61 protein-coding genes (1 of these 61 only partly in view) are annotated in these 54042 nt (G+C 64.8%); 31 read left to right on the plus strand and 30 right to left on the minus strand.

Translation table 11 applies throughout. From position 1 onward, the window contains the following. The 4 genes from ftsY to FJW06_RS12665 form a co-directional block, all read left to right on the plus strand. The coding region (gene ftsY / locus FJW06_RS12650) for a signal recognition particle-docking protein FtsY (protein WP_246674600.1) at positions 1-1112 on the plus strand (1112 nt) is incomplete at its 5' end. Positions 1113-1171: 59 nt separating this feature from the next. Further along, the gene (locus FJW06_RS12655) at positions 1172-1828 is read left to right on the plus strand and encodes a septation protein A (protein ID WP_140752105.1); all 657 of its coding nucleotides are present in this window, start codon (positions 1172-1174) and stop codon (positions 1826-1828) included. A gap of 47 nt (positions 1829-1875) precedes the next feature. Further along, entirely contained in the window at positions 1876-2496 is a 621-nt protein-coding gene (locus tag FJW06_RS12660; protein ID WP_140752107.1) for a pyridoxamine 5'-phosphate oxidase family protein, read from the plus strand. 36 nt (positions 2497-2532) lie between these two features. Further along, a complete protein-coding gene (locus tag FJW06_RS12665) occupies positions 2533-3063 on the plus strand; it encodes an NADPH-dependent FMN reductase (protein WP_140752109.1) in 531 nt (176 codons plus the stop codon). Between the two features lie 84 nt (positions 3064-3147). Here FJW06_RS12665 and FJW06_RS12670 read toward each other — a convergent pair whose 3' ends face one another. Then, on the minus strand, positions 3148-3354 hold the full coding sequence (locus FJW06_RS12670; RefSeq protein ID WP_128259601.1) for a 4-oxalocrotonate tautomerase family protein: 207 nt from the start codon (positions 3352-3354) through the stop codon (positions 3148-3150). Positions 3355-3447: 93 nt separating this feature from the next. Further along, positions 3448-4368, minus strand: coding sequence for an SMP-30/gluconolactonase/LRE family protein (locus FJW06_RS12675; protein ID WP_140752111.1), 921 nt, complete (start codon positions 4366-4368; stop codon positions 3448-3450). Positions 4369-4661: 293 nt separating this feature from the next. Between FJW06_RS12675 and FJW06_RS12680 the strand changes: the two genes are divergently transcribed. Further along, the gene (locus FJW06_RS12680; protein ID WP_224584863.1) at positions 4662-4826 is read left to right on the plus strand and encodes a hypothetical protein; all 165 of its coding nucleotides are present in this window, start codon (positions 4662-4664) and stop codon (positions 4824-4826) included. A 168-nt stretch (positions 4827-4994) separates the two neighbouring features. Here the strand turns inward: FJW06_RS12680 and FJW06_RS12685 are convergent, their stop codons facing one another. The 4 genes from FJW06_RS12685 to ccmA form a co-directional block, all read right to left on the minus strand. Next, positions 4995-5573 carry a DsbE family thiol:disulfide interchange protein gene (locus tag FJW06_RS12685; RefSeq protein ID WP_140752113.1) on the minus strand — a complete coding sequence of 193 codons (579 nt, stop codon included), beginning with the start codon at positions 5571-5573 and terminating at the stop codon, positions 4995-4997. Further along, the gene (gene ccmD, locus FJW06_RS12690) at positions 5570-5737 is read right to left on the minus strand and encodes a heme exporter protein CcmD (protein WP_040996332.1); all 168 of its coding nucleotides are present in this window, start codon (positions 5735-5737) and stop codon (positions 5570-5572) included. The genes FJW06_RS12685 and ccmD overlap by 4 nt, the downstream gene beginning before the upstream one ends. A 117-nt stretch (positions 5738-5854) precedes the next feature. Further along, positions 5855-6520, minus strand: a complete 666-nt coding sequence (gene ccmB, locus FJW06_RS12695) for a heme exporter protein CcmB (RefSeq protein ID WP_140752115.1) — start codon at positions 6518-6520, stop codon at positions 5855-5857. 70 nt (positions 6521-6590) lie between these two features. Beyond that, complete coding sequence (ccmA, locus tag FJW06_RS12700) at positions 6591-7199, minus strand: heme ABC exporter ATP-binding protein CcmA (RefSeq protein WP_140752117.1); 609 nt, start codon at positions 7197-7199, stop codon at positions 6591-6593. A gap of 283 nt (positions 7200-7482) precedes the next feature. On the opposite strand from ccmA, the gene acnA reads away from it, so the two are divergent. Beyond that, on the plus strand, positions 7483-10173 hold the full coding sequence (acnA, locus tag FJW06_RS12705) for an aconitate hydratase AcnA (RefSeq protein WP_140752119.1): 2691 nt from the start codon (positions 7483-7485) through the stop codon (positions 10171-10173). A gap of 73 nt (positions 10174-10246) precedes the next feature. Here acnA and FJW06_RS12710 read toward each other — a convergent pair whose 3' ends face one another. Next, positions 10247-10921: a ceramidase domain-containing protein gene (locus FJW06_RS12710; RefSeq protein ID WP_140752121.1), complete on the minus strand. Its 675-nt coding sequence runs from the start codon at positions 10919-10921 to the stop codon at positions 10247-10249. Positions 10922-11105: 184 nt separating this feature from the next. Between FJW06_RS12710 and FJW06_RS12715 the strand changes: the two genes are divergently transcribed. Next, the gene (locus FJW06_RS12715; protein WP_140752123.1) at positions 11106-11894 is read left to right on the plus strand and encodes a thioredoxin family protein; all 789 of its coding nucleotides are present in this window, start codon (positions 11106-11108) and stop codon (positions 11892-11894) included. Between the two features lie 558 nt (positions 11895-12452). Next, positions 12453-12839 carry a DUF2794 domain-containing protein gene (locus FJW06_RS12720; RefSeq protein ID WP_140752125.1) on the plus strand — a complete coding sequence of 129 codons (387 nt, stop codon included), beginning with the start codon at positions 12453-12455 and terminating at the stop codon, positions 12837-12839. Positions 12840-12919: 80 nt separating this feature from the next. On the opposite strand, the gene FJW06_RS12725 is transcribed toward FJW06_RS12720, so the two are convergent. The 4 genes from FJW06_RS12725 to FJW06_RS12740 form a co-directional block, all read right to left on the minus strand. Continuing rightward, entirely contained in the window at positions 12920-13495 is a 576-nt protein-coding gene (locus FJW06_RS12725) for a GNAT family N-acetyltransferase (protein ID WP_140752127.1), read from the minus strand. Between the two features lie 115 nt (positions 13496-13610). Next, positions 13611-14351 carry a Bax inhibitor-1/YccA family protein gene (locus FJW06_RS12730; protein ID WP_041003072.1) on the minus strand — a complete coding sequence of 247 codons (741 nt, stop codon included), beginning with the start codon at positions 14349-14351 and terminating at the stop codon, positions 13611-13613. 240 nt (positions 14352-14591) lie between these two features. Then, a complete protein-coding gene (locus FJW06_RS12735) occupies positions 14592-17132 on the minus strand; it encodes an ABC transporter permease (protein WP_140752129.1) in 2541 nt (846 codons plus the stop codon). Continuing rightward, entirely contained in the window at positions 17132-17830 is a 699-nt protein-coding gene (locus FJW06_RS12740) for an ABC transporter ATP-binding protein (protein ID WP_140752131.1), read from the minus strand. The genes FJW06_RS12735 and FJW06_RS12740 overlap by 1 nt, the downstream gene beginning before the upstream one ends. An 81-nt stretch (positions 17831-17911) precedes the next feature. On the opposite strand from FJW06_RS12740, the gene FJW06_RS12745 reads away from it, so the two are divergent. Then, positions 17912-18556, plus strand: coding sequence for an arylesterase (locus FJW06_RS12745; protein ID WP_140752133.1), 645 nt, complete (start codon positions 17912-17914; stop codon positions 18554-18556). 118 nt (positions 18557-18674) lie between these two features. Then, positions 18675-19268 (plus strand): RNA 2',3'-cyclic phosphodiesterase, encoded by a 594-nt coding sequence (gene thpR, locus FJW06_RS12750; protein WP_140752135.1) that lies wholly within the window; start codon positions 18675-18677, stop codon positions 19266-19268. Here the strand turns inward: thpR and FJW06_RS12755 are convergent. After that, entirely contained in the window at positions 19175-19684 is a 510-nt protein-coding gene (locus FJW06_RS12755; protein WP_140752137.1) for a low molecular weight protein-tyrosine-phosphatase, read from the minus strand. The genes thpR and FJW06_RS12755 overlap by 94 nt on opposite strands. A gap of 104 nt (positions 19685-19788) precedes the next feature. Here FJW06_RS12755 and FJW06_RS12760 point away from each other — a divergent pair, with 104 nt between their 5' ends. The 3 genes from FJW06_RS12760 (at position 19789) to FJW06_RS12770 (ending at position 21499) form a co-directional block, all read left to right on the plus strand. Then, entirely contained in the window at positions 19789-20082 is a 294-nt protein-coding gene (locus FJW06_RS12760) for a 4a-hydroxytetrahydrobiopterin dehydratase (protein ID WP_140752139.1), read from the plus strand. Between the two features lie 289 nt (positions 20083-20371). Then, positions 20372-20734 carry a YkvA family protein gene (locus FJW06_RS12765; protein WP_140752141.1) on the plus strand — a complete coding sequence of 121 codons (363 nt, stop codon included), beginning with the start codon at positions 20372-20374 and terminating at the stop codon, positions 20732-20734. Positions 20735-20992: 258 nt separating this feature from the next. Next, the gene (locus FJW06_RS12770) at positions 20993-21499 is read left to right on the plus strand and encodes an invasion associated locus B family protein (protein WP_140752143.1); all 507 of its coding nucleotides are present in this window, start codon (positions 20993-20995) and stop codon (positions 21497-21499) included. Positions 21500-21563: 64 nt separating this feature from the next. Here FJW06_RS12770 and FJW06_RS12775 read toward each other — a convergent pair whose 3' ends face one another. Both FJW06_RS12775 and FJW06_RS12780 read right to left on the minus strand, forming a co-directional pair. Continuing rightward, positions 21564-22910: a chloride channel protein gene (locus FJW06_RS12775; protein WP_140752145.1), complete on the minus strand. Its 1347-nt coding sequence runs from the start codon at positions 22908-22910 to the stop codon at positions 21564-21566. Between the two features lie 178 nt (positions 22911-23088). Continuing rightward, entirely contained in the window at positions 23089-23388 is a 300-nt protein-coding gene (locus FJW06_RS12780; protein ID WP_140752147.1) for a hypothetical protein, read from the minus strand. A 318-nt stretch (positions 23389-23706) separates the two neighbouring features. Between FJW06_RS12780 and FJW06_RS12785 the strand changes: the two genes are divergently transcribed. The 3 genes from FJW06_RS12785 to FJW06_RS12795 all read left to right on the plus strand — a co-directional run bounded on the left by FJW06_RS12785 (position 23707) and on the right by FJW06_RS12795 (position 26948). Beyond that, a complete protein-coding gene (locus FJW06_RS12785; protein WP_246674601.1) occupies positions 23707-25149 on the plus strand; it encodes a DHA2 family efflux MFS transporter permease subunit in 1443 nt (480 codons plus the stop codon). 102 nt (positions 25150-25251) lie between these two features. Next, positions 25252-26484 (plus strand): 23S rRNA (adenine(2503)-C(2))-methyltransferase RlmN, encoded by a 1233-nt coding sequence (gene rlmN / locus FJW06_RS12790; RefSeq protein ID WP_140752149.1) that lies wholly within the window; start codon positions 25252-25254, stop codon positions 26482-26484. Then, a complete protein-coding gene (locus FJW06_RS12795; RefSeq protein WP_140752151.1) occupies positions 26481-26948 on the plus strand; it encodes a hypothetical protein in 468 nt (155 codons plus the stop codon). The genes rlmN and FJW06_RS12795 overlap by 4 nt, the downstream gene beginning before the upstream one ends. A 22-nt stretch (positions 26949-26970) precedes the next feature. Here the strand turns inward: FJW06_RS12795 and FJW06_RS12800 are convergent, their stop codons facing one another. Beyond that, on the minus strand, positions 26971-27612 hold the full coding sequence (locus FJW06_RS12800) for a LysE family translocator (RefSeq protein ID WP_140752153.1): 642 nt from the start codon (positions 27610-27612) through the stop codon (positions 26971-26973). Between the two features lie 149 nt (positions 27613-27761). Between FJW06_RS12800 and FJW06_RS12805 the strand changes: the two genes are divergently transcribed. After that, on the plus strand, positions 27762-28982 hold the full coding sequence (locus FJW06_RS12805; RefSeq protein WP_140752155.1) for an argininosuccinate synthase: 1221 nt from the start codon (positions 27762-27764) through the stop codon (positions 28980-28982). 234 nt (positions 28983-29216) lie between these two features. Here FJW06_RS12805 and FJW06_RS12810 read toward each other — a convergent pair whose 3' ends face one another. After that, positions 29217-30020 carry a lytic murein transglycosylase gene (locus tag FJW06_RS12810; RefSeq protein ID WP_140752157.1) on the minus strand — a complete coding sequence of 268 codons (804 nt, stop codon included), beginning with the start codon at positions 30018-30020 and terminating at the stop codon, positions 29217-29219. A gap of 306 nt (positions 30021-30326) precedes the next feature. On the opposite strand from FJW06_RS12810, the gene FJW06_RS12815 reads away from it, so the two are divergent. The 6 genes from FJW06_RS12815 to rpsP all read left to right on the plus strand — a co-directional run bounded on the left by FJW06_RS12815 (position 30327) and on the right by rpsP (position 35873). Further along, positions 30327-31406, plus strand: a complete 1080-nt coding sequence (locus tag FJW06_RS12815; RefSeq protein WP_140752159.1) for a putative zinc-binding metallopeptidase — start codon at positions 30327-30329, stop codon at positions 31404-31406. Between the two features lie 86 nt (positions 31407-31492). After that, the gene (locus FJW06_RS12820; protein ID WP_140752161.1) at positions 31493-32098 is read left to right on the plus strand and encodes a DUF1236 domain-containing protein; all 606 of its coding nucleotides are present in this window, start codon (positions 31493-31495) and stop codon (positions 32096-32098) included. A 137-nt stretch (positions 32099-32235) separates the two neighbouring features. Continuing rightward, positions 32236-33186, plus strand: a complete 951-nt coding sequence (locus FJW06_RS12825; RefSeq protein ID WP_140752163.1) for a type II CAAX endopeptidase family protein — start codon at positions 32236-32238, stop codon at positions 33184-33186. Between the two features lie 281 nt (positions 33187-33467). Continuing rightward, entirely contained in the window at positions 33468-35060 is a 1593-nt protein-coding gene (gene ffh / locus FJW06_RS12830; RefSeq protein ID WP_140752165.1) for a signal recognition particle protein, read from the plus strand. Between the two features lie 7 nt (positions 35061-35067). Beyond that, positions 35068-35424: a chorismate mutase gene (locus FJW06_RS12835; protein ID WP_140752167.1), complete on the plus strand. Its 357-nt coding sequence runs from the start codon at positions 35068-35070 to the stop codon at positions 35422-35424. Between the two features lie 47 nt (positions 35425-35471). Then, the gene (rpsP, locus tag FJW06_RS12840; RefSeq protein WP_140752169.1) at positions 35472-35873 is read left to right on the plus strand and encodes a 30S ribosomal protein S16; all 402 of its coding nucleotides are present in this window, start codon (positions 35472-35474) and stop codon (positions 35871-35873) included. A gap of 67 nt (positions 35874-35940) precedes the next feature. On the opposite strand, the gene FJW06_RS12845 is transcribed toward rpsP, so the two are convergent. The 3 genes from FJW06_RS12845 to FJW06_RS12855 form a co-directional block, all read right to left on the minus strand. Then, a complete protein-coding gene (locus FJW06_RS12845; protein WP_140752171.1) occupies positions 35941-36204 on the minus strand; it encodes a YMGG-like glycine zipper-containing protein in 264 nt (87 codons plus the stop codon). Between the two features lie 112 nt (positions 36205-36316). Next, positions 36317-36724: a DoxX family protein gene (locus tag FJW06_RS12850; protein WP_140752173.1), complete on the minus strand. Its 408-nt coding sequence runs from the start codon at positions 36722-36724 to the stop codon at positions 36317-36319. 70 nt (positions 36725-36794) lie between these two features. Next, positions 36795-37937 (minus strand): LuxR C-terminal-related transcriptional regulator, encoded by a 1143-nt coding sequence (locus tag FJW06_RS12855; protein WP_140752175.1) that lies wholly within the window; start codon positions 37935-37937, stop codon positions 36795-36797. 241 nt (positions 37938-38178) lie between these two features. Here FJW06_RS12855 and FJW06_RS12860 point away from each other — a divergent pair, with 241 nt between their 5' ends. Both FJW06_RS12860 and FJW06_RS12865 read left to right on the plus strand, forming a co-directional pair. Beyond that, the gene (locus FJW06_RS12860; RefSeq protein WP_181178275.1) at positions 38179-38577 is read left to right on the plus strand and encodes a cupin domain-containing protein; all 399 of its coding nucleotides are present in this window, start codon (positions 38179-38181) and stop codon (positions 38575-38577) included. A gap of 152 nt (positions 38578-38729) precedes the next feature. Then, complete coding sequence (locus tag FJW06_RS12865) at positions 38730-39149, plus strand: ACT domain-containing protein (protein WP_140752179.1); 420 nt, start codon at positions 38730-38732, stop codon at positions 39147-39149. Here FJW06_RS12865 and FJW06_RS12870 read toward each other — a convergent pair. Both FJW06_RS12870 and FJW06_RS12875 read right to left on the minus strand, forming a co-directional pair. Next, positions 39139-39591, minus strand: a complete 453-nt coding sequence (locus FJW06_RS12870; RefSeq protein ID WP_140752181.1) for a GNAT family N-acetyltransferase — start codon at positions 39589-39591, stop codon at positions 39139-39141. The two genes, FJW06_RS12865 and FJW06_RS12870, sit on opposite strands and share 11 nt — an antisense overlap. 168 nt (positions 39592-39759) lie before the next feature. Further along, entirely contained in the window at positions 39760-40794 is a 1035-nt protein-coding gene (locus FJW06_RS12875) for an aspartate-semialdehyde dehydrogenase (protein ID WP_140752183.1), read from the minus strand. Between the two features lie 603 nt (positions 40795-41397). Here FJW06_RS12875 and FJW06_RS12885 point away from each other — a divergent pair. Further along, a complete protein-coding gene (locus FJW06_RS12885) occupies positions 41398-43257 on the plus strand; it encodes a DEAD/DEAH box helicase (protein WP_140752187.1) in 1860 nt (619 codons plus the stop codon). Here FJW06_RS12885 and FJW06_RS12890 read toward each other — a convergent pair. The 6 genes from FJW06_RS12890 to leuD form a co-directional block, all read right to left on the minus strand. Next, entirely contained in the window at positions 43254-43739 is a 486-nt protein-coding gene (locus tag FJW06_RS12890) for a GNAT family N-acetyltransferase (RefSeq protein WP_140752189.1), read from the minus strand. The genes FJW06_RS12885 and FJW06_RS12890 overlap by 4 nt on opposite strands. A gap of 4 nt (positions 43740-43743) precedes the next feature. After that, complete coding sequence (gene leuB / locus FJW06_RS12895; RefSeq protein WP_140752191.1) at positions 43744-44847, minus strand: 3-isopropylmalate dehydrogenase; 1104 nt, start codon at positions 44845-44847, stop codon at positions 43744-43746. A 294-nt stretch (positions 44848-45141) separates the two neighbouring features. Then, a complete protein-coding gene (locus FJW06_RS12900; RefSeq protein WP_140752496.1) occupies positions 45142-45492 on the minus strand; it encodes a VOC family protein in 351 nt (116 codons plus the stop codon). Positions 45493-45552: 60 nt separating this feature from the next. Next, a complete protein-coding gene (locus FJW06_RS12905; protein ID WP_140752193.1) occupies positions 45553-45936 on the minus strand; it encodes a RidA family protein in 384 nt (127 codons plus the stop codon). A 267-nt stretch (positions 45937-46203) separates the two neighbouring features. Continuing rightward, positions 46204-47142 (minus strand): hypothetical protein, encoded by a 939-nt coding sequence (locus FJW06_RS12915; RefSeq protein ID WP_140752195.1) that lies wholly within the window; start codon positions 47140-47142, stop codon positions 46204-46206. Between the two features lie 216 nt (positions 47143-47358). Further along, positions 47359-47964 (minus strand): 3-isopropylmalate dehydratase small subunit, encoded by a 606-nt coding sequence (gene leuD / locus FJW06_RS12920; protein WP_140752197.1) that lies wholly within the window; start codon positions 47962-47964, stop codon positions 47359-47361. Between the two features lie 187 nt (positions 47965-48151). Between leuD and FJW06_RS12925 the strand changes: the two genes are divergently transcribed. The 5 genes from FJW06_RS12925 (at position 48152) to FJW06_RS12945 (ending at position 50798) form a co-directional block, all read left to right on the plus strand. After that, positions 48152-48577, plus strand: a complete 426-nt coding sequence (locus tag FJW06_RS12925) for a GNAT family N-acetyltransferase (protein WP_140752199.1) — start codon at positions 48152-48154, stop codon at positions 48575-48577. Between the two features lie 78 nt (positions 48578-48655). Continuing rightward, positions 48656-48976 carry a metalloregulator ArsR/SmtB family transcription factor gene (locus FJW06_RS12930; RefSeq protein WP_140752201.1) on the plus strand — a complete coding sequence of 107 codons (321 nt, stop codon included), beginning with the start codon at positions 48656-48658 and terminating at the stop codon, positions 48974-48976. After that, a complete protein-coding gene (locus FJW06_RS12935; protein ID WP_140752203.1) occupies positions 48973-49422 on the plus strand; it encodes an SRPBCC family protein in 450 nt (149 codons plus the stop codon). Before FJW06_RS12930 ends, FJW06_RS12935 begins: the two co-directional genes overlap by 4 nt. 37 nt (positions 49423-49459) lie before the next feature. Next, positions 49460-49945 carry an SRPBCC domain-containing protein gene (locus tag FJW06_RS12940; RefSeq protein ID WP_140752205.1) on the plus strand — a complete coding sequence of 162 codons (486 nt, stop codon included), beginning with the start codon at positions 49460-49462 and terminating at the stop codon, positions 49943-49945. Positions 49946-49988: 43 nt separating this feature from the next. After that, positions 49989-50798, plus strand: a complete 810-nt coding sequence (locus tag FJW06_RS12945; protein WP_140752207.1) for a DUF72 domain-containing protein — start codon at positions 49989-49991, stop codon at positions 50796-50798. On the opposite strand, the gene FJW06_RS12950 is transcribed toward FJW06_RS12945, so the two are convergent. From FJW06_RS12950 to FJW06_RS12960, 3 genes are all read right to left on the minus strand, one after another. After that, positions 50717-51883 carry an FAD-binding oxidoreductase gene (locus FJW06_RS12950; protein WP_140752208.1) on the minus strand — a complete coding sequence of 389 codons (1167 nt, stop codon included), beginning with the start codon at positions 51881-51883 and terminating at the stop codon, positions 50717-50719. The two genes, FJW06_RS12945 and FJW06_RS12950, sit on opposite strands and share 82 nt — an antisense overlap. 69 nt (positions 51884-51952) lie before the next feature. Continuing rightward, complete coding sequence (locus FJW06_RS12955; RefSeq protein ID WP_140752210.1) at positions 51953-53524, minus strand: HAMP domain-containing sensor histidine kinase; 1572 nt, start codon at positions 53522-53524, stop codon at positions 51953-51955. Further along, positions 53512-54042, minus strand: partial view of a response regulator transcription factor gene (locus FJW06_RS12960; RefSeq protein WP_140752212.1) — the 3' portion only. 168 nt of this gene lie beyond the right edge of the window; only the last 531 of its 699 coding nucleotides appear in the window; its start codon lies off the right edge, out of view; it ends in the stop codon at positions 53512-53514. The genes FJW06_RS12955 and FJW06_RS12960 overlap by 13 nt, the downstream gene beginning before the upstream one ends.

A 54042-nucleotide genomic window follows, 5' to 3' on the forward strand; every position in this document is an offset into this window, starting at 1 on the left:
TTCTCCACCTCCGCGGCCATCACGGCGCGGACGCGGGTCACCCCCACCCCCGAGCAGCGCTCGGGACCTCCCCCATCGAGGGGGAGGTAGAGCTGGCGCCCGTTCCGCAGCCCGCCCCCGCCGCCGGCAAAGTAACGGTCTCAAAAAAGGTCGAGCAAAAAGCCGAGCCGGCAAAAGCGCCGGAGCCGGTGCCGCGGCGCTCCTGGTTCCAGCGCATGCGCGACGGGCTCGCCCGCTCCTCGCGCGAACTCACCGGCAACATTGCCGGCGTCTTCACCAAGCGAAAGCTGGACGAGGACACGCTGCAGGACCTGGAAGACGTGCTGATCCGCGCCGATCTTGGCGTGGAAACGGCGCTCCGCGTCACCGACTCGCTCGCTTCCAGCCGTTATGGCCGCGACGTCTCCGACTCTGAAGTCCGCGCCGTGATGGCCGCGGAGGTGGAGAAGGTGCTGACGCCGGTGGCAAAGCCGCTCGAGCTCGACCTCAGCCACAAGCCGCATGTCATCCTAGTGGTCGGCGTCAACGGCACCGGCAAGACCACCACCATCGGCAAATTGGCCGCCAAGCTCACCGACGGCGGCCTGAAGGTGATGCTGGCCGCCGGCGACACGTTCCGCGCCGCCGCGATTGAGCAGCTCAAGATCTGGGGCGAGCGCACGAAATCGCCCGTCATTGCCACCAAGCTCGGCGCCGATGCGGCGGGCCTCGCCTATGACGCCTTCGAGAAGGCGAAGGAGGTCGGCTCGGACGTTTTGATCATCGACACGGCCGGGCGCCTGCAGAACAAGACCGAGCTGATGGCCGAGCTGGAAAAGATCGTGCGCGTGCTGGGTAAGCTCGATCCGGAAGCGCCGCACACGGTGCTGCAAACGGTCGATGCCACCACCGGCCAGAATGCGCTCAACCAGGTTGAGATCTTCCGCAATGTCGCCGGCGTCAACGGGCTGGTGATGACCAAGCTGGACGGCACGGCGCGCGGCGGTATTCTGGTGGCGATCGCCGCCAAGCACCGGCTGCCGGTCTATTTCATCGGCGTCGGCGAGCAGGTCGACGACCTCGAACCGTTTTCCGCCAGCGAATTCGCAAGAGCAATCGCGGGCGTTGCTTGATTAGCGCGCTTTTTTGAAATGGCCTGCTTTTAGGCCAGATCATGCGCAAGAAGGGTTTTATGAACATCATCGAACGCGACCCGTCCGATCCTCGCCGCAAGCCGATCAACCCCGGCCTGAAGTTCCTGCTCGAGCTTGGTCCGGGCCTGGTGTTCTTCTTCACCACCATCCGCGGCGAGTGGCTCGCAGAGAAATTCCCGGTGCTCAGCCATCTCGGCGAGCCGATCCTCATCGCCACGGCCTTCTTCATGGTGGCGACCGCGCTTTCGCTCGGCGTCTCCTGGCTGCTCACGCGCAGCCTGCCGCTGATGCCGCTGGTCTCGGCGATCGTCGTCTTCGTCTTCGGCGCGCTGGCGCTGTACCTGCAGGACAAGACCTTCGCCTTCATGAAGCCGACGATCATCAATTCGCTGTTCGGCGTCACCCTGCTCGGTGGGCTGCTGTTCGGCCGCTCGCTGCTCGGCTACGTCTTCGATTCCGCCTTCCAGCTCGACGCCGAGGGCTGGCGCAAGCTGACCTTCCGCTGGGGCCTGTTCTTCCTGTTCCTGGCCGTGCTCAACGAGGTGGTCTGGCGCAACTTTTCCGAGGCGACCTGGCTTTATTTCAAGGTCTGGGGCACGATCCCGATCACCTTGCTGTTCACCTTCAGCCAGATGCCGCTGATCATGCGCCACTCGCTCGAGGAGAAAGCCAAGGAAGAGAAGGCGGGGAATTAACGCGAAGCCGGAAAAGCGTCCGGCGGTTGGGCTTTTAGGGGGACGGCATGGAATTCCTGACCACGCGTGACGAGCTGAGGACGATCTACAAGACGCCGCGGCCGACCGACGGCTCGATCCGCAAGGAGCTCAAAGCCCTCGACGGACATTGCCGCTCCTTTATCGGCAAAAGCCCCTTCGTGCTGATCGGCTCCTCCGACGGCGCCGGCAATGCCGATGTGACGCCCAAGGGCGATAAGCCCGGCTTCGCCGCCATCCTCGACAGCTCCACCATTGCCATTCCCGACCGCCCTGGCAACAACCGGTTGGACACGCTGGAAAACATCATCCGCAACCCGTCCGTCGGGTTGCTCTTCCTCATCCCCGGCATGAACGAGACGCTTCGCGTCAACGGCGACGCCCGCATCACCGTCGATCCCGACTTGCGCGAACGCCTGGCCGTCGACGGCAAGGAGCCGCAGAGCGTGATCGTGGTGACGGTCAAGGCCGCCTATATGCATTGCGCCAAGGCCTTTATGCGCTCCGACCTCTGGAAACCGGAGACCTGGTACGATCGCGCCACGCTGCCGACGCTCGGCCAGATCATCCGCGACCAACTGGCGCTGAGCGAAAGTGCCGGCGAGATCGATCGCGAGCTGGACGACGATTACCGCCAGACCATGTGGTAGGCTTTCCGGACGACTCACTCTTCGTCGGGTTCTCCCTTGATCGAGATCGTCGCCATATCGGGCAGCCTGCGCGCCGCCTCGACCAACTCGGCCCTGCTTGCCGCCCTGGCCGCCAACGCGCCCGCGGATTGCCGTGTCCAGCTCTATGACGGCCTCGGCCGGCTGCCGATCTTCAACTCGGATGATGAGGGCGAACGCACGCCGCCCGAAGCGGCGCGCCTGATCGAGACGATCACCCGCGCCGACGGCGTCATCGTCTCCTGCCCGGAATATGCGCATGGCGTGCCCGGCGGCATGAAGAACGCGCTCGACTGGCTGGTCTCTCGCGACGCCGCGGTCGGCAAGCCGGCGATGCTGGTGCATGCCTCGCCCCGTTCGCTCTATGCGCGGGCGGCGCTGAGCGAGATCATGCGGACGATGTCGTTCGCAATGTATGAGGAGACGCTGGAGATCGCGCTGCTGGGCAAGAAGCCGGCTGAGATGGAGGCTATTTTGACAGACCCTGCGAACCGAAGGGCGATGCGCGGAGCGATCGAGGCTTTCTCTGGCTTCATTCGATCACAGTGAGCGCTGGGCTGCTTCGCTTGCGATCCTTCGCGCCCTCTCTGCCCTGCCGACCCTCGCAATTTTCCACGCTGCGGCGTAAACGCCCTACCCCTTCCGCAGCGTCTCGACATCGGTCTTGCCGACATACCAGTCGCGGGCGTTGACCTCCTCGAACACCACCCAGACATCGTTGTTGCTAAGCCCGGTGGCCTCCATGATGGCCGACGTCACTTTCTTGGCGATGTCAGCCTTCTTGCCGGCCGGATCGGCGGCGATCACTTCCTTGACGATGCGGATGTTGACGAATGGCATTTTTCTCCCTCCCCTTGGTTTAGGTCCGTGAGCACGGAAAAACAGAAACCGCCGGCAGATGGCCGCCGGAGCAGCATTTCCAAACAGTCTCGCTCAATACGTCTTTGCCCCGTTCACCATCAGCCGCACCATGTAGAGCGAGGTGGTGCCGGCGATGTAGAGGCAGTTGAGCTTGTTGCCGCCGAACACGCAGTTGGCGGTCACTTCGGGCACCTTGACCTTGCCGATCAGCGTGCCGTCCGGGTCGTAGCAATGGATGCCGTCGGCAGCGCTCGTCCAGATGCGCCCGTCCGAATCGAGCCGGAAGCCGTCGAACAGGCCGGCGGTGCAGTCGGCGAACACCTTGCCGCCCGAAACCTTCTTGCCGTGCTTGCCGACGTTGAAGACGCGCATATGCGCCGGGTTGTTCTCGCCATGCGTGCGGCCGGTGTCGACGACGTAGAGCAGGCTTTCGTCGAGCGAGAAGGCGAGCCCGTTCGGCCGCACCATGTCGGTGATGACGGCCTCGACGTCGCCGGTCTCCGGATCGACGCGATAGACGTTGCAGGCGCCGATCTCGCTTTCGGCCTTGTCGCCCTCATAGTCGGTGTCGATGCCGTAGCTCGGATCGGTGAACCAGATCGAGCCGTCCGAGCGCACCACCACGTCGTTGGGCGAGTTGAGCCGCTTGCCTTTCCATTTGTCGGCGATGGTGGTGACAGAGCCGTCATGCTCGGTGCGGCTGACGCGGCGGCCGGAATGCTCGCATGTCACCAGCCGGCCCTGACGGTCGACCGTGTTGCCGTTGGAATTGCCGGACGGCTGGCGGAACACGCTGACGCTGCCGTCGGTCTCGTCATAGCGCAGCATCCGGTTGTTCGGGATATCCGACCAGACGACATAGCGGCCGGCGGCGAACCAGGCCGGCCCTTCGGCCCAGCGGCATCCGGTGAACAGCTTCTCCACCTGCGCGCTGCCATTGAACAGGCGCGCGAAGCGCGGATCGAGAATTTCGTAATAGTCTGCGGCCGCCATGCATTTCCTCCCGGCATCAGGTGACGGGCGGATCAAGCCAGCCCACAGGCGATCTGACAAGACGGCAGGCCTGCATTTGTATGACAAAATGGATGAGAACTGCGTGATGCACGCCGGTCCGGTGCGCGGCGCTGGGCGCATAGGCCGTTAGCCCGCGGTTAACCGGCTATGCGCTGGCTGCAATGGTGCATTGCAGCATCTTTCTTTTGCAACGCACCATTCCTATGTCATGCTCGCAATCGTCAGGGAGGAACAACCGGCCGCGCCCAATGCGGCATGAAAGGAACCCTGTCATGTTCGACAATCTTGTCTCCCGCGCCCGCGCCAGCATGGCCAAGCGCCGTCACTACAACCGCCTCGTCGCCGAAATCGAGAACCTGTCCAGCCGCGATCTCGCCGATCTGCGCGCCGACCGTTCCGAGATGCTCTACCAGATCCACAAGCAGATCTACGGCTGAGGCTTCCGGGTGAGGGGAATTCCCCTCACCCGGATTGCCAACCGAATTGCGAAGGGCAATTCGGGGCAATCCGACCTCTCCCCAAGGGGAGAGGACAGGTAATCGCCGGCGCCAAACCTCTTCTCCTCTCGGGGAGAAGGTGGCCGCGTAGCGGCCGGATAAGGGTCATCAGCCCGGCGCCGCCAGCGCCTTCTCGATCTGCGGCAACAGCAACGCCCTCACGGAGTCGGGCGTCAGCGGCCCGACATGCTTGTAGGCAATCCTGCCGTCCTTGCCGATGACGAAGGTCTCCGGCACACCGTAGACGCCCCAGTCGATCGCCGCGCGTCCGGCGGGATCGACGCCAATCGCCTGATAGGGATTGCCGAGATCGCCAAGAAAGCGGCGGGCGTTTTCCGGCTGGTCCTTGTAGTTCAACGCCGCGAGCGTGAAGCGCTTGTCCTGTGAGAGGCCGAGAAGCACCGGATGCTCTTCCCGGCACGGCGCGCACCAGGACGCGAACACGTTGACCAGCGTCACCTTGCTGGCAAAGTCTTTTGACTCGAGCCCCGGCAGGCTCGTCCCTTCGAGCGGCGGCAGGTTGGTCTGCGGCGCCGGCAGGCCGATCAACGCCGAGGGGATTTCCGAGGCGTCGCGGCCCGACAGAAGCTGCGACAGGAACAGCCCGGCCAGCCCCAGGAACACCAAGAGCGGCAAAAGCACGAACAGGCGGCGGCGCGGCGCCGGCGCTTCGGTTTCGAGGCTCATGGCTTGACGGCCTTGTCGGAACGCCGCCGCACCCCGGCTGCTTCCAGCGCGGCAAGCTCGCGCTTGCGCGCCCGCTGGTCGAGCAGGATCCAGCCGATCAGCCCGGCCAGCACGACGGCCGTGATGGCGTAGGCGGCGGTGACGAACAGGGCGTGCGCGCTCATAGCGACCGCCCCCTGCTCGTGGCCATGTCAACCGTTCCGATCATGTCTTTCCATAACCTCGCGCCGGCCGGTCCGCAATTTGTCGCGGTGCCGCAGTGAGCCAACGCCTTCGTCGCGTCAATCCGTCCCGTGCCGCAGCGCCAGTGCCGCCGCCAAGGGACCGAGCACCGCAAGAAACAGCGTCAGCGCGGCAAGAATGAGGAAAGGCTGCAGGAACGGCGCCGGATCGGCCACCGCGCCATAGCTTGCCGAAACGCCGAAGATCAGCACCGGAATGGTCAGCGGCAGCACCAACACCGAAATGAGCAATCCGCCGCGCGGCAGCGCCACCGCCACCGCGGCGCCCGCCGCGCCGATGAAGGTGATGGCCGGCGTACCGACGAGCAATGTGAGCGTCGTGGCGCCGATGCCCAGCGGCTGCATATTCATGAACAGGCCGAGCAGAGGTGCCGCGACCACCAGCGGCAGCACGCTGCCGGTCCAATGCGCCAGGCATTTCGTCAGCACCGTCAGCGCCAGCATGTGCCGGTCGCCGTTGAGCACCAGCAGATCGAGCGAACCGTCCTCGCGGTCGGCCTGGAGGAGGCGATCGAGCCCGAGCAGGCAGGCAAGCAGCGCCGCGACCCACAGGATCGCCGGGCCGATGCGGGCGAGCAGGTTGAGGTCGGGGCCGACGCCGAAGGGGATGGTGACGATGACGGCGAGGAAGAAGATCACGCCGATCAGCGCCCCGCCGCCGGCGCGGATCGAGAGGCGGATGTCGCGGAGGAAGAGGGACCACATTATGAGGTGGCTCGCTGGTTGGCCATGCGTTCCTTCACACCCCCCTCTGGCCTGCCGTCGAGCACCGGCATCAATGGCCTACCCCCATTTGCAATTCCTTCGCCCCCTCCAATCCCAGCGGCAGATGCGTGGCCGCCACCACGATCCCCCCATCGTCGAGATGGCCCCGCATCAACCCCGCGAACCTTTCCTCCGAGGCCTTATCCAGCCCCGCCGTCGGCTCGTCGAGCAGCCAGACGGGCCGCCGGCTGACCAAAAGCTTCGCGATCGAGGCGCGCCGTCGCTGCCCGGTCGACAGATAGCCGAAGGGCAGATGCCCGAGCCCGCCGAGCGCCACCGTCTCCAGCGCCTCTTCGACGCTCAACGCCGGTTCCCCCTGGAACGCCCGCCAGAAGCCGAGATTCTCCTCGACGCTGAGCGCCGTCTTCATCGCGTTGAGATGGCCGAGATAGTGCGAGGCCGAGGCGACCGTCCGGGAAGCCTCGCCGCCACCCTCGAATCGAACCTTTCCTTCGGCGACCGGCAACAGCCCGGCGACGATCCTCAAAAGCGTCGATTTGCCCGCGCCGTTCGGCCCGGTGACAACGAGTGCCTCGCCCTTGTCGAGCGCGAAGCCGATGTTGGAGAAAACCGTCTCGCCGCCGCGCTCGCCGCCCAGATTTTCGGCGATCAGCCGCATTCTTGCCCGTCCCGAAAGCACCGTTTCGGAGCCGTTTCCGGCTCACGCAAATTCGTCTTGCGACTGTCTAGAACTATTCCGGGAAATTCTCTATATGCGGTTCATCCGTGCCAGCGGTCGGCGCGGGATCAGAATTAGCGCCGAACCAGCGCACGCGCCGCCTTGAACGGCTCGGGTTGCTTGGGAGCGGACAGCGGAAATGGCCGTACCCGCACCTTTGCGCGTGATTGCATGCCAACGGCGTCCGTTCCCTTTCAGGCTGAACAGACAAGGACGGATCGCCGTGACGAAATCCCTCGACAGTTTCAATTGCCGCCGCACCCTGACCGCAGGTGGTGCGGACTATGTCTATTTCGACCTCGTTGAGGCCGAGAAGAACGGCCTCGCCGGCATCGCAAGGCTGCCCTATTCGATGAAGGTGCTGCTGGAAAACCTGCTGCGCAACGAGGATGGCCGCTCGGTCACCAAGGAATCGATCCAGGCGGTCGCCGCCTGGCTGACCGACAAGGGCACCGCCGGCGTCGAGATCGCCTATCGCCCGGCCCGCGTGTTGATGCAGGACTTCACCGGCGTGCCGGCGGTGGTAGATCTGGCCGCCATGCGCGACGGCATCAAGGCGCTCGGCGGCGACCCGGAAAAGATCAACCCGCTGGTCCCGGTCGACCTCGTCATCGACCATTCCGTCATCGTCGACGAGTTCGGCACGCCGATGGCCTTCGCCCGCAATGTCGAGCTCGAATATGAGCGCAACGAGGAGCGCTACAAATTCCTGAAATGGGGCCAGCAGGCCTTCCGCAACTTCCGCGTCGTGCCGCCCGGCACCGGCATCTGCCACCAGGTCAACCTCGAATATCTCGGCCAGGTCGTGTGGACCAACAGCGAGGACGGCGAGACCGTCGCCTATCCGGACACCTGCGTCGGCACCGATTCGCACACCACCATGATCAACGGCCTCGGCGTGCTCGGCTGGGGCGTCGGCGGCATCGAGGCCGAGGCCGCGATGCTCGGCCAGCCTGTCTCCATGCTTCTGCCCGAGGTCATCGGCTTCCGCCTCACCGGCAAGCTGAAGGAGGGCGTCACCGCCACCGACCTGGTGCTCACCGTCACCCAGATGCTGCGCAAGAAGGGCGTCGTCGGCAAGTTCGTCGAGTTCTTCGGCCCCGGCCTCTCCAACATGACGCTGGCCGACCGCGCCACCATCGGCAACATGGCGCCGGAATACGGCGCGACCTGCGGCTTCTTCCCGGTCGATTCGGAAACGCTGCGCTACCTCACCATGTCCGGTCGCGACGATAACCGCATCGCCTTGGTCGAGGCCTATTCGAAGGCGCAAGGCATGTGGCGCGACGCCGGCTCCGCCGATCCGGTCTTCACCGACCTGCTCGAGCTCGACCTCGGCGATGTCGTGCCGTCTATGGCCGGCCCGAAGCGTCCCGAGGGCCGCGTCGCCCTGCAGGACATCCCCGCCGGCTTCGCCAAGGCGATGGAGACCGAGTACAAGAAGGCCGCTGAGATCTCGAAGCGCTACGCTGTCGAAGGCACCGACTACGATCTTGGCCATGGCGACGTCGTCATCGCCGCCATCACCTCCTGCACCAACACCTCCAACCCGAGCGTGCTGATCGGCGCCGGCCTCTTGGCCCGCAACGCCAACCGGCGCGGCCTGAAGCAGAAGCCATGGGTCAAGACCTCGCTCGCCCCCGGCAGCCAGGTGGTGGCCGAATATCTCGAAAAATCCGGCCTGCAGAAGGAGCTCGACCAGATCGGCTTCAACCTGGTCGGCTTCGGCTGCACCACCTGCATCGGCAACTCCGGCCCGCTGCCGGCGCCGATCTCCAAGACCATCAATGATAAGGGCCTGATCGCTGCCGCCGTGCTTTCCGGCAACCGTAACTTCGAAGGCCGCGTCTCGCCGGACGTGCAGGCGAACTACCTCGCCTCGCCGCCGCTCGTGGTCGCGCATGCGCTGGCCGGCACGGTGACCAAGGACCTTACCACCGAGCCGCTCGGCGAAGGCAGCGACGGCAAGCCCGTTTATCTCAAGGACATCTGGCCGACCTCGACCGAGATCCAGGAGTTCATCGAGAAGAACGTCACCCGCGAGCTGTTCGCCCGCAAATATGCCGACGTTTTCAAGGGCGACGCCTACTGGCAGAAGGTCAAGGCGCCGGAAGGCCAGACCTATGCCTGGGACGACCACTCGACCTATGTGCAGAACCCGCCCTATTTCGCCGGCATGGGCCGCGCCTTCGGCAAGGTCGGCGACATCAAGGGCGCGCGCGTGCTCGGTCTTTTCGGCGACAAGATCACCACCGACCACATCTCGCCGGCGGGCTCGATCAAGGCGGCATCGCCGGCCGGCAAGTACCTCACCGAGCATGGCGTCGGCGTCGCCGACTTCAACCAGTACGGCACGCGGCGCGGCAACCATGAGGTGATGATGCGCGGCACCTTCGCCAACATCCGCATCCGCAACCACATGCTGGGCGAGAACGGCCGCGAGGGCGGCTACACGATCCACTATCCCTCGAAGGAGGAGATGTCGATCTACGACGCCGCGATGGAATACAAGAAGGAAGGCGTGCCGCTGGTGATCTTCGCCGGCGTCGAATACGGCAACGGCTCCTCGCGCGACTGGGCGGCCAAGGGCACCAACCTGCTTGGTGTGCGCGCCGTCATTGCCCAGTCCTTCGAGCGTATCCACCGCTCCAACCTGGTCGGCATGGGCGTCATCCCCTTCATCTTCGAGGAGGGCACCTCATGGGCTTCCCTCAACCTGAAGGGTGACGAACTGGTCGAGATCGACGGCCTGGACGCGATCAAGCCGCGCCAGAAGATGGTGGCCAAGATCACCTATGGCGACGGCACGGTGAAGAACGTGCCGATCATCTGCCGCATCGATACGCTGGACGAGCTCGACTACTTCAAGAACGGCGGCATCTTGCAGTACGTGCTGCGGGATTTGGCTGCTTAGCAGCAGCCAGGGAGTAGGGGAGTAAGGAAATAGGGCAGTAGGGAAAGAGTCGCCGCTGCTCGATCCTCTTCCCCTACTCCCCTACCCCCTTGGCTTTCCCAAACCGTGCCGTCGCCGCCAAAAGCACCGCCAGCATCAGCCCGTTGAAGATGTGCCAGAGGAAGTGCGTGCCGAGCGGGAAGCTGGCGCAGACCAGCGGATCGATCATCCGGCAGATGACCGAGACGACGAAGATCGCCGATCCCGTCAGATTATACCAGCCGGCCCGGTTGCCGGTGGCCGCCACCCATGCCCCGAAGCAGGCGAGCGCCAGGAAGGGCGGTAGATAGGCTGTGGTGCCGTTCGAGACCTGGCGCAGCCAGTCGGGCACCGCATAGGTGATCAGGCCGGCCACGGCATAGAAGGCGACGAAGACGAGGATCGCCTTGCCCCAGTCCATGCCGAGGAAACGCCGCAGGTTGAAAAGCGTGTAGGCCAGCGTGAAGCCGGCGATCGGCAGGATGTCGGCCCAGATCGTGCCTTTGCTGGCGAAGGTGTGGAACAGGGTCGAGCCGATGCCGATCACCACCACCAACCAGGCCAGCACCTCGGCGAAAGCGCCAGTCTTGTAGCGCCGCACCTGCCAGACGCCCCACAGTCCTGCGGCAATGAAAGCCACGTTGGTCAAAGCATTAGCCGGCTCCGCCCAAAGTCCTGGCCCGGTGCGTTCGCAATAGAGATCGACAGGGGTCAGGAGAGATTGCCACATGATGAGGATGCTGCCCTCGAATCGAACCGCGCCTTGAAATGCAACCGCCTCTCCTATTGCGGCCTTACCTGCGGCTCAACGGCAAAAATTTCACCGCAACGTGACTTCCCGTTGACTGGCGCTTCTGCCACATATTTTAGCAATCACAACAAGGCCGGCGTCACCGGCGGGAATTGGAAAAGTCATGGCATTTCGAGGACGATTGCGGCTTGCGGCGGCGGCGCTGGCCCTTACGGCGTTGGGCGGCGTTGCCCTCGCAGCCGAGCCTGAGAAGGCCGCGACCGGCAAGCTTCAGACCGACAAGCCTTTGGGCGTGGTCGAACTCTTCACCAGCCAGGGCTGCAGTTCCTGTCCTCCGGCCGACGAGTTCTTCGCCGAGCTCGCCGGCAAGGACGACATCATCGCGCTCGCCTACCACGTCAATTACTGGGACTATCTCGGCTGGCAGGACACGCTGAGCACCAAGGAGAACACCGAGCGCCAGTATGACTATATGCGCGCCTTCGGCAGCCGCTCGGTCTACACGCCGCAAGCCGTCATCAACGGCCGCAGCCATGTCAACGGCGCCAGCCGCAAGGACGTCGACGGCGCGCTCGCCCGCATGGACAGGACCGGCGAGGGCATGCGAGTCCCCATCAAGGTCAGCCGCACCAGCGACCGCGTCATGATCGACGCGGGCGACGCCGGCGACGGCCCGACCGACGCCCATGTGGTGATCGTCTATTTCGACCCGCCGCAGATGGTGAAGATCGGCCAGGGCGAGAACGGCGGCCGGAGCCTGACCTACTGGAACGCCGTCTCCGACATCCAGACCGCCGGCATGTGGCATGGCAAGGCGCAGCGCTACGAATTGCCGATGAGCGAGATCGCCAAGAAGGGCGGCTGCGCGGTGCTGCTGCAGTCGGTCGGCAAGGACGGCATGCCCGGCCCGATCCTCGGCGCCGCCTTCATCCACAAGCCAGATCGGCTTTAGCTCGCTCCCCCTTCCCCCTTGTGGGGGTCTTGTGGGGGGAAGGGGGAGCCGAAGGCGACGGATGAGGGGCGCTCCAGGGAAAGCCGACGTCTCACTCCGCTGCAACACCCCTCATCCGTCTCGGCGCTGGGCGCCGATCCACCTCTCCAAAGGGGAGAAGGAAAATAAAAAACCGGCGTCAGCTTGCTTCTGACGCCGGTCATTCAGGTTTTGGGATCGTCGCACCTGATTTTTCCAAGGAAAAACCGAGGTTGGTTCGATCCGACGCTGACCCGTGGGCGGGGGGCTTGGGGTTTACGAGCCGGTGCCGGACCGAACCGTCTCAGGCAACGCCGGTAAATTCGTCGGACATTGGGGCATGAGCGCGGATTATTTGTGGCGAGAATGTGGCGAAGCATCACCAATTCCAACATGTGTTTCGCAAACGTGACTGGACGTTTGGGAAACCGCGCGACCGCTTGCGTCGCGACGGCGGCCGGCAATTCCATCGCGCCCTTGCAATTCCGACATGAAAGCGCGAACCTTGGCCGGCGCATGATTCAATCGAAGGATCGAGGCATGACCGATCACAGCAGCGGGACGGAGGATGGGGAAGCATCCGGAATATTGATCCCGTTGCACGAGGCGCGCAACGCACGCCTCGACCAGCCGGTGCGATTCGACCGGCGCGAGCTCGACCAGATCCTGAGGCTTTACGGGCGCATGGTGGCGGCCAATGAATGGCGCGACTATGCGATCGACCATCTCACTGATCGCGCTGTCTTTTCCGTCTTCCGACGGGCCAGCGAAGTGCCGATGTTCCAGATCGTCAAGGACCCGAAGCTGGCGCGCCGGCAAGGCGCTTTCGCCGTGATCGCCGCCGGCGGCCGCATCCTCAAGCGCGGCCAGGAACTCGGCCGCGTGCTCGGCGTGTTCGATGCGAAGCTGAAGGTCGTCGAGGCCTGAGGGAATTGAAGAACTAAACAACTGAAGAATTGAGGAACTGAGGAAAAGTCGCGGGCCCTGAGCGCCCCTTCTTCAGTTCTTCAGTTCCCCTTGAGTCCCCGGAACCTTCGCTCCGGCAGCGAATCCGGATCCGGCGGCAGTGCCGCGCCGCCGTTCAGCGACAGCTGCATGAACACGGTGTCCAGCCAACGCCCGTGCTTGTAGCCGGAGCCTTCCAGGCGCCCGGAATGGCGGAAGCCGAGCTTCTCGTGCAGTCGCACCGAGGCGCTGTCGGCATGGCCGTCGCCGATCACCGCGATGATCTGGCGGAAGCCCGCCGCGCGCGCCGTCTCGATCAAGGCCTGCATTAGCGCCGAACCCACGCCCTGCCCCTTGGCCTCGGGCGCGACATAAACCGAATCCTCGACGACGAATCGGTAGGCGGGGCGCGGCCGGAGCGGTCCGGCATAGGCATAGCCGAGCACGACGCCGTTCTTGTCGGCCACGAGATATGGAAAGCCGCCCGCCACCAGAGCATCGAATCGGTCGCCCATCTCGGCGCGGCTGGGCGGCTCCAGCTCATAGCTCGACGTGCCATGCATGACCGCATCGGCATAGATTTCGGTGATCCGGTCAAGGTCGGCCGCGGTGGCGGGTCTGATCGCAATAGTGCTCATAGTTTATGCAATTTACTTTCCTGCCCCGATAACAGCAGAGCGGTGCCCAAAAGAAAAGGACGGCCGTTGGGCCGCCCTTCGCAACTCGATGGTCCAGCGGGACCGGGAAACGCCTTTAGCGGCGGTCGCCCATGAACTGCAGCAGGAACATGAACAGGTTGATGAAGTCGAGATAGAGCTGCAGCGCGCCCATGATCGCCTTGCGGCCGGCTACATCGGCGACGTCACCCTCGAAATACATCTCCTTGATGCGCTGCGTGTCGTAGGCGGTGAGGCCCGCGAAGACCAGCACGCCGATCGCCGAGATGGCGAAGGCGAGCGCCGACGATTGCAGGAAGATGTTGATCAGCATCGCGATCAGCAGACCGATCACGCCCATGATCAGGAACGACCCGAACGCCGACAGGTCGCGCCTGGTCGTATAGCCATAGAGCGACAGACCGCCGAAGGCCGCGGCCGTGGCGAAGAAGGTCTGGGTGATGCTGGTGCCGGTGTAGACGAGGAAGATCGTCGACAGCGACAGGCCGACAAGGCCGGCATAGACCCAGAATGTGGTCTGCGCCGCCGCCACGCTCATCGACTGGATGCGGAACGACAGGAACATCACGGCGGCGAGCGGCGCCAGGATGACGACCCAGCGGAACGCGCTTGCATAGATGAGCTGGCCGAAACCGGTCAGCTGACCGTCGCCCGTGACGGCGAGATGGAAAGCGCCCCAAGCGGCAAGGCCGGTGATCAGCAGGCCAAGCCCCATGAGGTTGTAGACTTTGATCATATAGGCGCGGAGGCCCTGATCGATATCGACGCGCGCGCCGGGGGCGGCGGACGTCTGGTAGTTGCGAATGGGATCAGCCATTGGAAATCCTCTGTTGCTTCTGCCCCGTCCGGTGACAGGTCCGCTCGGATTGATCCCTGGACCAGGCGCCGCTGGCGGAGCTCCAGCATGCCTAGCGCGAAATATGAGCGTTCTCGGCGTCAAGAACAAGACGGTAACGGGCCGTAACGCTTTGTGAGAAGGCAAAAGCCTGCTTTTCGGGCCTTTTGGCCGCCATTCTTACGAAGATTTAACCGGCGGGCGGGCTGTCGGGTCCCTCCGTCAAAGGTTGCGCAGCTCCGGAGCTGCCTTGTGGCCGAGCACCCGCCATGTGCCGGCAAGACCGATGCCGACGGTCACTGTCAGCGAGACAACAATGGTCGCCACCGCCACTTCCGGCATGAAATGCGATGGCAGCGTCATGATTTGCGCGACCACGAACCAGGCGGCGATGCCGCCGGCGGCGAGCGCGAACAGCGCCGTCGCAAGGCCGATCAGCACATATTCCAGCGAGAAAGCGGTAATCAGCGTTCGTCGCGTCGCGCCGAGCGTCTTCAGCACCACCGCGTCGTGGATGCGCGCCCGGTTGCCGGCGGCCAAGGCGCCGGAGAGCACCAGCACCGAGGCGATCAGCGCCACGCCGGCGGCGGCGCGGATCGCCGTGCCCAATTGCGCCACCAGCCGGTTGACGATGTCGAGCGCATCTTTTACCCGCACCGTCGTCACCGCCGGAAAGGCGCGGGTGACGGCGTTGAGCAGTCTTGCGTCGTCGGCCGTGGTGGCTTGTCTGTCGGTCAGCGTCGCCAGCCAGCCATGCGGCGCCCCGGCAAAGGTGTTGGGCGAGAACACCATGACGAAGTTGATGCCCATCGTCTCCCACTGCACCTGGCGGAAATTGGCGATCTTCGCCGTAACATTGCGGCCGAGCACGTTGACGGTGACGCTGTCGCCGAGCTTCAGCCCGAGCGCCTTGCCCTCCTCGGCCGAGAACGAGACCAGCGGCTCGCCGGAATAATCCTGCGGCCACCATGCACCTTCGGTCAGCGTCGCATTTTCCGGTTGCTTGGCGTCATAAGTCAGGCCGCGGTCGCCGCGCAGCACCCAGGCGCCGTCGGCCGGGATCTTCACCTTGTCGACGTCGACGCCGTTGAGAGCCATGATGCGGCCGCGCAGCATCGGCACCTTGACCAGCGTTCCCCGTGGCGACTCCTTGCCGACAAGGTTGGCGAAGGCGTCGACGTCGCTGCTCTGGATATCGACGAAGAAGAAATTCGGCGCCCGTTCGGGCAGGCCGCCGGAGATTTGTCGCCGGAGATTCCCGTCGATGAGCGCCAGCGTCACCAGCAGCGTCAGTCCGAGGCCGAGCGAGAGCACCACCGAGGGCGTCAGCGCGCCCGGACGATGGATGTTGCCGAGCGCCAGCCGCAGCGAAACGGATCGCACGCGCGGGCTCTTTTTCGCCGCCCATTGCACCAGCACCGCCACCAGTCGCAGCACCAGGAAGGCAAAGACCGTGGCGCCGACGAAGATCGAGGCGATGCGGTAGTCACTGGCCGAGAGGATCGCCAGCGCCGCCAGCAAGGCGACGATCGCCAGCGCCGCGCCCGTATAAGGCAGGCGCGGCAGACCGCGGCTCTCGAATCCCATTTCGCGGAACAGCGCGGTTGCCGGCACGTCGCGGGCGCGGCCGAGCGGCAAAAGCGCGAAGGCCAGCGTCACCAGCAGGCCGAAGAGCGCGGCCATGGCGAGCGCGCTCGCGTAGAAGCCGCCTTGCGCTGGCACCGGGATGACCGATTGCAGAACCGCGCTCGCCACGAAGGGCATGGCGGCGCCGAGGATCAGCCCGAGCACGATGCCTAGGCCCGCGATCAAAAGGATCTGCACGAGATAGACGGTGAAGACGAAGCCGCCCGAGGCGCCCAGGCTCTTGAAGGTGGCGATGACGCCGCGCTTGCCGTCGAGATAGGCGCGCACGGCATTCGCCACGCCGACGCCGCCGACCACCAGCGCCGTTAGTCCCACGAGCGTCAGGAATTGCGAGAAGCGCTCGATATTGGCGGAGAGCGCGGGGGCGGCGTTGCTGCGCGTACGGATCGACCAGCCGGCCTGCGGAAAATCCTTCGCCGCTTGGGCCTGGATATCCTTGATCCGCGCCTCCGACGTGCCATCCGGCAGCCTCACCTTGTAGGCGTTCTCGACCAGGCTGCCCGGCTGCACCAGGCCGGATGCGGCGAGGCCCTGGCTGGAGATCATCAGCCTTGGCGCGAAGCCGAAACCGTCCGACACCGCGTCCGGCTCGCCGACCAGCCTGGCACGCAGCTCGAAAACGGCGCCGCCGAGCTTCAGCCGATCGCCGATATGGAGGTTGAGCCGGTCGAACAAGAGGTCGGGCGCGGCGGCGCCGAACACGCCGGACCTTTCGCCGAACAACTGCTCCTTAGACAGCGCCGGATCGGTTTCCAGCGCGCCGTAGAGCGGATAGGCCTCATCGACGGCTTTGGCCTCGACCAGCGCCTGATCGGAGCCGTCCTCCAGCCGCGCCATCGAGCGCATGCCGGACGTCTGCGACACCGCCCCGAGGCTCCGGATGAAGCCGAGCTCGGCATCGGAAGCGCTACGCTGGTTGACCTGGAAGCGCAAATCGCCGCCAAGCAGCGTCTGGCCCTGATCGGCGATGCCGGCCGAGATCGCCTGCGCCACCGAATTGACGCCGCCGATGGCCGCAACGCCGAGCGCGATGCAGGCCAGGAAGATCATGAAGCCCGACAGGCCGCCACGCATCTCGCGCAGCGAGAAACGGATGGCGAGCTTCAATGTCCGCATCAGGCCGGCACCTTGGCAGGCGTCGGCGCGTCCTCGATCCGCCCCGAACGCATCGAAATCTGGCGCGCGCAACGCCCGGCAAGCAGCGGATCATGCGTGACCAGCACCAGCGTCATGCCGCGCTCGGCCGCCTTGGCGAAGAGAAGGTCGGCGATCTGCTTTCCCGTCGCCTGGTCGAGATTGCCGGTCGGCTCGTCGGCGATGAGGATGCGCGGCGACGGCGCCAGCGCCCGGGCGATCGCCACGCGCTGCTGCTCGCCGCCGGAGAGCTCGCCCGGATAATGGGTCACGCGGTCGCTCAGGCCGACCGCCGCGAGCTCGCGCGCGGCCACCCCGAACGGATCGGCATGGCCGGCAAGCTCCAGCGGCACCGCGACATTCTCCAGCGCCGTCATGTTGGGGATGAGGTGGAAGGACTGGAACACGATGCCGATGTTTCGCCCTCGAAACGAAGCGATCTGATCCTCGCTTTTGTCGTTGAGCAATTCGCCGGCGATCCGGACCGTGCCCGAATCGACCCTTTCCAGGCCGGCAAGAACCATCAACAGCGTCGACTTGCCCGAGCCCGAAGGGCCGACGATGCCGGTGGCTTGCCCGGCCGCCACATCGAGGCTGACGCCCTTCAGCACATGGACGGAGGACGCGCCCTCGCCGAGCGTCAGCGATACGTCCCTCAGCGCGATGACGGCTTCTGTCACAATGAAAGTGCCCTATATGTGGAAAAAGGAGACGGCCCGTGTCTCCTTCCCTGGTTGTTTCGGTCATATGGGGCTCGCCGCATGGCATTCAAACACCGTTTTGCCGCAGCCCTCATCCTTTTCCTCGCCCTTTGCGGCGCCATTTCGCCGGCGCGCGCCAACACCTTCACCATCGTCGGCTTCGGCGACAGCCTGATGGCGGGCTACAGCCTCGGCCCGGGCCAGGGCTTCACCGACAGGCTGCAGGCAGCCCTGAAAGCGAAGGGCCTCGACGTCACCGTCGCCAATGCCGGCGTGTCGGGCGACACCTCGAGCGGCGGGCTGGCGCGGCTCGACTGGTCGGTGCCGGACGGGACCAGGCTGGTGATCCTCGAGCTCGGCGCCAACGACATGCTGCGCGGTGTCTCGCCCGAGATTGCCGAGAAGAACCTTGACGCCATGCTCGGCAAGCTGAAGCAACGCAACATTCCGGTGCTGCTCGCCGGCATGCGCGCCGCGCCCAATCTCGGTGCCGACTACCAGAAGGCCTTCGACGCCATCTATCCGCGGGTCGCCAGAAAATACGGCGTCCCGCTCTATCCGTTCTTTCTCGACGGCGTCGCCGGCCAGCCCGACCTGCAACTGGAAGACGGCCTGCATCCCAATCCCAAGGGAGTCGACGTCATGGTGGAGCGCATCCTTCCCGTGGTCGAGAAGGCGATCGCCGACAATGGGGGGCCGTCATGAGTCCGGAATGCCACGCTTTCCGCTGGGGAAACCTTGTGGACAACAAACCGCTTGCCCCGCGCTGATATCGATGGTTCGCTAGGGCCGAGAGTTTCGATTCGAGGACAGGAGGCTTCACATGCCACGTCTTTTCACCGCCCTCGAAATTCCGCGTGACGCCGCTCTCTCCTTATCCCTGCTCCGGGGCGGGCTGCCCGGAGCGCGCTGGATCGATGTCGAAAACTACCATCTGACGCTGCGCTTCATCGGCGATGTCGAGGGCCATGTCGCAGACGAGATCGCCAACGCCCTCGACAGGGTCGACCGCTCGTCTTTCCAGATGACGCTCTCCGGAGTCGGCGCCTTCGGCGGCAAGAAGCCGCATGCGGTTTGGGCCGGCGTGTCGGCCTCGCCGGATCTCACGGCGTTGCAGGGCGAGATCGACCGCATCTGCCAGCGGCTCGGCCTGCCGGCCGATCCGCGCAAGTTCTCGCCGCATGTGACGCTGGCGCGCTTACGCAATGCGAGCCCGCTTGATGTTGCGCAATATCTTTCGGCGCGCGGCAATTTCGCCGCGTTGCCCTTCCGCGTCGGCCGCTTCGTGCTGATGTCGTCGCGCGATTCGGTCGGCGGCGGCCCCTACATCGTCGAGGAAGCCTGGCCGCTGGTCGGCGAAACGATGGCATCGAGCCGCTTCGCCAGCGCCTCCGACGCCTCGCGGATCATGCGGTAGACCGAGGCGAAGGCCTCGGCGCCGTCATAATAGGGGTCCGGCACGTCCACGGCCTTCCCCGTCGCGAAGTCCAGATAGAGATGGACCCGGTCGCGCAGGGTATGCGGCGCCAGCGCCTTGAGGTCGCGCACATTCGCCCGGTCCATGCCGAGGATCAGGTCGAAGCGCGAGAAATCCTCCGGCAGCACCTTGCGCGCCCTCTGTCCTGAAATGTCGACGCCATACTTTGCGGCCACCGCGATCGAGCGCCGGTCCGGCTCTTGGCCGGCATGCCAGCCGCCGGTCCCGGCCGAATCGATCACAAGGCCTTTGCCGTGCTCGGCGAGCACCGCGCGAAACACGCCCTCGGCCAGCGGCGAGCGGCAGATGTTGCCGAGGCAGACGAACAGAACGGAATTTATGGGCTTTACGCTCATGCGATATGCGCCGTTTGTGCATTTGGAACCCCAAAACCGCAAAGCACCTTTGGGCGACTTGCATTATGGTGAGGGCCAAATTCGAGATAGCACGGGAAATCATCATGACGAGAGAAAAACTCAGCAAGGAAGCGATCGCCGCCGCTCTGTCGGAACTCGAGGGCTGGTCGCTCGCCTCCGACGGCGCTTCGATCAAGCGCAGCTTCGTCTTCAAGAATTTTTCCGAAGCCTTCGCCTTCATGACGCGCGTAGCGCTGGCCGCCGAGAAAATGGATCACCACCCCGATTGGTCGAATGTCTACAAGACCGTCGACGTGACGCTGAACACCCATGACGCCGGCGGCGTGACGGCGCTCGACATCGAGCTGGCAAAGCGGATGAATAGGTATTTTCACTGAGGGCGAAGGGCCTCGTGACTTCATCATTCCCGGGCGGAGCAAGGAGCGAAGCGGCAATCGTTCGCGATTGGCCGAAGCCTGCGAACTTCGTCATCCACGGGCGGAGGGAGGCCTCGGCCAATCGCCAGGCGATGGCGTTAGCCAGGATGCTTCTTATGAACCAGCCCTGCCGCGTCCGATTTTCCTGGCCGACCAATCCCCGAACTCTTGCAGCAGCCCCCCGCTTTCACCACATCTTTCGCGGCGGGTCGGCACGCATGGGTTGCGAGCGGCCGCCAAGGAGCAATTGATGACGCAAGGTCCCCGTTTCGATTTCTTCGGCTTCGGCGACAAGCTCGCCGGCGAAGGCGAGGTCCGCGAGAAATTCTGGCGCACCGCCAAGAAGGCGGCGCGGCAGATTCCGTTCATGGATGAGGTCGTCGCCGCCTATTACTGCGCGATGGACAAGGACACGCCGCTGCGCGCCAAGGCCACCCTGCTCGGCGCGCTCGGCTATTTCGTCCTGCCGTTCGATTTCATTCCCGATTTCGTCGTCGGCCTCGGCTACACCGACGACCTTGCCGTGCTGACCGCGGCGATCACCGCCGTCAGCGCCCATATCACGCCCGCCCACAGGCAGGCCGCCAGGGACGCGCTGGCCGACAGGAACTGACGGCGGCGCGTTTGTAGCCCGCAAATCAGCAGCAGCGAAAAGACAAACTCTTGCCGTTTTCGTGGCCTCCAACTCCGCGCCGGGACGTCGCGCCAGCCTCAATCCACAGTGGCGGCGCGGATGGTGGCGGTTTCCTGGGGTGAGTTCCTTTATCTTCGAGGACAATTCACCGTTTGGTAACCCTGATTAAATCAAAATGAAGCGACGGCAGGACGCCACGCGGCCCGCCTCCGCACCACTTGGAATACGGGAAGAACGATGCGCGGATTGATTGCTACAGTTTCCAGCCTGGTCCTGGTGGCCGCTTTCGCTGCCCCGGCGGTGGCGCAGCAGGCGACCAAGATCGGCCAGCACAATGCCTGGGGCACCTACAGCTATCAGTCGAAGGCCGGCAAAGTCTGCTATGTGCTGACTGTGCCCACCGACAAGCAGCCTCCGTCGCTCGACCATGGCGACATGTTCTTCTTCGTCAGCCAGCGGCCGGGCCAGCAGGTCTCCTACGAGCCGCAGTTCATCGCCGGCTACAATTTCCAGGAAGGCTCGAAGGCCACCGTCACCATCGACAAGAAGACCTTCTCGATGTTCACCCGCGGCAAGTCGGCCTGGGTCGAGAACGCGGCGGAAGAGCCGGTGCTGATCGCCGCCATGAAGACCGGCACCGACATGAAGGTGCAGGCCAAGTCCGGCCGCGGCAACCCCACCTCCTACGTCTTCTCGCTGAAGGGCATCTCGGCCGCGCTGGCCTCCATCGCCAAGTGCAAGTAAGCCGAAACGGCATCCGATTTTGAACACGGGGGCGGACATTAAGTCCGGCCTTTTGTTTGCGCGCTCAGCCCTGTGCGGGGACCTCCGCCCTGCGCCGCCGGATCGCCTCGGCGATGAAGACGCGCGACAGCGCATGGTAGAGCGGTTCGTGGGAGATGAGCCTCGCCGTGCCGTAGCCGAGCATCGCCGCGCACATCAGCGCGATAACATTGTCGTGGTTGCCGGTCATTTCGAGGATGATGACGAAGGCCGTCATCGGCGCCTGCACGACGCCTGCGAAATAGCCGGCCATGCCGAGCAGCGCCGCGGTTCCCGTGGCCGTGCCGAAGGCCAGGCCGAGCGTGCTGCCAAGGCCGGCGCCAACCGCCAGCGACGGCGCGAAGAGGCCGCCCGGAATGCCCGACACCATCGACAGGAGGCCGGCGGCGAATTTCTCGATGAAGAAAAAGGCCGGCAGCGGCGTGCCTTCGATCGCGCCGCGCGCCTGCACGTAGCCGGTGCCGAATGTCAGCCCGCCGGACGCCACGCCGATCACCGCCACCGCGAGCCCGCAGACGACCGCCACGACCAGCGCGCGCGGCAGCGGCTGCAGCGCGTTCCAGCGCCGGATGCGGCGCATGACCTTCAGCGCCGAGAGCGAGAACAGCGCGCCGACACCGCCGCCGATGATGCCGCAAGCGAGCACCAGCGGCCAGTCGGCGGCGAAGGCGACCGTGTCCTTGGCGACGCCGAAATAGGTGTAGTTGCCGAGCAGACCCAGCGAGGCGAGGCCGGCCAGAATCACCGCCGTCAGCACCAGTCCGTTGGTGCGTGCCTCATAGGCGCGGCCCATTTCCTCGATGGCAAAGACGATGCCGGCGAGCGGCGTGTTGAAGGCGGCGGCAATGCCTGCGGCGGATCCTGCCAGGATCAGGCCGCGCGCCTGCGCCATGCCGCCCCAGCGCGCCGCCTGCAGCATCACCGAAGCGCCGACCTGCACGGTCGGACCCTCGCGGCCGATCGAGGCGCCGCAGGCGAGGCCGACGATGGTGAGCGCGATCTTGCCCACCACCAGCTTAAGCGACAGGATGCGGCTGCGATCGTCCTCGTCGCGCAGATGCCGCGCCGCGATCGCCTGCGGAATGCCGCTGCCTTGCGATCCCGGGAAGAAGGAATGCGCCAGCCAGGCGCAGAAGACGAAACCGAGCGGCGTCACCACAAGCGGCAGATAGAAGCGCCAGCCGCCGTCATTGCCCGTCATGACATGGAACAGGGCCTGCGCCCGGTCGGCGAGCAGGGCGAACAGGACGCTGATCAGCCCGATCGATATGGCACCGGCCCAGAAGACGAGGCGCGGTTGCCAGACGCGCCGCGACACCCACATGGCATGTGAACGCCGCAGCATGCGGTATTTTCGCGATATGCCGGCCATGACCGTCCTCGTGATGATCACTCGCCCTAGCACACTCGCCGGGCCGATCAACCCGCAAGGGCGAGCCCGGCGCCATGCCAGCGAGGTCGAGGAGCGGTGCTAAAGAAGACGTTGCCGGATAGTGGATAACCCGCCGGCGTGCCGGCCGGCGGGAAGGTCGGCACACAGGGTCGCGAGGTCACATCGCCATTTTTTCACATTCAGCCTGGGCCTTCTTGGTCGACGTGTCGATCATGTAGGCTTTGCCCTTGGCGTCGGTGATCATCATCATGCAATGCTTGATCGGCTTGGCCATCTTCATCATTTCCGCGCTCATCTTGGCGTCCGGCATCATGGTGCCCATGTGACCGTCCGGCATGATCGCAGTGACCTGGCCGCCCTTCATCATCGTCATGGCGCCCATCGTGTCCTCGGCGAAGGCTTGCGAGGCGCAAAGACCGGCGAGGCCGGCAACAAGTGCGAACTTGGTCGAGTGCATCTGAACAACTCCCATTGTTGTGGGGCATGGTCGCCCCTTTCAGGTTCGCGGAAGCGGCTCGAATGGTTACGCCAACACGAATATGTGATCTGGGTTTCATGACGGTAGCCGGCTACGTCGCGCCCCTGGCTCGGGTGAAGTCAAAATTTGTTGACCTCTGTGCCAGTCGAAATCGCTATCGCTTCGCATCGGTCGGGACATAAAGCAGGCCGGTGCGGGGGGAGCCGGGCCGGCTGGGCCGCACGACATCGACGCCGGCGTGATCGCGGACGGCTTGCATCGGGCCACCGCTTCCTGCGCGACGGAACTGGCGGACAATTGGAACAGCATCTCTTTGCGACAGAGCGCGATCCGCGGCTGAAGCTGATCATCCCGGCAATCGTCGCCATCGCCTTCCTGATGGAACAGCTCGATTCCACCATCCTCACAACCGCTATTCCCGCAATCGCTCAAAGTCTCGACACAACGCCCGTCCGGCTCAACCTGGCGATCACCACCTACATCCTGACCTTGGCCGTGTTCATCCCGGTCAGCGGCTGGTTCGCCGACCGGTTCGGCGCGCGAAAAATCTTCGCACTGGCGCTCTTTACCTTCACCTTGGGCTCGGTCCTATGCGGCGCGGCCGACAGCGTGGGCATGTTGCTCGCCATGCGCGCGCTGCAGGGACTGGGCGGCGCCATGATGACGCCGGTCGGGCGGCTGATCCTGCTGCGTTCCTTTCCGCGCAGCGGCCTGATCACCGCCATGACCTATATGACCTTGCCGGCGATCATCGGTCCCGTCATCGGGCCGCTGCTCGGCGGCCTGTTGACCACCTATGCGTCCTGGCGCTGGATTTTTTACGTCAACGTACCGTTCGGCCTCATCGGCATTTTCGCCGCCTTGCGCTTCGTCGACGATTTCCACGGCGAGGAAGCGCAGCCTTTCGACTTCGCCGGCTTCCTCATGGTGGGCGCTGGCGCGGCACTCCTGCAATTCGGCCTGGAGAATATCGGCAGGCCAGTCATTTCGCCGCTGGCGACCGTGCTGGTGCTGGCCGCATCGGTTCTGCTGCTCTTCGCCTTCGGCCGCTATGCGCGCCGCGTCGCCGCGCCCGCGGTCGATCTCACGCTGTTCCGCTTCCGCTCCTTCTGGGTCGGCACACTGGCCGGGGGGCTCTGCCGCATTGGCCTCAACGGCGCGCCGTTCCTGTTGCCGCTGATGCTGCAGGTCGGCTTCGGCATGAGCCCGGTCACGTCGGGCTCGCTGACTTTCGTCGGCAGCTTCGGCGCCCTGCTGATGCGGCCGCTCTTGTCGTTCTTCCTGCGGCGCTTCGGCTTCAAGGCCGTGCTGAGCGGCAGCGCGGTGGTCGGCTCCGTTGCCGTGGCTGGCTTTGCCTTGCTCGGCTCCGACACCCCGCATTGGCTGATCGGCCTTTATGTCTTTTTCTTCGGCATCGTCCGCTCGGCGCAGTTCATGTCGTCCAACACGCTCTCCTATGCCGATCTGCCGGCGGAGAAGCTCAGCCGCGCCACCAGCCTGGGCGGTGTCCTGCAGCAGCTCAGCGTCTCGCTCGGCGTCTCGATCGCCGCCATGGTGCTCGGCCTCGTCTCCGGTGAGGCGCACGCGCCGACGGCGGACCAGTTCCATTGGGCGTTCCTGCTGACGGCGGTGATCCCGCTGCTTGCCATTCCGGGATTCTTCTTTCTGCACCCGGAAGACGGCCAGCAGGTCAGCGGCCATCGCCGGAAGACGGAAGCCGCCACAGCCGCTAGGCCTTGAACCAGCCCAGCGCATGACTCCGACGCCAAGCTGTGCTATGCGCCGCGCTTCCTGTCCGGCCGATGCTGAAATCGGCCGCAAATCGCTTATATTGGCGCCACCATGACCGTTTCGCTTGACCTTACCGCCGAAGGCGCCCGCGATGCCTTGCGCCGCGCAGCACCCACCGAGAAGCCGTCGCTGATCGGCCTGACCCGCGCCGAGCTCGGCGAGGCGCTTGTCGGCGCCGGCATCGTGCCGGAGCGCCAGGCGAAAATGCGCGCCCAGCAGCTCTGGCACTGGATGTATGTGCGCGGCGTCTCCGACTTCGCGCATATGTTCAACATCTCCAAGGAATTGCGCGGCGAACTCGACAAGCATTTCACCGTCGCGCGGCCCGAGATCGTCGAGGAGCAGATCTCCTCCGACGGCACGCGCAAATGGCTGTTCCGCTTCCCGCCGCGCGGCGCCGGCCGTCCCGTCGAGATCGAGACCGTCTACATCCCCGAGGAAGGCCGCGGCACGCTCTGCATCTCCTCGCAGGTTGGCTGCACGCTGACCTGCTCCTTCTGCCACACCGGCACGCAGAAGCTGGTGCGCAACCTGACGACGGAAGAGATCCTAGCGCAGCTGCTGATCGCGCGCGACCGGCTCGGTGACTTCCCCGACCGCGACACGCCGGACGGCGCCATCGTGCCAGCCGAGGGCAGAAAAGTGTCCAACATCGTCATGATGGGCATGGGCGAGCCGCTCTATAATTTCGAGGCGGTGAAGAAGGCGCTGCTGATCGCGTCCGACGGCGATGGACTTTCCTTGTCGAAGCGCCGCATCACGCTCTCGACCTCGGGCGTGGTGCCGGAGATCGCCCGCACCGGCGAGGAGATCGGCGTCATGCTGGCGATCTCGCTGCACGCCACCAATGACGATCTGCGCGACCTTTTGGTGCCGATCAACAAGAAGTTCCCGCTGAAGGAGCTGATCGCCGCCTGCAAGGCCTATCCCGGCCTCTCCAACGCCAGGCGCATCACCTTCGAATATGTGATGCTGAAGGACGTCAATGATTCGCTCGACGACGCCAAGGCGCTGGTGAAGCTCTTGAAGGGCATTCCCGCCAAGATCAACCTGATCCCGTTCAACCCCTGGCCCGGCACCAACTACCAATGCTCGGACTGGGAGACGATCGAGAAGTTTGCCGACCACATAAACAATGCCGGCTACGCTTCGCCGATCCGCACGCCGCGCGGCCGCGATATCCTCGCCGCCTGCGGCCAGCTCAAGTCGGAATCGGAGCGCATGCGCAAAGTGGATCGCCTCGCGCTCGAAGCCATGATGATCGCGGGGCACGGCGAGGCGTGAGGCGCCTCATCGCTTATCTCGTCCGCTTTGCCGTCATCCTGGTCGGCTATGTCGTCGCCTCGCTGGCGGCGAGCGCCTTCCTCAACATCCTGGTCCTGGCGCATCTCGGCTATACGCCGGCCGATCCCGAGCCGGCGGCGACGGCCTCGCTCTATTTCTCGGTGCCTTTCGTGGCGCTGTTCGTCGCCTATTTCGCCCTCATGCCGGCGGCGATCGTCATCCTGATCGCCGAGGCACTCGGCCGGCGCGACTGGCTGTTCTACGCGCTGGGCGGCGCCGTCATCGCCGTCGTCTTCCTCGGCTTCGTGCATAGCGTGGGCGACGCCAATTTCGACGTCACCGCGACCAACGCCAGATTGGCCGTTATCGGCTGCGGCATGGTCGGCGGCATCTTCTACTGGCTCTCCGCCGGCCGCTGGGCCGGCAGCTGGCGCCGCGAGCCGTTGCCGGATCCGGAAGCCTGACTGCGCCTGGAAAGTCGGAGGTCTATTTCGCCTGCGCCGTCAGGATCTTGAGCGCGAAGGCCGAGAACACGCCGCCGAACAGGTAGTCGACAACCCGCGTGACGCGCGGGCTTGCCTTCATCGCTGCCGAGAATTTTTCCGCCGCCAGCACCATCGGCGCCGTCACCGGGATCGACAGCACGATGAACATCATGCCGAGGAAGAACAGTTTTCCGGACGCGTTCGGATCGTGCGCGGAGACGAATTGCGGCAGGAAGGTCATGAAGAACAGGATGATCTTCGGATTGAGCAGGTTGACGCCGAGCCCGGCCGCCCAGCTGCGGAACAAGGAGACTTGCGGCCCGGTCCGCTTCTCCGGCGAGAAGGCCGAGCCCTTGGCGATCGCCTGCCAGGCCAGGAACACCAGATAGCCGGCGCCGAAGATCTTCAAGGCGAAGAAGGCCATCGGCGAAGCGACGATCAGCGCCGAGATGCCGACGACCACCAGCGTGGTGTGGATCAGCGTGCCGCAGAGCGCGCCGGCCATCGAGGCGAAGCCGGTGGCGCGGCCCTGGCTCAGCGTGCGCGAGACGAACATCGTCATGTCCGGCCCCGGCGTGATCGCCAGGATGACGGTGGCGATGGCGAACTGGATGAGGGTCGAAGTGTCGGGAATGAAGGACATGGGAGGTCCTGCGAGATAGATCGCAGACCCTATAGCGCAGGCTTTTCTGTTTCGCCAGCAACTGCCGTCCTGCGCGTCTTCATCTCTTGCGCCGCCTGGAAACCCCGTGATACCTCGCCCGCGAAGCTCTTTTCCCGCGGAACCGCAAAATGTCCAAGATCAAGAACATCAACAAGGTCGTGCTCGCCTATTCCGGCGGCCTCGACACCTCCATCATCCTGAAGTGGCTGCAGACCGAGCTCGGCGCCGAGGTCGTCACCTTCACCGCCGATCTCGGCCAGGGCGGCGAGCTGGAGCCGGCGCGCCGCAAGGCCGAGATGATGGGCATCAAGGACATCCGCATCGTCGACGTGCGCGAGGAATTCGTCGCCGACTTCGTCTTCCCGATGTTCCGCGCCAATGCCGTCTATGAGGGCACCTACCTGCTCGGCACCTCGATCGCCCGGCCGTTGATCTCCAAGCATCTGGTCGAGATCGCCAAGGAAACCGGCGCCGACGCCATCGCGCATGGCGCCACCGGCAAGGGCAACGACCAGGTCCGCTTCGAATTGTCGGCTTACGCGCTCAACCCCGACATCAAGGTCATCGCGCCGTGGCGCGACTGGTCGTTCAAGTCGCGCACCGACCTCTTGAACTTCGCAGAGCAGCATCAGATCCCTGTGCCGAAGGACAAGCGCGGCGACGCGCCCTTCTCGGTCGACGCCAACCTCCTGCACTCCTCTTCCGAGGGCAAGGTGCTGGAGGATCCGTGGAGCGAGCCGCCGGAATTCGTGCATCAGCGCACCGTCTCGCCGATGGACGCGCCCGATGTCGTCACCGAGATCGAGATAGAGTTCCTGAAGGGCGATCCGGTCGCGCTCAACGGCAAGAAGCTGTCGCCGGCCACCATGCTGGCGGCGCTGAACAACCTCGGCCGCGACAACGGCATCGGCCGCCTCGACCTTGTCGAGAATCGTTTCGTCGGCATGAAGTCGCGCGGCGTCTACGAGACGCCTGGCGGCACCATCCTGATCGCCGCCCACCGCGCGATCGAATCGATCACGCTCGACCGGGGTGCGGCCCACCTCAAGGACGAGTTCATGCCGCGCTATGCCGAGCTCATCTACAACGGCTTCTGGTTCTCGCCCGAGCGCGTCATGCTGCAGGCGATGATCGACAAGAGCCAGGAAGACGTCGAAGGCACGGTGCGGCTGAAGCTCTACAAGGGCAATGTCATCGTCACCGGCCGCAAGTCGAAGAAGACGCTCTATTCCGATGCGCTCGTCACCTTCGAGGACGACCGCGGCGCCTACGACCAGAAGGACGCCGAGGGCTTTATTCGCCTCAACGGATTGCGGCTGCGAACGCTGGCAGCAAGGAACCGTCGCTGAAGCTGCTGATTCCGTGCAAGGGGAGTGCTGTCCCTTCGTCATTCTAGGGCGGAGCAAGGAGCGAAGCGACGCGCGCAGACCCTAGAATGACGAAGAATACGCTGCTGCCTGTCGCCGTCGGCGACATCTCCTTCTCAAGGGGAAGATTCCCACTTTCCCGGCTTTCGCCAATCTCCAAGTCCACAAAAAAGCCCGGCGCAAGGCCGGGCCATTCTGCTGAATAGAGATTCCGTATCAATCCGCGTCGATTGCCTCGGCGATACGAGCGATGGCCTGCTGGTAGACGCTGGCCGAGTTCCAGCCGGCAATCGCGCCCATATTGGCCTCGTAGCTCGCGCCGGCATGCCAGCCATGAGCCTTGAGGAAATTGGCGGTCGAGGCGAGCGCCGTGTTGCGGTCGCGCAAATTGCCGCTACCGACGCCGTATTTCAGCACGTTTCCGGGCAGGAACTGAGTGTGGCCGATCTCGCCATGCATGGCGCCGACCGAGGAAGCGCTCAGCGCGCCGCGATCGACGAGCTTCAACGCCGCGATGGCATGCGGAGTGAAGTAGTCGGGGCGGCGGCAGTCATAAGCGAGCGTCAGGATGGCCGACACCGTGTTCTGGTTGCCCATCGAGGCGCCGAAGCCGGTCTCCATGCCCCAGATGGCGAGCAGCACGCCCGGCGGCACGCCATAGGTCCGCTCGATATTGGCGAACATCGCCGCGTTTGCTTTCTTCAGCGCACGGCCCCGCGAAATGATGGCGGAAGCGCCGCGGCGCTTCATGAACGCCTCCACGGAGCCACTGAAAGCCTTGTGGATGGCGCGGTCGGCGGCGATCGTCCTTGTGGCGTAGGTAGCACCCGCCAGCGCCGACAGACCCCGCTGGCCCACACCCTCGGCTCTGGCCTCGGCGGCAAAGTCCTGTTTCCAGGCGTCGAAGCCGGCGCCGTTCTTACCACAGCTCGGAGCCGCCTCGGCGCCCGCCGCCAGCGCGAGCGTCGCTATCACCGCCGTCGCGGCCGCGAAAATCCTTCCTTTGGCAAAAAATGCCATGTCCTTCTCCTGGTTGCCTTGAATCACGTCCCGGTTGCGAATTTGCCAGCGAAACGCCCGGTTGTCACCGCCCTCGCCGGGGACGTGGCACCCGACACAGGCGAAAGAAAGGCAATCCCGCTGCGATCGGTCGTCAGGTGTGGCGGTCTTGCCTCATGAAAAGACATTGACGTCTGGTCATTGGTGCCGGTTCGGCGGGGCTGGCCGCGGCAAAGGCGCTCCGCGCGGCGAATAGCACCGGAACGCCGGATGACGGCAGGCGTTAGAGCCCGGGTTCACCTCCACGTTCCTGCAGGCTGATCACGCATGAAGCTGTTCGACTGCCCCAATTGCGGCCACCGCCTTTATTTCGAGAATGCCCAGTGTCTGAACTGTTCCAGCCTGGTGCTCTATGATCCCGAGCGAGCGAACTTCGTGCTCAGCGGCAGAGACGGCGTCTTGCCATGCGGCAATGCCGATGAATGCGCCTGCAACTGGCGGGCCGAGACTGGCCGGACTTTCTGCCGCGCCTGCGCCCTCAACCAGGTCATTCCCGACCTTTCCATCGACGGCAACCGTCGGCGCTGGATCCGGGTCGAAGCGGCAAAGAAGCGGGCCGTCTATTCCCTGCTCGCCTTTGGCCTGCCGGTCGTTCCCAAGGCCGACGCCAAGGACGAGATCGGCCTTGCTTTCGACTTTCTCGCCGACCCGATCGGCGCCGGTCCGGGTGGTGAGCGCATCCTGACCGGCCATGACAACGGCTTGATCACCCTCAATGTTGCCGAGGCCGATTCCGCCGAACGCGAAAGACGTCGCGTCGAGATGGGCGAGAACTATCGCACCTTGCTCGGCCATTTCCGTCACGAGCTCGGCCATTATTATTGGGATCGGCTGATCCGCGACGATCCCGCTCGCCTTTCAGCCTTCCGCGCGCTCTTCGGCGACGAGCAGGCCGATTATGAGCAAGCCTTGAAGGCATACTACGCCAATGGCGCGCCGCCGGATTGGCAGCAACGCCACATCTCCGCCTATGCCGCGTCCCATCCCTGGGAGGATTGGGCCGAGACCTGGGCGCATCATCTTCACATCGCCGACACGCTGGAAATGGTCCATGCGCTGAATTTTCCGCTGGGCCGGCTGGAGACCGTGGGTGCCGATACCATCCCCCGCGGCGACACCGGTGGCCGCGCGCAGCCGGCGCCGGCCGATCCCGACCTGGCTCCGGAGCCGTTTGAAAGGATCCTGGCACGCTGGCTGGTATTGTCGGAGGCATCCAACTCGATCAACCGCTGCATGGGTCTGCCGGATCTTTATCCCTTCGTGATCTCCGAGGTGGCGGCGCGCAAACTCGCATTCGTTCACGATCTTTTGACAGGCGCGCCGAAAAAAGCCTGGAACAATTCGTGAGCGGGCGCAAAGCACTTTAGCCGGAACGCATAAGCCTTTGTTTCGTTTCCGATCCCGAGGGAGCGTTGAAAACGGAGAGAAGAACCATGACACGCGTGTTGTTTCCGGCTCTGGCCTGTGCGCTGCTCACGATCTCGGGCGCAGCTTTCGCCGACACTCCCGTAGAGGCGGTGACCGACTTGAACGTTCGCGCTGGCCCCGGGCCGCAATATCCGGTTATCGGCGTGCTGGCGGCAGGGCAGTCGGCCACGCTTAATGGCTGCATCGAAGGCAGCAAATGGTGCACGATCGCCGAAGCCGATGGCAAGGGCTGGGTCTATTCCGACTATGTGACGGGCGATTTCGGCGGCAGCCGCGTCGTCGTGACCCGCCGCCCGGCCAATGCCGAGATCGCCGTCGTGGCGCCACCGACCGACAACATCTACACGACCGACACCTACACCGGCGCCATCGTTTCCAACGACGACGCCATCGACTCGATCGGCAGGCCGCTGGCCGAGGTCGGCACCTATGTCGCCACGCATCGGGTCGACCCGGTCTATCTCGACGGCGAGGTGGTGACCGGCGCCACGCTGCCCGACACGGTCGAGCTGCGCGAGATCCCCGATTACCGGTATCGCTACGTCTATGTGAACAACCAGCCGGCACTGGTCGATCCGGGTACGCGGCGCATCGTCTATGTGATGCGCTGATCGGCCTGATCGCCGTGAGAAGAGCGGCCGCCAGCCATGGCGGCCGCTCTTGCTTTCATGGCGGTGCGGTCGGTAATAGCGTGGTAACTGCGATCTCCTAGACCGATGTGGTGGAAGGCCTTCGGCAGGGGAGCCGCGTGACGATCGACAATGCCGCCTTCGAGGGCTATCGCCGCTCGCCGAACGAAAAGACCAGTTTGCCGCGGCTGTTCCTCGGCACGGCGATCGTCGTCGCCTTCTGGATGGCGGTGACGGCGCTGGTGCTGTTTGCCGGCACTTATATCTACATCGTCTGGCACCTGCCCGGCCCCTCGACCGGACAGTACATGCAGGATTTCCTGGCATCGCCGGCCGGAATCTTGAGCGCCCTGACGTCCTTTGCCGGCATCTGGATCGGCCTGTGGACGGCGATGCGCTTCCTTCACGGCGAGCCGATGTCCGCGCTCTTCGGCGTCACCCGTCATATCGCCGGTCTGGATTTCCTCAAGGGCCTGGTCGCGGTGCTGATCACCTCGCTCTTCTCCGAAGTCCTGCTCTATTGGCTGCAGCCGGAGATCGCGCGCGGACTGATCGCGTTCTCGTCCTGGCTGCTCTTCCTCATCCCGATCGTGCTGCTCGCTTTCCTGCAGACCTCATCGGAGGAAATGCTGTTTCGCGGCTATCTGCTGCGCGGCCTCGCCTATCGCTTCAGGAGCCCGTGGATCTGGGCGCTGCTGCCGGGCCTGCTGTTCACCTCGCTGCACTGGAATACGGCCTCGACTTTTGCCATCAACGCTAGCGTCTTCATCTCGATCGGCACCTTTGCGCTGCTGCTTACGCTGCTCGTCTATGTCACCGGCAATCTCGGCGCCGGGTTCGGCGCCCATCTCGCCAACAACCTGACCGGCTTCCTGCTGATCTCGCACCAGGAGGGCTATAATGGCTTTGCCCTGCTCAACGCCAAGCCGCTCGAAGGCCCCGGCTGGAGCGGGCTGGACGCCGTGCTCATCGCCGCCATCGGCATCGTCAGCACGCTTTTGACCATGCTCTTGCTTTTGCACCCCCGCTCGCCGCTCAAGGTGGCGACGAACAGGCAAAGCCTGGGCTGAACCTGCCGGATCGCGGCGTTTTGGCCCGAATTCCAGCCTCAGCCTTGACTCTGCGGCCGATTTCCTGTCTAGAGCCGCTGAATTTCCGCGACGTATCCTTCGCGAAAGCCGACCAGGACGCCGAAGCCTCTTCGAGGCCAGTGCTGTAAAGAGATCCCGGAGGCCAACACCCGGCAGCGCGATGCGCCCCCGGGTGCTTTTGGGCTTTGCGCTTTTGCTTGGCGACCCGGCGCGAACGCACTACCTCTCGGTTCGACCCGAACCGAGATCAAGGACCGCAGATGTTTGAATCCCTCCAGGAGCGTCTTGGCTCCATCCTGAACGGCCTGACCGGTCGCGGCGCATTGTCCGAGGCGGATGTCTCGGCGGCTCTGCGCGAAGTGCGCCGTGCGCTGCTCGAGGCCGACGTCGCGTTGGAAGTGGTGCGCTCCTTCACGGACAAGGTGCGCGAGAAGGCGGTCGGCGCCGCGGTGCTGAAGTCGATCAAGCCCGGGCAGATGGTCGTCAAGATCGTCCATGACGAGCTGGTCGACATGCTGGGCGCCGAGGGCGTCGCCATCGACCTCAACGCGCCGGCGCCCGTCGTCGTCATGATGGTCGGCCTGCAGGGCTCCGGCAAGACCACCACCTCGGCGAAGATCGCCAAGCGGCTGACCGAGCGGCAGAACAAGAAGGTCCTGATGGCCTCGCTCGACACGCGGCGGCCGGCCGCGCAGGAGCAGTTGCGCCAGCTCGGCGAGCAGACCAAGGTCGCAACGTTGCCGATCATCGCCGGCCAGAGCCCGGTCGACATCGCCAAGCGCGCCGTGCAGGCCGCGAGGCTCGGCGGCCATGACGTCGTCATCCTCGACACCGCCGGCCGCACCCATATCGACGAACCGCTAATGGTCGAGATGGCCGATATCAAGAAGGTGTCGAGCCCGCACGAGATCCTGCTGGTCGCCGACTCGCTGACCGGCCAGGACGCCGTCAATCTGGCGAAAAGCTTCGACGAACGTGTCGGCATCACCGGCCTGGTGCTCACCCGCATGGACGGCGACGGCCGCGGCGGCGCGGCGCTTTCCATGCGCGCCGTCACCGGCAAGCCGATCAAGCTCATCGGCACCGGCGAAAAGATGGACGGGCTGGAGGAATTCCATCCCAAGCGCATCGCCGACCGCATCCTCGGCATGGGCGACATCGTCTCGCTCGTCGAGAAGGCCGCCGAGACCATTGACGCCGAGCAGGCGGCAGCGATGGCCAGGAAGATGCAGTCGGGCAAGTTCGACCTGAACGACCTCGCCCAGCAGCTTCAGCAGATGTCGAAGATGGGCGGCATGGGCGGCATCATGGGCATGATGCCCGGCATGGGCAAGATGAAGGACCAGCTTGCCGCCGCCGGCTTCGACGACAAGATGTTCCGCCGGCAGCTCGCCATCATCTCCTCGATGACCAAGGCCGAGCGCGCCAACCCCGATATCCTGAAGCACTCGCGCAAGAAGCGCATCGCCGCCGGCTCAGGCACCGATGCGGCCGAGATCAACAAGCTCTTGAAGATGCATCGCGGCATGGCCGACATGATGAAGGCGATGGGCGGCAAGGGCAAAGGCGGCGGCCTCATGCGCGGCATGATGGGCGGCCTCGCCTCCAAGATGGGCCTTGGCGGCATGATGCCGGGCGGCGGCATGCCGGACCTTTCGAAGATGGACCCCAAGCAGCTCGAGGCCCTGCAGAAGCAGGCGCAGGCCGCCGGTCTCGGCAAGGGCCTGCCGGGCGGCTTGCCCGGCGGACTTCCCAGCGGCGGCGGGCTGCCGGGCCTGCCCGGCGGCATGAAGCTTCCAGGTCTTCCCGGACTGGGCGGCGGCGGGCTGCCCGGCCTCGGTAAGAAGAAGTGAGGGGGCGATGAACGAGGAGAAAGACATGGCCGACGCACGCGCCATCCTGGCCGGCTACCGCGCCTCGATCGACAACATCGACGCCGCCCTCATCCATATGCTGGCCGAACGCTTCCGCTGCACCAAGGCGGTCGGCGTGCTCAAGGCCGAGCATGGCCTGCCGCCCGCCGACCCGTCGCGCGAGCAGCAGCAAATCGCCCGCCTTCGCCAGCTGGCGAAGGATGCGAACCTCGATCCGGATTTCGCGGAGAAGTTCCTGAACTTCGTCATCCGCGAGGTGATCCGGCATCACGAACAGATCGCCGCTTCGAGCAGCGGCGCTACTAAAGACGCCGCCAATAACGGCGCTGCAAAAACCGGCTGAATAGCCGCAAACCAGATCAACGAAATCAGAGCTTTTAGGAGAAAAGAATGGCACTGAAGATCAGACTGGCCCGCGCGGGCTCGAAGAAGCGTCCTTACTACCACGTCGTCGTTGCCGACGCCCGTTCGCCGCGCGACGGCCGTTTCATCGAGTCGCTGGGTTCCTGGAACCCGCTGCTGCCGAAGGACGGCGAGCGCGTCAAGGTTGACGCCGAGCGCGTCAAGCACTGGCTGTCGCACGGCGCTCAGCCGACCGACCGCGTGCTGCGCTTCCTCGACGAAGCCGGTCTTGCCAAGCGCGAAACCCGCTCGAACCCGACAAAGGCCCTGCCCGGCAAGAAGGCGCAGGAACGCGCCGCGCTTCTGAAGAAAGCCCAGGAAGACGCCGCTGCGGCAGCAGCAGCCGCGACCGCCGCGCCGGCCGAGGCTGGAGCCGCCACCGCCGAGTAACCACGGCCTTTCGCTTACAAAAACGGCGGGCATGGGCCCGCCGTTTTCTTTTGGTTCGCTTGTTGCCTCAATAGCCGGACGGACAGCGGGCCACGTAGACGCGCCCGTAACGGTCGCGGTAGCGGCACTGGCCGGCCTCGCTGGCATGGCCGATCAATGCGCCGGCGACCGCGCCAACGGCGCCCCCTACCACCGCGCCTTGGACCGGATTACCCGCGACGGCCGCGCCGACCGCCGCGCCGCCCAGGCCGCCGATCGCCGCACCTTTTTCGGTCTGCGAGCAGGCGCCCAAGGCCATCGTCAGCACCAGGATGGTAATTGCTTTCTTCATAATCGTTCCTCTCTCACGCGGATCGCCGTCCTCGCCGCCATCGCATAAACTCACAGACGGCTAATTTGATCCAAGAAGAACCAAAATTACGGGCTGCGCCTGGCCAGATCTATCAGCTGAACGGGATCAGCGCGCGTACCCTCGGGTCGCGCAGATAGAGCCCGCCCCACAGGACAACGCCGAGATAGACGCCGAACAGCGTGTGCGAGAAGAGCGGATTGCCGATCCGCACATGCGTCGAAATCGCGCCGCCCATATAGGCGGTGAGCAGGATGGCGCCGAGCACGGAGGTGCGCGGGATGGCATAGAGGGCGGTCGAGACCAGCCCGATGACGCCGATCAGACGCGCGACATTGGCATCGCCCGGCCAGCCGAGCTCGGTCATCGTCTGGGTGACGATATCGAGCGGCGGCAGCTTGATGACGCCGTCGAAGATCATGAACAGGACCACGACGGCGCTGAGCGCGCGCCCGAGCCATAGGGCGCCTTTGGAAGCCGGCGCAGTTTCGGAAATGCTCATGGATGTTTCCTCCTGATGGTTCGATCCCTTTGCTGAGGTCGAACCAAGGACTCGCAATGGGACCGCGATCCTACAGGGTCCGGATTCTTTCCGGCGCAGGTTCCGTCAACCGCTCGTAAACGCCACTCGCCGCGATGAGGCGCACCAGCTCCGCCTGCCGCCGCGTCTCGGTCTTCTCGAACACGTGCTGCAGGTGGGTGCGCGCGGTGGTCAGGCTGATGCCGAGCTCGTCTGCGGCCGCCTGCAGACCTTCGCCGCGGGCGATCGCTATGGCCACGGCCGCCTCTGCCGGGGTCAGCCGATAGAGTTTGCGCAACTGGCCCTGCACGGTCCGCGGCGCGCTGTCCGGATCGGCCACGAACACGATCGCGGCGGGCCGGCCGGCCACGAACCAGGACGACTCGATCTTCAGCGGCGCCACCAGCACGCTCAGCGACCGTCGCGGCGGCGGCCGCGCGAGCGCCATCACGCCGCCCGCGGTGTCCGACCGTTCCGCGGCCGTGGCGATCAACCGCTGGAATTGTGCGGCATCCGCGCGCCTGGCTGCGCGCAGCGCCGATTTCTCCATCCTGATTCCGTCGGCTTCAGTGAGCAGCGCTTCGGCCGTCCGGTTGGCGAACAGGACCTCGCCGCTTGCCGCCACGATCAGCACGCCTTGGGCGACGCGATCGAGCGCCTCGACATTGGCACTCCTGGCGATCTCCGAACGCGATAGGCGCAATCCCACGCTCGCCGCGCGGACCAGATGCGGCCCGATACGGCGCAACCGGTCGAGGTGCTCGGGCTCGAACTCTCCTGTCGTCTCGGCGCGTCCGCAGGTGAACACGACGCGCGTGTCCGGCTCGTTGGCCAGCACGACTCCGATCGAGTGGCACATGTCGCCGGGCCGGCAGAAGTCGTTATAGAATTCGGAGCGCCGGTAGACCTCGCGCGGCAGGAGGTCCCAGATCGGGATCAGTGTGCCGGCGCGCAGCCTGGCGATGCGCGGCAGGAACACATTGGTCTTGTAGTAGTACCGCGCATAGGTGAGGTCCGCCTCGGGAGGCATGCGCACCGAATTCGCTTCGCTTCGCAACGTCCTTGTGTTCTGGAACGTGAGCTTGGTGGCGGCGCCTTCGAGGAAATCGGACAGCGTCTCGAGAACCTGCGGCCAGCGGCCGGGTTCGACCGCCGCATCGTAGATCTGCCCCACCATGCCGTCGAAGTCGTGCATGTGTGCCGGATGTCACCGCTCCCTCGCCTGAAGGGATTTGCAGTTTGCCGGAAGCCGGCTTCACTGACAACCATTCCCCGCCGCATCTCATATGTTCATACGAGGCGATCGCCTGAGGCCAGTGTGTAGCTATCGTGACGCCATCAAGCTTCACATCAACCACATGTGGTGAAAGATGCAAACGCGGGCAGCACCTGGTACTCAAACCGACTGGAATGGTACGCATTACGAAACGCTGCTGATGGCGCGCGAGACCGGCGGGAAGCTCGGGGCATTTGCATCCGATGCTGGCCCGGGCGACGGACCGCCGCGCCATCGCCACCCCAAATCCGACGAAGTCTTCGTCGTTCTCCAAGGGCGGCTGCGCTTCTGGCGTGCCGGGGAAGCCTGCGAACGCAGCGCCGGAGAAATCTTCCACATTCCCGCTGGCGTCGAGCACACCTTCGTCGTCGTCGAGCGTGCTCGATGGATCGCCATTCTGTCCCCGGGGGGTCTCGAAGGCTTTTTCCCGGCGGTTGCCGCGCAGGGACTGGAGATTCCGCGAGACGTGGCCGCAATCAAGGCGATTGCGACCGAGTTCGACATGGAAATTACCGGACCACCCTTGGGACACCCGCAAACGGCAGCTGATCCAGCCTGAGGGCCAGGAACATGTTCCGGGACGTCCTCCTTTAAGCAATTTCCAGGAAAGGTATAAGCGGTTGAGCTCGGCGCCTTCGCCGTAGCCATGCGTCCGGAATTGGGTCAAGACAGGAGAACAGCGCCACGCGCATCCCCGGGGGAAGCAAAACCATGAGCGGCGAGACGGACCTGCAAAAGCTGCTGGCATCGATGACGCCGCGGCTTCAACCGGAAACCTATGTCTTCGCGACCTTGCCGCTCGGCGCAAACTTGCCGGAAGGCGCGGAGCCGGTCATGCGCTTCATCGAGCGCGAGGGCATGACGCTGATCCTGGCCGAGAGACAGGCGAAGGCCGCCGGCCTTGCCGGCACGTTCCGCTGCCGGATGATCACGCTCGACATCCACTCCTCGCTGGAAGCCGTCGGCTTTCTTGCCGCGATCACCGCGAAGCTGGCGGCAGCCGGCATGGGCGTCAATCCGGTCTCGGCCTTCTATTACGACCATCTGTTCGTGCCGGCTGATAGGGCCGAAGAGGCGTTGGCGATATTGCAGCAGCTGGCGCGGCAAGCGGTGACTGACTTCAGCGCCTGAGCACATAGAGAACATCCGGCAAGCCTTCCTCATTGGTCGAGCCGTCGCCGAAGGCTTCGGCGCGAAAGCCATGGCGTTCGTAGAAGCGTCGCGCGCCGGTATTGGCCTGGAAGCAATGGAGCTTGACCACCGGCATGCCGGTGGTGGCTTGGGCAAGCAGCCGGCTGCCGATGCCTTGCCCGGTCCAGGCCGGATCGAGATAGAGCTGCTCGACCCATTCGCCGCCGATGGCGATGAAGCCGACGATGCGGCCGTCGGCGATGGCGACCGTCACCTGCTGATTGGGCAGCAGGATATCGCGGATGAAGAAGAGGTCTTCCTCAGGCGTGTGCAGGACCGGCATCCAGCTGAGGGCATTGAGCGACGCGCGCATCGTGATTGCGACGGCGGCGGCGTCCGAGCTTGTGGCTGGGCGTAGGATAACTTTGGTGCGATCGTCCATAGGCCGGCGCTGCCCCTCATCCGCCCTTCGGGCACCTTCTCCCCGTTGAACGGGGAGAAGGAAGAAGCGCCTCGGCCGCAGGCCGAGCATGCGACCGCAGGCCGCCGGCTTTCCGGCGCGCCCGCGCAGGGCCAGCCGCAGCAGCGGCGGTGCGGCCCGTGAGCGAAATTAAGCCGCCTTCTTCTTCGGCTGGATCAGGCCGCGCTCGACCAGGAGCTCGGCGATCTGCACAGCGTTCAGCGCCGCGCCCTTGCGCAGATTGTCGGAGACGACCCACATCGACAGGCCGTTGTCGACGGTGGAATCCTCGCGGATGCGCGAGATGAAGGTGGCGTCCTCGCCGGCCGATTCCAGCGGCGTGATGTAGCCGCCGTTCTCGCGCTTATCGAGCACCTGGCATCCAGGCGCCTCGCGCAGGATCTCGCGCGCCTCGTCAGCCGTGATCGGCTTTTCGAACTCGATGTTGACCGCTTCCGAATGGCCGATGAACACCGGCACGCGCACGCAGGTCGCCGTCAGCTTGATCTTGGGGTCGAGCATCTTCTTGGTCTCGGCCACCATCTTCCACTCTTCCTTGGTGAAGCCGTCATCGAGGAAGACGTCGATATGCGGGATGACGTTGAAGGCGATGCGCTTGGCGAACTTCTTGACGTCGACCTGGTCGGCGACGAACACCGCGCGGGTCTGGGTGAAGAGCTCGTCCATGCCTTCCTTGCCTGCGCCGGAGACCGACTGGTAGGTGGCGACGACGACGCGTTTGATGGTGGCGGCGTCATGCAGCGGCTTCAGCGCCACCACGAGCTGCGCCGTCGAGCAGTTCGGATTGGCGATGATATTCTTGCGCGAGAACAGCGAGATCGCGTCCGGGTTCACTTCCGGCACGATCAGCGGCACGTCCTGATCGTAGCGGAAGGCCGACGAATTATCGATGACGACGCAGCCCTGCTTGCCGATCTTGGGCGACCATTCCTTCGACACGTTGCCGCCCGCCGACATGACGCAGATGTCGGTGTCGGAAAAATCATACTGGTCGAGCGCCTTGACCTTCAGTGTGCGGTCGCCGAAGGACACTTCGGTGCCCTGGCTGCGCCGCGAGGCCAGCGCCACGACCTCGCTCACCGGGAAGCCGCGCTCGTCCAGAATGTTGAGCATTTCGCGGCCCACATTGCCCGTGGCGCCGACTACCGCAACCTTGAAACTCATCTGATATCTCCTGTCCCTCTCCGCTTGGTTGTTGGAGAAAACCCGCCGGCCTCATGCGGGTTTCGCCCCCCGGGCCGTACCCGGGAGAGGGTGGTTAGGCCAAGGGAATCACACCGTTTTGGTGGTGGTTTTGCCGGTTTTCTTGGCCAAGAATGGGATTTTGCTGGAACGGACGGACGCGTCTAAGCGCCCAGCCCAATGCCTTACATTGTGGCTGGGGGAGTCGAATGCAAGAAGAGCCATCGAAAGGCCGCGCATCGGAAAACCATCCCGTTCGACGCGGGCTTTTACGCGGTTTGGCCGAAGAGTCAATTGGCGTAGCGCCTCTCCTTCTCTCCTTGTGGGAGAAGGTGGATCGGCGCGCAGCGCCGAGACGGATGAGGGCGTTCCAGCGGAGTGAGACGCTGGCTTTCCCTGGAGCACCCCTCATCCGTCGCCTTCGGCGACACCTTCTCCCACCAGGCGAGAAGGGAAAGGCGCTGTCGTCTGCTCTGTACAACGGCGGCTGTAGCAAGTACGAACGGCGCAAATTTCGTTTGGCTGACGCAGTGCCGGCCTTGTGCTCCATGACGAGCGCAGAACCCCGAATTCCGAAAGAAGAAAATGTCGAGTTTCGAAACGATTGTTCCTGCGCTGGCTCAGGCGCTGGAAAAGCGCGGTTATTCGGCGCTGACGCCGGTGCAGAAGGCGGTGCTTGGGCCGGAGCTCGGAGAGGCCGACGCGCTGGTTTCGGCGCAGACCGGGTCCGGCAAGACCGTCGCTTTCGGCCTCGCCGTGGCGCCGACCCTGCTTGGCGGCGCTGAGCGCTTCGGCGACGCCGGAGCGCCGTTGGGCCTGGTTGTGGCGCCGACGCGCGAGCTGGCGCTGCAGGTGCGGCGCGAGCTGGAATGGCTTTACGAGCTGACCGGCGCGCATATCGCCTCCTGCGTCGGCGGCATGGACATGCGCACCGAGCGGCGCGCGCTGGAGCGCGGCGCCCATATCGTCGTCGGCACGCCGGGCCGGCTGCGCGACCACATCACGCGCGGCGCGCTCGAGATGTCGGCGCTGAAGGCCGTGGTGCTGGACGAAGCCGACGAGATGCTCGATCTGGGCTTCCGCGAGGACCTCGAGTTCATCCTCGATGCAGGGCCGGCGGGGCGCCGCACGCTGATGTTTTCCGCCACCGTGCCGCGTTCCATCGCCACGCTGGCGAAGAGTTACCAGCGCGACGCCGTGCGCATCTCGGCCGGCGGCGAGGAAAAGCAGCATCTCGACATCGAATACCGGGCGCTGTCCGTCGCGCCCGCCGATCGCGAGAACGCCATCATCAACGTGCTGCGCTATTACGAAGCGGCGAATGCGATGGTGTTCTGCAACACTCGCGCCGCCGTCAACCATCTCACCGCGCGCTTCAACAACCGCAATTTTGCCGTCGTGGCGCTCTCCGGCGAGCTCAGCCAGAACGAGCGCAGCCACGCCCTGCAGGCCATGCGCGACGGCCGCGCCAAGGTCTGCATCGCCACGGACGTCGCCGCGCGCGGCATCGATCTGCCCAATCTCGATCTCGTCATCCACGCCGACCTGCCCAGCAACCCTGAGACGCTGCTGCATCGCAGCGGCCGCACCGGCCGCGCCGGGCGAAAAGGGGTGAGCGCGCTGATCGTACCGGGCAACGCCCACCGGCGCGCCGAGCGGCTGCTCGCCAATGCCGGCCTGACCGCGGCCTGGGCGAGCCCGCCCTCGGCCGACGAGGTGCTGCGGCGCGATGACGAGCGCATCCTGGCCGATCCTTCCTTCGGCGAGCCGGTGAAGGACGAGGAGCGCGACTTCGCCGCGGCGCTCCTGGAACGACACGGCGCCGAGCTGGTGGCCGCAGCCTTCGTGCGGCTTTGCCGCGGAAGCCGGTCGGCGCCCGAAGATTTGATCGACGTCGCACCCTTCGCGCCGTCGAAGGAGAAGTTCGCGCGCCGCGAAGAAGCACCCGCTCGCCGCGACGATTTCGGCGACAGCGTCTGGTTCTCGCTTTCGGTCGGACGCCGGCAGAATGCCGAGCCGCGCTGGCTGATCCCGATGCTGTGCCGCACCGCCGGCATGTCCAAGCGCGAAATCGGCGCCATCAAGATGCAGCCGGAAGAGACCTTCGTCCAGATCGCCGCCGACTGGGCCGACCGCTTCGTCGCCGCGATCGGCCCTGACCGCAAGCTGCAGGGCAGCATCGCGGTCCGGCGCATCGACGGCACGCCGGACCTGTCGCGCGCCGGCTACCAGCCGCCGAAGCCGGACAAGAAACCGCATCGCGGCAAGCGGCCTTTCGACCAGGGTGCGCCCGAAGGCGTCCGCAAGCCGAAATTCGAGAAGCGCGCGCCAGCCGATCAGCGCCCGGCCTTCGAGGCAAAGCCTTGGGCCGGCAAACCGGGCAAGCCGAAATTCGACAAGGCCGGACCAGCCAAGCACAAGAAGGCGAAGAAGCGGCCGGCTTAATCGTCGGCTATGGCCCTGAGCGCCGGCCCGGTCAGTCGCAGAAAAACCTTCTGGCTGTGGCGCTCGGCGCCGAGCCGGTCGTAGAAGCGCAGCGCGCCCTCGTTCCAGTCTTCGGTCGTGAGGTCGATGCGGCCGATGCCCTTCATGAGGCAGTAGGCGGCGAGAAAGCCGACGAGCGCTCGGCCAATGCCCTTGTCACGGGCGCTGTCGCGCACGAACAGATCCTTCAGGAACATCAGCCTTTCGAGATCGATGCCCGGATGGGCGATCGCGACCGAGGCGAGCCCGGCCACCTCGCCACCCACGAAGGCCAAGGCGAAATGCGGATAGGCCGGGCTCTCATCGCCAAGCCATTGCCGAGTGGTGGCCGCCGCCCGGCTGTGATCGAGCGGCGCCTGCCGGTAGTGCGCCGCCATCGCGCAAAGCAGGGTGGCGAGCGCTTCGGCATCGTCGACCCTCGCCCAGCGAATGTCGACTGTCATACGATCACCCCAGGAACTTGGCGATAATGGCGTCACCCATCTCGGTGGTGCCGACTTCCTTCATGCCCGCGGAGAAAATGTCCTTGGTGCGCAGGCCGTCGTCGAGCACGGCGGCGATGGCCGCTTCGAGCCTGTCGGCTTCCGCCACCATGCCGAAGGAATAGCGCAGGCACATGGCGAAGGAGGCGATCATGGCGATCGGGTTGGCGATGCCCTTGCCGGCGATGTCGGGCGCTGAGCCGTGCACCGGCTCGTAGAGCGCCTTGCGCTTCTTGGTCTTGGCATCCGGCGCGCCGAGCGAAGCCGAAGGCAGCATGCCGATCGAGCCGGTGAGCATGGCGGCGATGTCGGAGAGCATGTCGCCGAACAGATTGTCGGTAACGATCACGTCGAACTGCTTCGGCCAGCGCACCAGCTGCATGCCGCCGGCGTCCGCCAGCATGTGGTCGAGCTTCACATCGGAGTACCGCGCCTTGTGCGTCTGGCTGACCACCTCGTTCCACAAAACGCCCGACTTCATGACGTTGCGCTTTTCCATGGATGTCACATGGTTGCGACGGGTCCGCGCGAGCTCGAAGGCGACGCCGGAGATGCGCTCGATCTCGAACGTATCGTAGACCTGGGTGTCGATGCCGCGCTTCTGGCCGTTGCCGAGATCGATGATCTGCTTCGGCTCGCCGAAATAGACGCCGCCGGTGAGCTCGCGCACGATCAATATGTCGAGGCCCTCGACCACCTCCTGCTTTAGCGAGGAAGAGGCGGCCAGCGCCGGGTAGCAGATCGCGGGCCTGAGATTGGCGAACAGCTCCATGTCCTTGCGCAGGCGCAAGAGCCCTGCCTCGGGGCGCACCTCGTAAGGCACGGCATCCCATTTCGGCCCGCCGACGGCGCCGAACAGCACGGCATCCGCCGCCATCGCCTTTTCCATGTCGGCATCCGAGATCGCCGCGCCATGCGCGTCGTAAGCGCAGCCGCCGACCAGGCCCTCGTCAGTGGCGAAGCCGCTGCCGAGCTTGTCGTTCATGGCCTTGATCAGCTTCTTCACCTCGGCCATCGCCTCGGGGCCGATGCCGTCGCCGGCGAGCAGGAAGAGATTTTTCGAAGCCATGGAGAACCGTCCCGGGAGAGAATGAGTTTCTATTTGCACAGCGTCCCTTGCGCGCCGAAGAGGCGCGCGGCGCTGTGCGGCCGGCGTCTTGCTAAACGGCGAACGCCCGGTGCGCAAGAGGATGGCGGGGCATTGCGAGGCCCGTCTGGCGTGGCACCGGTTCCTCTCCCCCGCCAGAGGCGGGGGAGAGGTGTCTGCGAAGCGGACGGAGAGGCGGCCTTCGTAGGACGCTCCCCTCTCCGTCTCGGCTTTGCCGAGCCACCTCTCCCCACTTCATGGGGCGAGGAACCCTAGCTACCGATGCGACAGAATATTCACCAGCCGCCCGAACGGATCGCGCACATAGAAACGCCGCACGCCCCAGGGTTCGTCGGCCGGGCCGTATTCGACGGCGAAGCCGGCCTTCTTCATACCCGCGAGCGCCGCGTCCACATCGTCGACCTCGATCGACAGGTCCGGCACCGGCGTGCCTGACCCGCCCTCGGCCATGAAGCTCACCTGCACCGTCATTGTCTCGGCCGAGCCGCAAGTGAGGATCCAGCCTTGATCCATGAGGACATCAAGTCCAAGCACGTCCTGGTAAAAGCGCTTGGCCGCCGCAATGTCGGGTGTTTCGATATTGGCGACGATGCGCCTGACCTTCACCATAAGCCGCTCCTTGCCTTTGCGTGTCCGGGGGCCCTCCGCATTGCCGCAACGGCCACCCTATGCCGTGCGCCGCAGTGCCGTCACCTCGATTTCGATCTTCATCTCCGGCTTGTTGAGCTGGCACACGATCATCGTCGCCGCCGGGCGGATGTCGCCGAACGCCTCGCCGAGGATCGGGAAGACCACGTCAACATGGGCCTGGTCGGTGATGTAGTAATGCGCCCGCACCACATCGGCCATGTCGAAGCCGCCCTCGGCCAGCGCCTTGGCGATTGTTGCGAGGCAGTTGCGCGTTTGCGCTTCGACGGTTTCCGGCATGGTCATCGTGGCATAGTCGTAGCCGGTCGTGCCGGAGACGAAGCACCAGTCGCCCTGCACCACCGCGCGCGAATAGCCGGCGGTCTTCTCGAAGGGGGAGCCGGTGGAGATGAGCTTGCGCATGGGGCCTCACGGATTGTTTCGACCATTTTGATATGCATCCGCGACTGGGTCGTGAGCCAGACAACACAACGCTGGCGGGACAGCGCCCCCCTCTGCCCTGCCGGACATCCCCCACGAGGGGGGAGATCAGACGTCGCGCCGGCTTTCGCCAATCGCCAGCATCGCAGAATAAGCAGGGCGCCGAAACTGCCAATCTCCCCTCTTGTGGGGGAGATGTGCGGCAGGACAGAGGGGGGCGCGAAGGATCGCGGCCCGGCAGAAGTGGGCTTAATTTCCCGACCCTTGCGCGTCGTCATAAGCCTTCTTGACGTCCGCCGGCCAATCCTTCAGCGGCGGCCAGGCCTGCGGCTCGCCATTGTCGCCGCGGCGGGCGAAATAGACCTTCTGCTTGGCCGGATCGACGGCCATGAAGCCGTCATTGCCGCCGCAGTCATGCGGCACGCAGCCGGTGGCGTAGAAGGCGCCGGACGCCGTCTTTTCGGTGCCGCCGCCGACCAGCAGGCTGGTCGCCATGTCGGGCATGTCGCTGCCCAGCAGCGCCTGTCCGGCCTTATAGACGGCCTCGTTGTGGAAGGCGTCGATGATGTTGTCCAGTTTCGATGGATCGACATCCTTCCAGTCGGTGCCGGGCTCCGGCGTGTAGGTCAGAGTGCCGGATGTCGTGAGCCCTGCGGTGGGCGACCATTGCAGCGCCGGCCGTGTCTGTCCCGGCAGCAGGTAGGGCACGAAATAGATGGCGCTGTCGGAGACTGCTGCCGGCGGCGCGCCGCATTCGTCCTGCTCGACGGTGGTGGTCTGTATCTCGCCGTCCTTCTTCCAGACGATGACCTTGGCCGGGCCGCACTGGTTGCCGCCGTCGCCGACATCGACCAGCGCCACGTTGACGTCGCCGATCTTGACGATCTTGTCGAAAAAGACGTCGTAATTGCTGGCCAGCTGCTTGCCGTCATAGGCAAGCACCTTCTCGCCGTCCTGCTCCGGCTGCGTGATGGTGAGCTGCCCGCCCTCGAACGGGATCGGCGCCTGCTTATCGTCATCCGGCGCGGCCTGGTCGCTGCCCGACCCCTGGTCGGCCGCACCCTGATCGGCAGCCGGCTGGTCGGACGCGGCGGGCGTCGGCTGCGTGGCCGGCGCGGTGGTTTGCGCATTGGCGCCGATCGCGGCGAGAAGGATTGCCACCGAAGCAGCCAGAAGCGAGCGTGTCATGACTGTCCCTCCATTCAGCCGCGCGAGCCCAACCGGCAAGGGGCGGGCTTATCGATTTGAAGCCGTGCCGCTCAGAGACTGTTTCGAAATTCGCTCCGGCGAGTCATATGGTGGTGGTTTCGAGAACCGGAGCGGAGCGGACATTCAGGTCCGTGAGCACCGGAAGCGCAGAAACCACCATCAGATGGCCGCCGGAGTAGATTTCCAAACGGTCTCTCAGGCCCAGGGGCGCAGCTCGGCGTTCTTCTTCTCGAAGGACGCGATGGCGCTGGCCTTCTCCATGGTCAGCCCGATATCGTCGAGGCCGTTCAAGAGGCAGTGACGCTTGAAATCGTCGAGGTCGAATTTGACCACGCCGCCATCCGGCCCGCGGATTTCCTTCGCCTCAAGGTCGATCGACAGCGTCGCATTGGAGCCGCGCGAAGCGTCGTCCATCAGCTTGTCGAGGTCTTCCGGGCTGACCACGATCGGCAGGATGCCGTTCTTGAAGCAATTGTTGTAGAAGATGTCGGCGAACGAGGTCGAGATCACGCAACGGATGCCGAAATCGAGCAGCGCCCAGGGCGCATGCTCGCGGCTCGAGCCGCAGCCGAAATTGTCGCCGGCGACCAGGATCTGCGCCTTGCGGTAGGCCGGCTTGTTGAGCACGAAATCCGGGTTCTCCGAACCGTCCTCATTGTAGCGCATCTCGGCGAATAGCCCGGTGCCGAGCCCGGTGCGCTTGATCGTCTTGAGATAATCCTTCGGGATGATCATGTCGGTGTCGACATTGACGATCGGCATCGGCGCGGCGACGCCGGTGAGCTTGGTGAATTTATCCATGGTCCTTGCCCGTCTTCTTCGTGGCTTGCGGGGAATTTTGCCGGACGGTTTACACAAAGCCGACGGTAAATGGAAGGCAACTGTTCGTGCGCGGGCCTTGGGCCATAATCGGGTACGGCATGCGTGTCGAAGCTGGAACACCTCAAAACGGCTTCGAAATCCTGACCGGCTGGTGCAATCTGCGGCCATGGCTGATCCTTCCAAAGTCCTTTACGCCAGCGAGCCCGCCCTCGATGTCGCCGAATTCCGCCGCGTGCTGGTCGACTCCGGCCTCGGCAAGGTACGGCCCGTCGATGACGGGGCCCGGCTGCAAACCATGCTGGACAACGCCAATCTGGTGCTGACCGCACGGCTCGACCGGCCGGACCGGCAACTGGTCGGCGTCGCGCGCGGCATGACCGATTTCTCCTGGGTCTGCTACATTTCCGACCTCGCTGTCTCGAAGGCGGCGCAAGGGCTCGGCGTCGGCAAGGGCCTGATGGACGAGGCGCAGCGCCGGCTCGGCCCTTCGGTCGCCATCAGCCTGATCTCGATGCCCGACGCCGTCGGCTTCTACGAGCGCATCGGCATGACACGCATGACCGACGCCTTCTGGTTCTCCCGCAAGCGCTGACCTGCTGACGATCTCATGGGCTGCAGTCGCCAATTCTTTTGAGCTTGACATGCAACCAAATGATTGCATATTAATGACATGAGCATGGATGCCGTCTTTCGCGCTTTGGCCGACCCGACCCGCCGGCAATTGCTGGACAGCCTCCATGCAAGGAACGGGCAGACACTGAACGCGCTCTGCGAAAACATGGAGATGACGCGCCAGGCGGTGACCAAGCACCTCGCGATCCTCGAGGAGGCGAACCTCGTCACCACCATGCGCCGGGGCCGCGAGAAGGAGCACTACCTCAATCCCGTTCCGATCAACGAGATCGCCGAGCGGTGGATCGGCAAGTTCGAGCGGGGGCGGCTTGCTGCCCTCAGCGACCTGACACAACGCCTGGAAAGGGAAGAGCCGTGAGCGAGAACAGTTTTGTCTATGTCACCTACATCCGCACGACGCCTGAAAAACTTTGGCAGGCGCTGACCGATCCGGAGTTCAACCGGCAGTTCTTCCTTTGCTCCCATCAGGAGAGCGACTGGAAGGTCGGCTCGAGCTGGAAGCTGGTCTTCCCTGACGGGCGCATCGCCGACTCCGGCGAGATCCTCGAGATCGACCCGCCGAAACGCCTCGTCATCAAATGGCGCAACGAATGGCTGCCCGAGGTGAAGGAGGACGGCTACACGCGCTGCACCTTCACCATCGAGCCGGACGGCGAATTGATGAAGCTCGCCGTCGTCCACGAGGCCGACGGCCCGCACAGGCTGATCCCGAACGTCGCCAAGGGCTGGCCGCTGGTGCTGGCGAGCCTCAAGAGCCTGCTCGAAACCGGCAAGGGTTTCGAGCGTCCGCCCTCAAAGGCATGAACGATTGTTCCGAGACAATTTGCCGGAGGTGCACGCAATGCTGCAACTGACCTTGCCCCAAGCTATGGCGAACGCCGACACGGTCATGGCCTCGTCCGAGCTTCCCGCCTCGCCGGACCGGGTCATTGCCGCGCTGGCCACTCGGGAGGTCGAGCGCTGGTGGGGTTCCCCCGAAACCTACTGCATGGCCGGCTGGAACGCCGATCTGCGCGTCGGCGGAAGCTGGCGTGTCACGGTGCGAACCGCTGACGGCAGGCGCCTGCCCGTGGGCGGAGAGTTTCTCGAAATCGAAATGCCGCGCCGAATTGTGCAGACAAGGCGTTACGGCTGGGACCATCCGACGCTCGGCCGTAAGGACACGACGGTCGCCTATCTGCTGGAGCCGATCGCCGGCAGCACGCGGCTCACCGTCTGCCATGGCGGCTTCGCGGGTTTCCCCGACGCCGCAGCGGAGCATGCTGAAGGCTGGGCGCGGGTGCTTGGGTGGCTGCAGGCCTATCTCGACGCGCGGCAGACGGCCTGAAGCTCTCCCTTGACCCGCAATCCTGCCTGTCCAGATTTTGGGCATGAAGAACAGCCGCTGTCTCGTGGGAACCGCCGGATGGAGCATACCGGCAGTGTACAAACCTTCCTTCCCGGCAGCCGGTTCGCAGCTTGAACGCTATGCGGCGCGGCTTCCGGTCGTGGAGATCAATTCGTCCTTCAACAAGCCGCATCGCCGGGAAACCTATGAGCGCTGGGCGCGCTCCGTCCCGGATCGTTTTCGCTTTTCCGCAAAACTCCCCAGAGCCGTGACGCATGAACACCGCCTGGAAGATTGCGATGATCTTCTGGACGTTTTCCTGGGTCAGGTCGCAGGGCTCGGTGCCAAGCTTTCGCTGCTCCTGGTTCAACTGCCGCCCAGCCTGCGGTTCGAACCCGAAGCCGCCAAAAACTTCTTCACCATGCTGCGCGCAAAGAGCGACCGACGCCTGGTCTGCGAACCCCGTCACCCCAGTTGGTTCGAACCCGAGGCCGAGACCTTGCTGAACCGCTTTCACATTGGCCGCGTTGCAGCCCACCCTGCTCCCGTGCCTGCCGCCGCCATGCCTGGCGGCTGGCGCGAGCTCGCCTATTTTCGTTTTCATGGCGCGCCGCGCGTCTACTATTCGGACTACGAGGCCGATCAGCTTCGGGATATCGGCGAGCGGCTTGCCGAAATCAGCGCATCGGCCGCCGAGGTCTGGTGCATCTTCGACAACACGGCACGAGGGCACGCGCTCGGCAATGCACTGTCGGTCGACGCGACCGTTTGTCAGATGACGTTCAGCTCCCGGAACGCCCGTCCCTCGGCCACTCGCTCATATCCGAACGCCCTGCAGTCCACCGTGCGGTAGCCGCCATGCACGATGAGCTCGGCGATCGACTTGCCGACCGCCGGCGCCTGCTGCAGGCCGTGGCCGGAGAAGCCGTTGGCGAACAGGAAGTTCGTAACCTCCGGATGCGGACCGATCACCGCGTTCTGGTCGAGCGTGTTGTAGTCGTAATGCCCGACCCAGGCGCGCGTAGGCTTGATGGCCTCGAAAGCCGGAATGCGCGTGGCCAAGGTCGGCCAGATCACCTCTTCGAACAGTGGCCAGTTGACGTCGAAATCCTTCGGATCGGGCGCGACATCGCCTTCCTCCGGCTCGGCGCCGCCGGTGAGGTAGACCGAGCCTTCCGGCCGCACATAGATGCCGCTTGGATCGACCAGGAGCGGCATGTCGGCATATTTCTCGCGCGCCTCGAAGACGAAGACGTTACGCTTGCGCGGCTCGACCGGCAGCTCGAGCCCGGCGAAAGCCGCGACCTTGCCGGCGTTCGGCCCGGCGGCGTTGACGACGATGCCGGCTTCGAGCGTCTCGCCATTGTCGAGGCTGACGCCGGTGACTCGGTTGCCCTCGCGCTTGACGCCGGTGGCGGAAGCCGTGATGAAATCGATCTTCTTGTCGCGCAGCGCCTTGCGGAACAGCGTCAGCAACGCATGCGCATCGAACCAGCCCTCGCCGCTGCGGCCAAAGGCGCCTGCGTAAACATCCTCGACCGACAGCCAGGGAAAGCGGCGCGCCAATTGCCCTGCGTCCTCGAGCAGGATATCGGCGCCCTCGGCGACCTGTGTCGCGTGATTGGCCTTGAGGATCGGCAGCCCGGCCTCGCCGGCAAGGATGAGATAGCCACCCTCGCGGAAGCCGATATCGGCATCGGCGCCGAACGTCTCTTTCAGCCGCCGGAACAGTTTCAGCGTGAACTGCGACAGGCGGATGTTTTCCGGGATCGAGAATTGCTGGCGGATCGAGGCGAGCGACAAGGTCGTCGCCGCGTGGGAAAACTGCGGATCGCGCTCGATCAGCGCGATCGAGCCGGTAAAGCCCTCCTCGCGCAAATAGTAGGCAACCGAGGACCCGACGATGGCTCCCCCGATGATGACGATGTCGTAGCGCATTTTTTCTCCGATCCAGAGCAATTCCAGGGAAAGCATCCGCCCGGAATTGCGTAGAAAGCCGCTCGCGTCTCACGCAACCGGCAGATCGATCTCGAAGCGCGTGCCGGCTTCGGAGTCAACCAGCCTGATCGTGCCATCATGCGCTTTCAGGAGGGCCAGCACGATGCCGAGGCCCATGCCGGTGCCGCCGGACTCCCGCCTTGTGGTGAAGAACGGCTCGAAGATCCTGGCGCGGTTGGCGGCCGAGACGCCGTCGCCGTCGTCGCCGATCCGGACCGACGCGCGCTCGCCGCAGGCCGAGGCGTGGATCGCCACCTGTCGGGCGCCATGCCTTGCCGAATTGTCGATGAGGTTGGCGAGCACGATGCCGAGATTCTCGGCCGAGATGCCGAGCCTGATGTCGCCGCCGCCCTCAAGCCGCGCTTCCAGCCTTGTGTCGATAGGCAAGGATGCCAAGGCGGCATGAAGCGTCGTGCTTTCGCCGCTCGGTTCCAGGTTTTCGGCGCGCGCCAGGTCGAGCAGCCGCCGCACCAGGAGATTGAGCCGTCCGGCATCGGTGACGATGTTGTTGGAGAATCGCTTGCGCTCGGCTTCATCCATCGCGCCGCCGGAATCGCGCAGCAGCTCCGCGGCGCCCTGGATCGCCGTCAGCGGCGATTTCAGCTCATGCGAGACATGGGTGGCGAAGGTCTGGATGCTATCGGAGCGCGCCTGCAGCTTGGTCGCCATGTCGAGGAAGGCCGTCGACAGCGCCGCCATCTCGCGCGTGCCGTGATGGGCGAGCGGCCTGATCGCCTCGCGATCGCCGGCGGCGATGCGCTTTGTCCGCTCGATCAGCGCATAGATCGGCCGGCTGACGGTGCGGATGAACACCAGCGCGATCAAGAGCGTGCCGCCGACGATGGTGATCGCCGCCAACGTCACCTTGCCGCGTTCGCCATAGAGGTGCTTGACGATGTTGTTCGGCGTTCGCGACAGATAGACCACGCCCGCGACCCGGCCATCGAGCTCGACCGGCATGGCGACGAAGACGCGCACCCTGGTGCCGCGGCTGACCGAATAGAGCGGCGGCGCCGGCTGGTCGGGGATCCTCAGGCGCAATTCGCTGGCATAGAGGCCCGAAAGCGCGGTCCGTACCTCCTCGACATCGCCAAGCGACCGGCCGACCTCGTCGCCGCCGGCAATCACCACGCCATGCGGATCGAGCAGGCGGAAGCCGGCAAGCGTCGTTTTCTGCGTTTGGTCGAGAATGCCGTCGAGCCGGGACCCGATGGCGGCGAAGGCCGGGTCGGTGGTGGCGGGAAGCGCCGCGGGACGCATCGGCATGACATCGTCGGAGGCAAGGTCGAGCCGCGGCTCGATCGGATCGTAGGGATAGTTGTTGTCCTTCGCCGGATCGGCCGAAATCGGCGAACCCAGCCTTTCCTGGGGAATGCCGGCCGCGCGCACCTCCTGGGCATAGAGGGCCGCGACCACAGCGCCCTGCGCGATGAGCTCTCCCTCGGTCTGGCGGATCAGCTGGTTCTCATAGAGCCGGAAGAAGAACAGCCCGACCAGCGGCAGCGCCATGACCACGATCAGGATGGCGATGACGACGGTGGCAAGCCGCGGCCGCCACCTTTCCTTGCTCAACCACCGCATCGGCCGAGCCGGAAGCCGACGCCATGCACCGTCCCGATCGCATCGAGACAGCCGACCGCCGCCAGCTTGGCCCGCACGTTGCGGATGTGGCTGTCGACCGTGCGTTCCGAGACATGGATGTTGGAGGCATAGGCATTGGCCATCACCGCGTCGCGGCCGAGCACGTGTTGCGGCCGGGCGAGGAAGCCTTTCAGGATGGCGAATTCGATCGCCGTCAGGGTGAGCGGCTTGCCGTCGAAGCTCGCTTCATGGCTTGCCGGGATGAGCATGAGCTTGCCATGCGCGAATTCCCGATCGTCGGCTTCCTCTTCCACAATGGCCGGCCGCGCCCGCCGCAGGATGACGTTGACGCGGGCGACCAGCTCGCGCGGGCTGAACGGCTTGGTCACATAGTCGTCGCCGCCCATCTCCAGCCCGAGCACCCGGTCGATCTCCTCGTCGCGCGCGGACAAGAACAGCACCGGCAGGTCGGATTTTTGCCTCAGCCTGCGGCAGACCTCCAGCCCGTCCATCTCCGG

This window comes from Mesorhizobium sp. B4-1-3 (assembly GCF_006439355.1).
Classification (GTDB): Bacteria; Pseudomonadota; Alphaproteobacteria; order Rhizobiales; family Rhizobiaceae; genus Mesorhizobium.

Bases quoted from the DNA above. Each gene is read 5' to 3' on its own strand.
- FJW06_RS12820 (WP_140752161.1), top strand. From the start codon at position 31,493: ATGACACGCGTGTTGTTTCCGGCTCTGGCCTGTGCGCTGCTCACGATC.
- ccmB (WP_140752115.1), bottom strand. From the start codon at position 6,520: ATGTGGTCCCTCTTCCTCCGCGACATCCGCCTCTCGATCCGCGCCGGC.
- FJW06_RS12870 (WP_140752181.1), bottom strand. From the start codon at position 39,591: ATGGACGATCGCACCAAAGTTATCCTACGCCCAGCCACAAGCTCGGAC.
- FJW06_RS12710 (WP_140752121.1), bottom strand. From the start codon at position 10,921: ATGTGGCAATCTCTCCTGACCCCTGTCGATCTCTATTGCGAACGCACC.
- FJW06_RS12875 (WP_140752183.1), bottom strand. From the start codon at position 40,794: ATGAGTTTCAAGGTTGCGGTAGTCGGCGCCACGGGCAATGTGGGCCGC.
- rpsP (WP_140752169.1), top strand. From the start codon at position 35,472: ATGGCACTGAAGATCAGACTGGCCCGCGCGGGCTCGAAGAAGCGTCCT.
- FJW06_RS12835 (WP_140752167.1), top strand. From the start codon at position 35,068: ATGAACGAGGAGAAAGACATGGCCGACGCACGCGCCATCCTGGCCGGC.
- FJW06_RS12855 (WP_140752175.1), bottom strand. From the start codon at position 37,937: ATGCACGACTTCGACGGCATGGTGGGGCAGATCTACGATGCGGCGGTC.
- FJW06_RS12675 (WP_140752111.1), bottom strand. From the start codon at position 4,368: ATGGCGGCCGCAGACTATTACGAAATTCTCGATCCGCGCTTCGCGCGC.
- thpR (WP_140752135.1), top strand. From the start codon at position 18,675: ATGCCACGTCTTTTCACCGCCCTCGAAATTCCGCGTGACGCCGCTCTC.
- FJW06_RS12940 (WP_140752205.1), top strand. From the start codon at position 49,460: ATGCTGCAACTGACCTTGCCCCAAGCTATGGCGAACGCCGACACGGTC.
- FJW06_RS12915 (WP_140752195.1), bottom strand. From the start codon at position 47,142: ATGACACGCTCGCTTCTGGCTGCTTCGGTGGCAATCCTTCTCGCCGCG.
- ffh (WP_140752165.1), top strand. From the start codon at position 33,468: ATGTTTGAATCCCTCCAGGAGCGTCTTGGCTCCATCCTGAACGGCCTG.
- FJW06_RS12930 (WP_140752201.1), top strand. From the start codon at position 48,656: ATGAGCATGGATGCCGTCTTTCGCGCTTTGGCCGACCCGACCCGCCGG.
- FJW06_RS12905 (WP_140752193.1), bottom strand. From the start codon at position 45,936: ATGCGCAAGCTCATCTCCACCGGCTCCCCCTTCGAGAAGACCGCCGGC.
- FJW06_RS12725 (WP_140752127.1), bottom strand. From the start codon at position 13,495: ATGAGCACTATTGCGATCAGACCCGCCACCGCGGCCGACCTTGACCGG.
- ccmD (WP_040996332.1), bottom strand. From the start codon at position 5,737: ATGAGCGCGCACGCCCTGTTCGTCACCGCCGCCTACGCCATCACGGCC.
- FJW06_RS12850 (WP_140752173.1), bottom strand. From the start codon at position 36,724: ATGAGCATTTCCGAAACTGCGCCGGCTTCCAAAGGCGCCCTATGGCTC.
- leuD (WP_140752197.1), bottom strand. From the start codon at position 47,964: ATGGATAAATTCACCAAGCTCACCGGCGTCGCCGCGCCGATGCCGATC.
- FJW06_RS12805 (WP_140752155.1), top strand. From the start codon at position 27,762: ATGTCCAAGATCAAGAACATCAACAAGGTCGTGCTCGCCTATTCCGGC.
- FJW06_RS12775 (WP_140752145.1), bottom strand. From the start codon at position 22,910: ATGGCCGGCATATCGCGAAAATACCGCATGCTGCGGCGTTCACATGCC.
- FJW06_RS12685 (WP_140752113.1), bottom strand. From the start codon at position 5,573: ATGAGCCTCGAAACCGAAGCGCCGGCGCCGCGCCGCCGCCTGTTCGTG.
- FJW06_RS12735 (WP_140752129.1), bottom strand. From the start codon at position 17,132: ATGCGGACATTGAAGCTCGCCATCCGTTTCTCGCTGCGCGAGATGCGT.
- FJW06_RS12730 (WP_041003072.1), bottom strand. From the start codon at position 14,351: ATGGCTGATCCCATTCGCAACTACCAGACGTCCGCCGCCCCCGGCGCG.
- FJW06_RS12950 (WP_140752208.1), bottom strand. From the start codon at position 51,883: ATGCGCTACGACATCGTCATCATCGGGGGAGCCATCGTCGGGTCCTCG.
- FJW06_RS12800 (WP_140752153.1), bottom strand. From the start codon at position 27,612: ATGTCCTTCATTCCCGACACTTCGACCCTCATCCAGTTCGCCATCGCC.
- FJW06_RS12845 (WP_140752171.1), bottom strand. From the start codon at position 36,204: ATGAAGAAAGCAATTACCATCCTGGTGCTGACGATGGCCTTGGGCGCC.
- ccmA (WP_140752117.1), bottom strand. From the start codon at position 7,199: ATGCGGCTGATCGCCGAAAATCTGGGCGGCGAGCGCGGCGGCGAGACG.
- FJW06_RS12810 (WP_140752157.1), bottom strand. From the start codon at position 30,020: ATGGCATTTTTTGCCAAAGGAAGGATTTTCGCGGCCGCGACGGCGGTG.
- FJW06_RS12670 (WP_128259601.1), bottom strand. From the start codon at position 3,354: ATGCCATTCGTCAACATCCGCATCGTCAAGGAAGTGATCGCCGCCGAT.
- FJW06_RS12655 (WP_140752105.1), top strand. From the start codon at position 1,172: ATGAACATCATCGAACGCGACCCGTCCGATCCTCGCCGCAAGCCGATC.
- FJW06_RS12865 (WP_140752179.1), top strand. From the start codon at position 38,730: ATGAGCGGCGAGACGGACCTGCAAAAGCTGCTGGCATCGATGACGCCG.
- leuB (WP_140752191.1), bottom strand. From the start codon at position 44,847: ATGGCTTCGAAAAATCTCTTCCTGCTCGCCGGCGACGGCATCGGCCCC.
- FJW06_RS12860 (WP_181178275.1), top strand. From the start codon at position 38,179: ATGGCGCGCGAGACCGGCGGGAAGCTCGGGGCATTTGCATCCGATGCT.
- FJW06_RS12955 (WP_140752210.1), bottom strand. From the start codon at position 53,524: ATGCGGTGGTTGAGCAAGGAAAGGTGGCGGCCGCGGCTTGCCACCGTC.
- FJW06_RS12765 (WP_140752141.1), top strand. From the start codon at position 20,372: ATGACGCAAGGTCCCCGTTTCGATTTCTTCGGCTTCGGCGACAAGCTC.
- FJW06_RS12885 (WP_140752187.1), top strand. From the start codon at position 41,398: ATGTCGAGTTTCGAAACGATTGTTCCTGCGCTGGCTCAGGCGCTGGAA.
- FJW06_RS12925 (WP_140752199.1), top strand. From the start codon at position 48,152: ATGGCTGATCCTTCCAAAGTCCTTTACGCCAGCGAGCCCGCCCTCGAT.
- FJW06_RS12770 (WP_140752143.1), top strand. From the start codon at position 20,993: ATGCGCGGATTGATTGCTACAGTTTCCAGCCTGGTCCTGGTGGCCGCT.
- FJW06_RS12715 (WP_140752123.1), top strand. From the start codon at position 11,106: ATGGCATTTCGAGGACGATTGCGGCTTGCGGCGGCGGCGCTGGCCCTT.
- FJW06_RS12720 (WP_140752125.1), top strand. From the start codon at position 12,453: ATGACCGATCACAGCAGCGGGACGGAGGATGGGGAAGCATCCGGAATA.
- FJW06_RS12890 (WP_140752189.1), bottom strand. From the start codon at position 43,739: ATGACAGTCGACATTCGCTGGGCGAGGGTCGACGATGCCGAAGCGCTC.
- FJW06_RS12815 (WP_140752159.1), top strand. From the start codon at position 30,327: ATGAAGCTGTTCGACTGCCCCAATTGCGGCCACCGCCTTTATTTCGAG.
- rlmN (WP_140752149.1), top strand. From the start codon at position 25,252: ATGACCGTTTCGCTTGACCTTACCGCCGAAGGCGCCCGCGATGCCTTG.
- FJW06_RS12660 (WP_140752107.1), top strand. From the start codon at position 1,876: ATGGAATTCCTGACCACGCGTGACGAGCTGAGGACGATCTACAAGACG.
- FJW06_RS12745 (WP_140752133.1), top strand. From the start codon at position 17,912: ATGGCATTCAAACACCGTTTTGCCGCAGCCCTCATCCTTTTCCTCGCC.
- FJW06_RS12755 (WP_140752137.1), bottom strand. From the start codon at position 19,684: ATGAGCGTAAAGCCCATAAATTCCGTTCTGTTCGTCTGCCTCGGCAAC.
- FJW06_RS12945 (WP_140752207.1), top strand. From the start codon at position 49,989: ATGAAGAACAGCCGCTGTCTCGTGGGAACCGCCGGATGGAGCATACCG.
- FJW06_RS12780 (WP_140752147.1), bottom strand. From the start codon at position 23,388: ATGCACTCGACCAAGTTCGCACTTGTTGCCGGCCTCGCCGGTCTTTGC.
- FJW06_RS12760 (WP_140752139.1), top strand. From the start codon at position 19,789: ATGACGAGAGAAAAACTCAGCAAGGAAGCGATCGCCGCCGCTCTGTCG.
- FJW06_RS12680 (WP_224584863.1), top strand. From the start codon at position 4,662: ATGTTCGACAATCTTGTCTCCCGCGCCCGCGCCAGCATGGCCAAGCGC.